This window comes from Pseudonocardia sp. EV170527-09, from assembly GCF_008369905.1.
In the GTDB taxonomy this organism is placed as follows: Bacteria; Actinomycetota; Actinomycetes; order Mycobacteriales; family Pseudonocardiaceae; genus Pseudonocardia.
In genome coordinates this window covers 1-41630 of sequence record NZ_VRMC01000055.1, presented here as the reverse complement: position 1 = coordinate 41630, position 41630 = coordinate 1, and the positions used below count along the sequence as shown (strand labels likewise).

Below are 41630 nucleotides of genomic sequence, written 5' to 3'. Positions count from 1 at the left end.
GGACCCTGGCCGACGGCTGGGCCTACGCCCGACTCTATGAGTCGACCCGCCAACGCAACGACGCCCTACCCGGCTGGCTGCACTTCTACAATCACCACCGCGCTCACTCCGCCATCGGCGGCCAGCCACCAGTCACCAGGCTGACCAACCTCCCTGGACATCACACCTACGCCGGCATCGCCAACATCATGCTCAACGGCCTGGGTGTGCTGCTCTCGCCCGCCGACCGGCCCGGCATGCTCCCCGGGCTCAACGCCGGCGCGTTCAACCTGGGCGCCGGGATCAGCTTCGTGGTGCTGCCCGCGGTGCAGGTCGCCGTCGGCGGTGCCGAGCAGACCGGGGTCGGCGGCTACGCCGTGGGCATGGGTGTCGGGGCCGCGTGCACCGCGGGCGCGTTCGCGCTGTCGCTGCTCATCCCGCGTCCGGCCGCGGCCGAGACCGGCGCCGCACACGACGTGGCGGACGCCCGGTGAGCCGGGTCCTGGTCGTCGGCTCGCTCAACGCCGACCTGGTGGTGCGCACCGAGCGCTTCCCGGGACCGGGGGAGACCGTGGCCGGGGAGGACCTGACCGTGGGCCCCGGCGGCAAGGGGGCCAACCAGGCCGTCGCCGCCGCCCGGCTCGGGGCCGGTGCCGGGGTCGGGGTGGGCATGGTCGGCGCGATCGGCGACGACGACCACGGCCGCACCGTGCGCGACGCCGTCGCCGCCGCGGGTGCCGACGTCGACCGGGTCGCGGTGCGGGCCGGTACGGCCACCGGCACCGCGGTCATCACCGTCGACGCCGCGGGCGACAACACGATCGTCGTCTCGCCCGGGGCCAACGCCACCCTGGGGCCGGGGGACCTGCCCGCCTTCGACGACGTCGCGGTGCTGACGCTGTGCCTGGAGATCCCCACCCCGACGGTGCTGGCCGCCGCCCGGGCCGCCCGCGCCGCCGGGACCACCGTGCTGCTCAACCTCTCGCCCTACGCCCCGGTGCCCCCGGAGCTGCTCGACGCCACCGACGTGCTCGTCGTCAACGAGCACGAGGCCGCGCTGCTGGGGGAGCACCCGGTACCCCGGTCGGTGGTGACACGCGGGGCCGCGGGGTGCGAGGTCCACGACGCCGACCGCGATACGGTGTCCACAGTGGATGCGATGCGGGTCGAGCCGGTGGACACCACCGGCTCGGGCGACGCGTTCCTCGCGGCCGTCGCCGTGCGGCTCGCCGCCGGGGACGACCTGGTCGACGCGGCCCGCTACGCCGTGCGCGCCGGTGCCCTCGCGGTGACCGTCGCCGGGGCGCAGCTGCCGCCGGTCGGCGACGACGAGCGCATCCGCTTCGGGCTGTAGGCCCCACGAACGCCGGTGTCCCGGCCGGACCGCCATCCGGCCGGGACACCGGTTCCCGCCCCGCCGGGTTCCGGCCGCCGGCCGGTGTCCACGCGGTGTGTCGCCCGGCTCGGAGCACCCGGCCCAGAGCATCCGGCTCGGAGCACCCGGCTCAGAGGACGGTGAGCGTGATCGTGTCGCCCGGTTCGGCGTCGCTGCCCGCTCCCGGGTCCTGCCCGATGACGCGCCCGTCACGGCGACCGAACGGGAAGCCGCGCTCGACGTCGACGTCGAAGCCTGCCTGGCGCAGCAGGTCCGAGGCCTCGTCGGCGCGCATCCCGATCACGAACGGCACCGAGGTGGGGCCCGGCTCCGCGGCGGGCGGCGTGGTCGTCGGGGGCGGGGCGGGCTCGGCGCCGCGACTGGTGACCAGGGTGACCGCCGCGCCGCTCGCCAGCCGGGTCCCGGCCGGCGGGTCGGTGCGGATGACCGCCCCGGCCGGCACCTCGGTGCTGTACTCCGCCGCGGTCGTGGACTGCACCGGGGTCAGCCCGGCGCGGCGCACCGCGTCCTCGGCGGTGGCCACGGCGCTGCCCGCCGGCACGTCGGGGACGGCGGGCCGGCCGGTGGAGACGACCAGGGTGACCGTGGTGCCGCGCAGCACGCGGGTCTCCGGCGCCGGGTCGACCTGGGCGACCCGGTCGGGGGCCACCTCGTCGTCGGCGCGTTCGGTGACGGTCGGGGTCAGGTCGGACTCGGCGACCAGCGCGGTCGCCTGCTCCCGGTCCATGCCGGTGACCGCGGGCATCGTGGTCCAGCGGCCCGACCCGAGCCACCAGGCGCCCGTCCCGGCCAGCGCGGCCAGCAGCAGGAGCAGCACCATCCACAGCGCGAACACCCGTCGGCCACGACGGCGGCGCCCGGCCAGCTCCTCGCGGGTCATCGGCTCCGGCTGACCGGCGGGGGTGACGGCGGTGCCGTGCGCGCCGCGGGCCCTGGTCTGCACCCGGGTGCCGCCGGGGCCCGGCGCGGCCGCGTCGAGCGGCCGGTGGCGCAGCGGTCCGGCGGGGAGGGTGGCGCCGTCGTCGGGTGGCGGCGGGCCGGGCGGGCGCGGCGTCGCGGTCCGGGGCAGGCCCAGCCGGTCGGCCATGTCCAACAGCTCGCGGCGGAAGTGCTCCGCGTCGACCGGGCGCTGCTCCGGGTCCCGCGAGGTGGCCCGGGCGACGAGCGCGTCCACGGCCGGTGGCAGGCCCGGGACCAGCGCCGACGGCGGCGGCACGTCCTCGTTCACGTGTCGGTAGGCCACCGACAGCGGGTTGTCGGCGGTGTAGGGCGGCTGCCCGGTCAGCATCTCGTAGAGCACGACGCCGGCGGCGTAGACGTCGCTGCGGCCGTCGGCGCGACCGGACACGACCTGCTCGGGGGAGAGGTAGGCCATCGTCCCGAGGATCATCCCCGCGTGGCTGACCCCGGCCTCGGCGGCTGCGGTGAGCAGCCCGAAGTCGGCCACCTTCACCTCGCCGCCGGAGGAGATCAGCACGTTCTCCGGCTTCACGTCCCGGTGCACCATGCCGAGCCGGTGGGCGCGGGCCAGCCCGGCGAGGACCGGCTCCAGCACCCGCACCGCGGCGGGAAGCCCGAGTGCGCCGCGGGCGCGCAGCACGTCGCGCAGGGTGCCGCCGTCGACCAGCTCCATGACGACGAACAGGCTGGCCTCGCCCAGCGGACCCGCCGGGACGGTGCCCCGGTCGTAGACGGCGACGACGCACGGGTGGTCGATCCGGGCCGCCAGGCGAGCCTCCCGGTCGAACCGGGTGCGGAAGGCGTGGTCCCCGGCCATCCTCGGGTCCATCACCTTGATCGCGACGGCGCGTTCGAGGCGGGTGTCGGTGCCGTGGTGCACCGTCGACATGCCGCCGCGGGCCAGCACCGGGCCGACCCGGTAGCGACCGTCGAGCAGCACCTCGCCGGGGCCGTCGGCGGCGAGCCGCCCGGCCCCACCCGGGGTGCCGGGGGCGGCCGGACCGGACGGTGAGCTCATCGCGGGTCAGGTTACCGGTGGGGATCCGGGCGCTCGTGCAGGTGGTCGGCGCGGGGGCCGCCGGGGCCGGTCGGTGCGGTGGGCGTCGGCGCCGCCCCGGGCGGTGTGGGACAGTGTCCGGCTGTGAACGAGTCCTTCCCCGCCGCTGTCACCGAGGAGACGCTGAGCGTCGCCGAGGTGGCCGACCGCCTGTCGATCCCCGTCTCCCGGGTGCACCAGCTCGTCCGCGACGGGCAGCTCCTGTCCTTCAAGGAGGGGCACGACGTCGTCGTCCCCGCGGCGCTGCTCGACCGGGACGGCGTCGTCCGCGGGCTGCCGGGCACGATCGTCGTCCTGCGTGACGGCGGCTACGACGACCACGCGATCCTGACCTGGCTGTTCAGCGAGGAGGAGTCGCTGGACGGCGCCCCGATCACCGCGCTGCGCGCGGGCCGGCACAAGGAGATCAAGCGCCGCGCCCAGGCCATGGCCTTCTGACCGGTGCCCTGCGGGGCGCGGCCCGTCAGGCGCGGGCGCGGTGGATGCGGTCGCGCGCCAGCTGGCTCCCGCGGGCGGCCAGGGCCCGGCCGAGCCGGGGCAGCGCGACGGCGGCCCGGCGCCGGTTCGACACCGCGACCCGGCGGGTCAGGACGTCGTAGCCGGCGTCGGCGATCTCGTCGAGGATCTCGGCGTACAGCACCCGGGCGGCGCCGACGCAGGCCCGCGACACCGGCTCCAGCATCGGGATCCCCGGGTCGGCCCGGCGGTAGGTGGCCCGGGTCCGGGCGACCAGGTGGGCCAGGGCGCGGCGGATCCGCGGGTCCGGGCGCCCGGTGCGCCGACTCCAGGCCAGCAGCTCCCGGTCGACGCCGAACGCGGCGAGCTCGTCGGCGGGCAGGTACACGCGGCCGCGGTCGAGGTCCTCGCCGACGTCGCGCAGGAAGTTCGTGATCTGGAACGCCACGCCCAGCAGCGCGGCGTGCGGCTCGGCCTCGGCCCGCGGCACGACGGTCCCGAGCACCGGCAGCGTCTGCAGCCCGATCACCGCGGCCGAGCCGTGCACGTAGACGGCCAGCTCGTCGTCGGTGGCGTAGTCGGTGACGGACAGGTCCATCCGCATCGAGACCATGAAGTCCCGGAACAGCGACGCGTCGAGGTCGTGGCGGCGCGCGGTCTCGGCGACGGCGATGACCTCGGGCCTGCTGCCGGGCAGCGGCGTGCCCGCCAGCGCGGCCGCCAGCTCGGCGTCGAGCGCGTCGAGCCGGGTGTGCGGGTCCCCGCCGCCCGCGCCGTCGGGGTCGTCGACGATCTCGTCGGCGAAGCGCGCGAAGCCGTAGAGGGCGTGAATGTCGACCCGTCGCTCCGGGGGGAGCAGCCGGGTCGCGAGGAAGTAGGTGCGCCCGTGCTCGGCGTGCAGCGCCCGGCAGGCGGCGTAGGCCGCGCGCAGCTGCGGGTCGGTCAGGCCGGCGGCGTCGAGCTCGACGCGGACGGCCCGCTCAGCCGCGGAGGGCCGCATCGTCGGTGGGCGGCTGTGTCGCGGACTGTGTCGCGGACTGTGTTGCGGGCCGTGTCACGGCCGGGGTCGGCGACGGGGTGCTCCGGCGCAGGCCGAGCGGGTCCGGCCGGAGCAGCGACACCGCGGCCAGGACACCGGCCAGGGCGCAGGCCAGCAGGTAGTGCGGCACGTAGAGGGCGGTCTCGCCGTCGGGGAAGTACACGATCATCAGCCAGATCGAGCCGAACACGACCCACTGCAGCCCGCGGGCGCTCCACGGCGTCATCGCGAGCAGGCAGAACCCCCAGCTCAGGTACCACGGCAGTGTGGTGGGGGAGAGGACCGCGGCCAGCGCCAGGGCGATCGCCGCGTTGCGCACCGCGACCCGCGGGTCGTTGCGGCCGCGCCACCACAGCAGCGCGATCAGTGCGGCCATCACCAGCGCGCCGATGAACCGGAACGTGTCGACGAACGCCTGGGAGTTCACCTCCTCGGCGAACATCCCGGCCACGCTCGCGGTCGCCTGCCCGACGGCGGTCGGCACCGACAACCAGTTCACGATCATCGAGGGGGCGCTGAGCGCGGGCAGCCAGCCCAGCCCGAGACCGGTGAGCCAGGTGGCCCCGCCGAACACGACGCCGAACACCGCCACCGACGGCACCCCGGCCCGGACCAGCCGCGACCAGAACCCGCCGGAGAGCTTCGCCGCCCACACGAGCACCAGGAACGGCAGCACGATCCCGGCCGAGGCCTTGACCGCCATCGCCAGCGACGCGACGACGATCGCCCACACGAACCGCTCCCGCAGCGCCAGCAGCGCCGCCAGCGGCAGCAGGCCGATGACCAGCAGGTCGTTGTGCACCCCGCCGACCATGTGCACGACCATCACCGGGTTCGCCACGGCCAGCCACAGCGCGACCGCTGGGCGCCCGCCCAGTCGCCGGGTCAGCGCGGGCAGCACCGCGACGAGCAACAGCAGCCCGGTGACCAGGCTCAGCCGCATCAGCACGACGCCGAGCAGCACGTTCTGGCCGGCGAGCAGGACCACACCCTGGGCGAGCAGGATGAACAGCGGCCCGTAGGGGGCGGGGGTGTCCTGCCAGAAGAAGTGGACGTTGTCGGTGAAGATCCCGCCCATGGTGTCCGGCCCGACCACGTACGGGTCGTACCCGGCCAGCGGCAGCGCGCCCTGGGCGAGGTAGCTGTAGGGGTCGCGGGTGAACAGCGGCGCCGTGACCAGCATCGGCAGCATCCACACCGCCGCCGTCGTCAGCACCGCGCGGCCGCCGGCGCTGCGGGCGAGCACGGCGCGGCCCAGCCGCACCCACGCCCACACCATCAGCACCAGGCCGACATAGATCACGATCGTCGCGAGCATCGCGCCGTGGCCGTAGCGCCAGAACGACAGGGCCGAGTTGCCGATCACCGGGTCCCGCATCGGGATCCCGCCGCCGCCGAACGAGCCGAGGAACATCAGCACGGTTCCGGCCAGCCCCAGCAGCAGGATGCCCCGCGGCGGCGAGCCGAGCCGCTCGACCGGACCGGGCCCGGCGGGCCGCGAGGTGGCGGGCGGGGGCACGACCGGGCCCGCGCCGGGGTCCGGCGTCACCGGTTCGGGAGCCGCCGGGCGGGGGAGCGGGGGCGAGGGCTGAGCCGTCATCGTGTCCGTGTGTGCTGGTCGGGCGTCGTCGGGACCATGATTCCACGCCCCTCGGCGCTCGTACTCGGCGCCTGCCCGCAGCGGCCGCCGTCAGTGGTGCCCAGTGCCACCCTCAGCGACCCGTGCGTGCTCCGACCCCGTGCCCGGCGCGCTCGGCCGGGCGCGGACCGGTGATCCGCTCGGCCGCCAGCCGCCCGGAGATCAGCACCGGCGGGATCCCGACGCCGGGGGTCGTGCCGCACCCGGCGAGCACCGCGTTCGCCGTCCCACGGACCAGGTTGCGCGGCCGGAACGGTCCGGTCTGGGCCAGTGTGTGCGACGCCGAGAACGGCGTGCCCGCCGCCATCCCGGCGGCCGCCCAGTCCTGCGGGGTCCACATCCGGGTCCAGCTCGGCTCCGCCGAGGGGTCCACCAGGCCGCGGTCGGCGAGCACCCCGAACAGCTCCTCGGCGTAGGCCGGGCCGACCCGGGCCCAGTCGATGCCGGGCGCCACCGCGGTGTTCGGGCAGGGCGCGAGCACGCTCATGACCTCGCGCCCGTCGGGCTGCAGCGACGGGTCGGTCAGCCCGGGCCGGGTGACCAGCAGCGACGGGTCGGACATCAGCCGGCCCTCGTCGATGATCTCGCGGAAGGTGCCGTCCCAGGAGCCGCCGAAGGAGATCGTGTGGTGGTGCTGCGCGGTGCCGGGGGCGGGGGCGGGCATCCCGGCGTGCACGACGACGGCGCTGGGCGACCAGCGCAGCCCGACCGGGCGTCGCGGCGCCCCGCCGAGCAGCGCGTAGGCCGCGGGCAGCTCGGGGGAGAGCACGACCGCGTCGCACGGGGTGCGCGACTCGTCGGTGCCGTCGGCGCCGGTGTGCCGGACCGCGGTGACCCGGCCGCCGGAGCGGTCCAGGCCGGTCACGGTGCGGCCGTAGTGGATCTCGGCGCCCGCATCGGCCGCCGCGCCGGCCAGCGCGGTCCCCATCATCCGCATGCCGCCGCGGGGGAAGTACACGCCCGCGATCGTGTCCATGTAGGCGATCACGCCGTAGGCGCCGAGCGCGTCGCGCGGGGAGACCCCGGCGTAGAGCGCCTGGAAGGAGAACACCCGGCGCAGCCGCTCGTCGGGCAGGAAGCGGTCGATCCGCCGACCGAGCCGTCCGAACCCGCCGAGCGCGGCGAGCCGGGCCAGGTCGGGGCCGAGCAGCGACAGCGGGGAGTCCATGTTCGCGCCGATGAAGTGGTCCATCTCGGCGCGGTAGAGGTCGGTGAGCCAGCGACGCAGCCGCCGGTACCCGGCCGCGGAGTCCGGGCCGCAGGTCTCACGGATCTCGTGCTCCATCGCGGCGGCGTCGGTGTGCACCGCGATGGCCGAGCCGTCGGCGAACTCGGCCCGGTAGGCGGGGTCGAGCCGGACGAGGTCGAGCCGGTCCGCGGTGGTCTCGCCGACGGCGGCGAAGGCGGACTCCAGCAGCTCCGGCATGGTCAGCACGGTCGGGCCGGTGTCCAGGGCGTAGGTGCCGTGGGCGTCGGTCACGTCGAGCCGCCCGGCGCGGCCGCCGGGGACGCTCTCCCGCTCGACGATCGTGACCCGGCGGCCCGCGCCCAGCAGGTGCAGCGCGGTCGACAGCCCGGCCAGCCCCGCCCCCACGACGACGACGTGGTCGGAGGGCCCTTCGATCCGTCGCATCCCGCTCACCAGGCCCGTCGGGTGGCGCGCTCGGCCAGCTCGAACAGGTGCGACCGGCCCGGTTCCGCGACCGGTGCGGAGTCGAGTGCGTCGAGCGCGGCGCCGGTGAGGGCGGCGATCCGCTGCTCCACCGACTGCACCGCGCCCAGCTCGGACAGCGCGGAGCGGGCCCGGTCCAGGCTCGCGGCGTCCAGGTCGGGGTCGCCGAGCGCGGCGAGGACGACGTCGGCGGCGGCCCGGTCCCCGCGCTGCTCGGCCCGCTGCAGGGCCGCGGCGACCAGCAGGGTCCGCTTGCCCTCGCGCAGGTCGTCCCCGGCGGGCTTGCCGGTGACCCGGGGGTCGCCGAACACGCCGAGCAGGTCGTCGCGCAGCTGGAACGCGACGCCGATGTCGGCGCCGTAGCGCCGGTAGGCCGCGACGACCCGCGGGTCGGCCCCGGCGATTGCCGCGCCCAGGTGCAGCGGCCGCTCCACGGTGTAGGCGGCGGTCTTGAAGCGGTCGATGGTCAGCGCGGTCGACTCCGCGGTGTCCCCGGAGGCCTGTGCCAGCACGTCGAGGTACTGGCCGGAGAGCACCTCGGTGCGCATCGCCCGCCACGGCTCGGCGGCGCGGGTGTGGGCGCCCTCGGGCAGTGGGGCGGCGTGGAACATGTCGTCGGCCCACACCTGGGCCAGGTCCCCGACGAGGATCGCGACGGCGGCGCCGAACCGGGCCGGCGGACCCGACCAGCCGTTCGCCGCGTGCATCCTGGCGAACTCCACGTGCACCGTCGGCCGGCCGCGCCGGGTCGAGGAGGCGTCCATCAGGTCGTCGTGGACCAGCGCGCACGCCTGGATCAGCTCCAGCGACGCGATCGCGCTCAGCACACCGTGGGCGTGCGGGTCGGCCGGGTCACCACCCGCGCCGCGCCAGCCCCACCAGGCGAAGGTGGGCCGCAGTCGCTTCCCGCCGCCCAGGACGAACCCGGCCAGCGCGTCGGCGGCCTGCACGACGACCGGGTCGATGCCCGACACCTCGGCGCGGCGGCGGTCCAGGTACCCGGCCAGCACCCGTTCCACGTGCTGGGGCAGCGCGTCGTCCAGGGGGGCCGGACCGGTCGTGGACGGGCCGGGGGACCCGGACGGACCGGACGGTGCGGACACGGGGGAGACGGGGTCTGCCACGGCGACCAGGCTATCGGTGCGCCGGGGACCCGGCCCGTCGATGCGGTGGTGGTGCACGTCATGGCCGCTCGGGGGCGGTGCGGACCTCTCGGCGGGCGACCGGTGGGTCGTGCGCCCCGTAAGGTCGTCGCCGTGACGACGAGTTCCGCATCCACGGTGACCGAACGGATCAGCGTCGACCGACCCTTCTTCGCGGTGGAGTTCTTCCCGCCGAAGGACGACCAGGGCGAGGCGGAGCTGTGGCGCGCCATCCGCCGCCTCGAGGTGCTGGACCCCGCCTACGTCTCGGTGACCTACGGCGCGGGCGGCTCCAGCCGCGACCGGACCGTCCGCACGGTCGAACGGATCGCCACCGACACCACGCTCTGCTCGATGGCGCACCTGACCGCCGTCTCGCACTCCACCGACGAGCTGCGCCACGTGATCGGGTCGCTGGCCGCCGCGGGGGTCCGCAACATCATGGCGCTGCGCGGGGACCCGCCCGGCGACCCGCTCGGCGAGTGGGTCGCCCACCCCGAGGGACTCGAGTACGCCGACCAGCTGGTCGCGCTGATCAAGCGGTCCGGCCCGTTCTGCGTGGGCGTCGCCGCGTTCCCCTACGGCCATCCGCGCTCGGCCGACCTCGACGCCGACACCGAGCGGCTCGTCGGGAAGTTCCGGGCGGGGGCGGAGTTCGCCGTCACCCAGCTGTTCCTGGAGCCCGAGGGCTTCCTGCGGCTGCGTGACCGGGTCGCCGCCGCCGGGTTCGACCAGCCGATCATCCCCGGCATCATGCCGCTGACCTCGGAGAAGACCTTCCGCAAGGGCCCGGAGCTGTCGGGCTCGCCGTTGCCGGGAGCACTGGTGGAGCGGCTCGCGCCCTACTCCGGCGACGCGGCGGCGTTCCGCGCCGCGGGGATGGAGGTCACCGGCGAGCTGTGCGAGCGGCTGCTCGCCGAGGGTGTCCCCGGGATCCACTTCTACTGCCTCAACCGGTCCACGGCGACGACCGAGCTGGTCGAGCGGCTCGGGCTGGCGCCGCGCCACGAGGGGGCCCGGCACTCCACCCCGGCCTGACCCTGCGCCGCACCGCCCACCCCGGTCCGAGGGCCGGGCCGGTGGTCAGGCCGGGCGCACCAGGTGCAGGTCCGGGGCCGGTCGGGCGCCCGTCGGCCCGACGTCGGCCCAGGTCGTCTTGCCGCCGCGGTGCGGGCGCACCCCCCAGCGCTGTGCGAGCCGGTCGACGATCTGCAGCCCGCGCCCGCGGGTGGCGGTGGGGTCGTGGGGCTGCTCGCGTCCGCGGACGACCGAGCCGTCGCGCACGCGCAGCCGCACCGCGCCGTCGCGCACCCGGGCGGTCACCAGCATCGGGGTGTGTGCGTGGTCGATGCCGTTCGCGACCAGCTCGTGCAGCACGAGTGCCGCGTCGTCGAGGGTCGAGTCGTCCACCAGCGGCGTCAGGAACCGCGTCAGCTCGTGCCGGGCCGCGCGGCACGCGGCTGCGTCGGGCTCCACCCTCAGGGTCCAGGACTGCGCGGTCACGGCCCGCCCCCTCCCCGTCCTGCCGGGTCGTCCCACCCGACCTGAACCGGTTACCCGGTGTGCCCCCGTCGCACACGCCCGCGGTCACCCACCCGTGGGCCGCCCGGAGCGGGTACGGTCACAGATCCGACGCGTAGAGCCAACTGCGCGTGCCCGCAGCTGCGAGCACGACGTGGAGGCCCCGCTTGCGCATTGCCGTCATCCGTACCCCCGAGGTCCCGAGAACGTGCGGCGCGGGAATCACCGCCGCCTCGCTGGCCGCCGCCGGTCACACCGTCCGGGTGTTCACCGACATCCCCGACGACCCGGACCTGGCCGCCCGGGCCGGCAGTGACGCACTGCGCGTACAGCCGTGGGACGCCGGGCAGGACACCGCACTGGCCGCGGCGTGGTCCGACGACCCGCCCCAGGTGGTGCACGCGATCGGTCTGCGCGCCGGGGTCGCCGCCGCCGCGACCGGGGTGCCGGTGGTGCAGGTCTACCCGCCCGACGCCCCGGGCCCGGCCGTGGTTCCCGCGGCCCGTACCTGGTCGTCGCCGGGGGTGGCCCGGGTGCTGGCCTCCAGCGAGGAGCAGCACACCGCGCTGCTGCGCCGCGGGGTGCCGCGGGCGGCGTTGCGGACGGTGCCGACCGCCGTCGACACCGACGCCTTCACCCCCGACGGCCCGGCGCTGCGCCGGGGTGACCGGCCTCGGCTCCTCGCGGTCGGCTCGCTGGCCGACGGCGCCGGGGTGGACACGGTGATCCGGGCGCTGGCCCGGATCCGCACCGCCGAGCTGCTGGTCGCCGGCGGCGCGGCGGGCCAGGACCCGGACCGCGCGCGCCTGTTCGACATCGCCCGCGAGGCCGGTGTCGCCGGACGCGTCCGGTTCCTCGGGCCGGTCGAGGGGGCCCTGCTCCCGCGGTTGCTGCGCTCGGCCGACGTCGTGGTCGCCGCGCCGGAGCACGACGTCGGGGTCGGGGCGGTCCTGCAGGCGATGGCGTGCGCGCGGCCGGTCGTGGCGACCGGGGTGGGCGGGCTGCGCGACGTCGTCGTCGACGGGGTGACCGGGATGCTGGTCCGCCCGGCCCGGCCGGCGGAGCTGGCGGTCGCGCTGCGCGGTGTGCTCGGCGACGACGCCCTGCGCGTCGGGTTCGGGATCGCGGGCCGGGACCGTGCGGTGTCACGGTTCGACCGGGTGCGGATCGCCCAGGCCCTGACCGCCGTCTACGGCGAGCTGGTCGGCGAGCCGGTCGTCGAGCCCGCCGAGGACGACGACCCCGAGGCCCGCACGCCGGTGGGCGCCGTGGGCTGACGCGGCGGCCATGCTCCCGGGCCCACGCGGCGTCGCGGATCACGCACGCACCGTCGGTATGGGGCTCGGTGTCCGGTACCGCCTGCGCCGTGCGAGTGGTCATCCGCGTGACTGGTGAGCGACGCTAAGCATCGGCTCCTACCGTGATCGGCATGCGCACAGCCGACGATCAGTGGGACATCACCAGCAGCGTGGGCGCCACCGCCCTGGCCGTCGCCGCGGGGCGGGCACTGGAGACCCGCCGCCCCGACCGCCTGGTCGACGATCCGTACGCCCAGCGGTTCGTCGATGCGGCCGGGACGCTGTCGGCCGTGCCGCAGGACCCGGACGACCCCGCCGACCCGTGGGTCGTGCAGGCCGGCTACCAGGGCGTGCGTTCCCGCTTCTTCGACGAGGCCCTCACCGGCGCCGGGACGACCCAGGTCGTGCTGCTCGCCGCGGGCCTCGACGCGCGGGCCCTGCGGCTGCCGTGGCCCGCCGGGACCACGGTGTTCGAGGTCGACCAGCCGAAGGTGCTGGACTTCAAGGACGGGGTCGTCGCCGAGGCGGGGATCACGCCGACCGCGCGCCGGGTCACCGTGCCGGTCGACCTGCGCCACGACTGGCCCGCCGCGCTCACCGCCGCCGGTTTCGACCCGGCCCGGCCGACCGCCTGGCTGGCCGAGGGGCTGCTGCCCTACCTGCCCGCCGACGCCGAGCAGCTCCTGTTCGAACGGGTGCACGCGCTGTCGGTGCCGGGCAGCCGGATCGCCGTCGAGCACTTCGGCGACCAGGTGGAGCGGATCGCGGACGACCCGTCGTTCCGGGAGACAGCCCAGGAGATGCTGCCCGGCACCGACGTCCGCGAGCTGTTCTTCGCCGAGCCCCGGACCGAGCCCTGCGACGCCTGGCTGCGCCGCCACGGCTGGACGGTCACCGCCCGTACGGCCCGCGACGTCGCCGCGGGCTACGGGCGGCCGCTGGGCGGCACGGTCGCCGACATCCTCGGCGCGACGGCGCTGCTGTGGGCCGATCGGCCCTGAGCGGCGAGCTCAGCGCGCGGCGCGGGCGTCGACGAGCAGGGCGAGGTGCAGCGTCGTCCGCACCTCGGGGTCGGTGAGGTCGAGGTCCAGCAGGGCGGACAGGCGGCGCAGCCGGGCGTAGGCCGCCGGGCGGCCCACCCCGAGCCTGCGGGCGACGTCGGCGACGACCCCGCCGGCGTCGACCAGGGCCCACAGGGTGTCCCGGGCGTCGGCCTGCGCGGCCGCGGGCAGTGCGCCCACCGGGCCGAGGACGTCCGCGGCGAAGCCGAGCAGGTGGGGGCCGTCGCCGAGGCGGTGCACCAGACCGCGCAGCGCGGGCACCCGGACGGGGCCGCGGCCCCCGGTCGCGGCATGGGCGGCCGCGTCCTCGCGGGCCCGGCGCAGCAGGTCCGGCAGGTCGGCGACGGAGCCGGGCCCGGCCGTCGCCGCGGCCACCGTGGCGGGCAGCGCGGCGAGCAGCGGGCGGCCGTCGCCGGGGACGAGCACGACGAGCTCCCCGGGTGCGGGGGAGGCCACCGTCGCCGCCGGTGCGACGGCGGCGAGTGCCGCGTCGACGCCCTGGTCCGGGGGGTGGTCGCCGGTCGCGCGCAGCGCCACCACCGACAATCCGACGGCGGTGTCCAGCCCGGCGGCGCGGGCGCGCACCGCCAGCCGTCCGGCGTCGGACGGGACCGCGGCGGCCAGGTCGGCGACCAGTGCGTCGCGGGCGGCGCGCAGCAGGACCACCGGATCCGGGTCGAGCAGCGACACCGCGTCCGCGGCGGCGTCGAGCACCGCGGGGACCCGGTCGGCGGTGCCCGGCGTCGGCCGCGACGGCACCGTCAGCCGCCCCCACCGCGCGCCCGGCCGCCCGACCGGCGCGGTCGCCCAGCCCTCGGGCCCGGCGGGCCCGGCGAGCCGCGAGCGCGCCCCCCAGTCCCGCAGGTCCGGACCGCCCGCCGTGAGCAGCACCCGGTGCGCGAGGTCCTCGCACACCACGGGCGCGTCGATCCGACGGGCCAGCTCGTCGACCACGCGCTCCGGCCCCACCCGGTGCAGTGCGAGCGACCGGAACGCGGCCTCGGCGCCCGGCGGCCCGGGGAGGTCGTCGCCGCGGTCGACGACCTCCCCCAGCACGCCCGCGACGATCTCGGCGAAGCGCACCGTGCGGCGCAGCTCCACCAGCGGGAACCCGGCCGCGCGGGCGGCCTGCACCAGCCCGGCGGGCAGCGACGGCAGCTGCTGCCCGATCTCGACGACCAGCCCGACCGCCCCGGCGGCCCGCAGCGCGTCGACGTAGCGGGCGGGGACGGTGGTGGGGTCGGCCACCGGCATCCCCACCGACAACACCAGCACCCCCGGGGGCAGCGTCCCGGCCGGGTCGGCGACCTCGCTGACGTGCACCCAGCGCACCGGGGTGCCCAGCGCCGCCCGCCCGGCCCGGACGGCCGGTGCCCCGGCCCGGACCTCCGGACGGGCCAGCACGTCGGCGATGGTCGGGTACACCGGGGGATCCACTCCGTTCGCCGGCTGGCTCGGGACGATACGGATCGTATCCCTGACCGGAGCCGTCGCGGCGCCGACGATCGGAGGTGTCCACGCCGCTACCGAGGGAGCCCCACGTGACCGCCGTCGAGAACCCGACCCGGACCGAGGCCGGTGCCACCCCGGACGCGCCCGCCCTCTCGCCGCACGCCGATGCGGCGGGCCGGCACCTCTGGATGCACTTCGCCCGGATGCACGGCCGCGACGGCGCGAACCCGATCCCGGTCATCACCCGCGGCGAGGGCGTGCACCTGTGGGACGACCGCGGGCGCCGGATCCTCGACGGCCTCGCAGGCCTGTTCGTCGTCCAGGCCGGGCACGGGCGGCGCGAGCTGGCCGAGGTCGCCGCCCGGCAGGCGTCGGAGCTGGCGTTCTTCCCGGTCTGGGGCTACACGACCCCACCCGCGGCCGAGCTCGCCGAGCGGCTGGCCCATCTCGCCCCCGGCGACCTGAACCGGGTCTTCTTCACCTCCGGCGGCGGCGAGGCCGTCGAGAGCGCCTGGAAGGTGGCCAAGCAGTACTTCAAGCTCCGCGGCCGCCCGCTCAAGCACAAGGTGATCTCCCGGGCGACGGCCTACCACGGCACCACGCACGGGGCGATGGCCGTGACCGGGCTGCCCGCGATGAAGAAGGACTTCGAGCCGCTGGCCCCCGGCGGGTTCCGCGTGCCCAACACCAACCTCTACCGCCACCCCGAGTTCGACGGCGACGCCGAGGCGCTGGGCCGCTGGGCCGCCGACCGGATCGAGGAGGCCATCGCGTTCGAGGGCGCCGACACCGTCGCCGCGGTCGTGCTGGAGCCGGTGCAGAACTCCGGTGGCTGCCTGACCGCGCCGCCGTCGTACTTCGCCCGGGTCCGCGAGATCTGCGACCGGCACGACGTCCTCCTCGTCGCCGACGAGGTGATCACCGGCTTCGGCCGCCACGGCGTCCCGTTCGCCAGCGCGAAGTTCGGGTTCACCCCGGACATCATCACCTGCGCCAAGGGCATGACCTCGGGCTACGGGCCGCTGGGCGCGATGATCGCCTCGGAGAAGGTGATCGAGCCGTTCCTCGCCCCCGGCGTGACGTTCCCGCACGGCTACACCTGGGGCGGGCACCCGGTCTCGGCCGCCGTCGCGCTCGCGAACCTCGACCTCATGGAGCGCGAGGACCTCTACGGCAACGTCACGTCCCACGCCGACGCGTTCGGCGCGACCCTCGACCGGCTCCGCGACCTGCCGATCGTCGGTGACGTCCGCGGCGACGGCTACTTCTGGGCCATCGAGCTCGTGCGCGACCGGGAGACCCGGGAGACCTTCGGCCCGCAGGAGCGGGAGCGGCTGGTGCGCGGCTTCCTCCCCGGGGCGCTGTTCGAGGCGGGCCTGTACTGCCGGCCCGACGACCGCGGGGACGTCGTGATCCAGCTGGCGCCGCCGCTGATCGCCGGCCAGGCCGAGTTCGACGAGATGGAGCAGATCCTGCGGCACGTGCTCACCGAGGCGTCGGAGGTCGTATGAGTTCGGAGGGACCCGCCGCGTCGGGTTGTTGACCAACCGGCGGGTAACTAGGTTGAACGCGCAGGCGCCGCACCGCGGCGGGGCATGCGACGGGGGGTTCCATGACGACCGACGACCTCACCGGCGGACGCGAGGTCGTCGTGACCCAGGCCCGGTCGCACACCGAGCGCGGCATCCTGCGGCGCTGGGCCGAGGAGCACCACCCGGGCGCGAGGGTCGTCGGGATCGGCCCGAACGGCGAGGTGCCGTCCGCCCTGGGGGAGGCCCTGCACGGCGACGACACCGTGATCGTCCCCGCCCGCGTGGCCTGGGTGACCCCCGAGCCGGAGGACAGCGGCGCGGTCGGCAAGCTCACCGGGCTCGCCACCTCGGCCGTCATGCGGATGGCCTGGTCGCCGCTGCACCCCTCGATGGCCCGGCACCGCCCGGACGCGGCGCGGGTCGTCGTGGGGGAGGCCGCGACCGTCGCCGACCTGGTGTCGCGGTTCGTCGCCCAGGAGAGCGGGCGGCCCGGCAGCAACGGCTTCACCCGCTTCGTCGCCCGGCAGGCCGTGCTGGCCTGCGACCGCGCGGAGCGGCGGATCCTCGGCGACCGCTACAAGGTGCCGCGCCGGATGGTCGAGCAGATCACCTCCTCGTCGCGGTTCACGGCGCTGGTCGACCGGCTCGCCCGGCAGACCGGCACCCCGGCCGCCGAGGTCGAGCAGCGCCTCGAGTCCTGCCTGCACGAGATGGCCGCGGTGCAGAGCCCGCCGGCGATCGACGTGTTCCGGGCGATGATGGGCCCGATGCACTCCAAGGCCTGGGACGTGCAGGTCGACGAGTCCGGGCTGGAGCGGCTGCGGGAGCTCAACAAGGAGCACGCGCTGGTCTTCCTGCCCAGCCACCGTTCCTACGCCGACCCGCTGCTGTTCGCCGAGGTGCTGCACGACCGCGACTTCCCGCGCAACCACGTGCTCGGCGGCAACAACCTGTCGTTCTGGCCGATGGGGGCGCTGGGCCGCCGGGCCGGGATCGTGTTCATCCGGCGCACCTTCGGCGGGGACACGATCTACAAGGCCGCGATCCAGGAGTACCTGGGGCACCTGCTCGCGAAGCGCTTCAACCTGGAGTGGTACATCGAGGGCGGCCGCAGCCGCACCGGCAAGCTGCGCAAGCCCCGCATCGGGCTGCTGCGGTACCTGGTGTCCGCGCTGGAGGAGCGACCCGAGCTCGACGCGATCCTGGTGCCGGTGTCGATCGTCTACGACCAGCTGCACGAGGTCGGTGCGATGGCCGCCGAGCAGCGTGGGGCGGCGAAGAAGGCCGAGGGGCTGGGCTGGCTGCTCGGCTACTTCCGGGACCAGCGCCGCCACATCGGCACCGCCCGGGTGCGCTTCGCCGAGCCGTTCGCGCTGCGCCAGGCGCTGGCCGACGCCGGGCCGGGCCGAGCCCAGCTGGAGAAGGTCGCGTTCCGGGTGTGCGCCGGCATCAACCGGGTCACCCCGGCCACCGCGACCTCGCTCGCGACCTTCGCGCTGCTCTGGGCGCAGGACAGGGCACTGACCCTGCAGCAGGTCCGGGAGGTCGTCGCGCCCTTGGCGGACTACCTGGAGGCCCGCGGCATCCCGGTGCCGATCGCCGAGCTGCGGACCCGGCACGGCCTGCGGATGACCCTCGACCGGCTCGCCGAGGCCGGTGTCGTCACGATCTACGACGGCGGCACCGAGCCGGTCTTCGCCATCAGCACCGGCCGCCACCACGTGGCCGCGTTCTACCGCAACGGCGCGCTGCACCACCTGCTCAACCGGGCCATGCTGGAGATCGCGCTGCTGCGGGTGGGCGACGCCGACCCGGACGAGGACATCGTCGAGGTCGCCTGGCGGGAGCTGGCCCGGCTCCGGGACCTGCTGAAGTTCGAGTTCTTCTTCTCCACCCGCCGCGAGTTCCGCGCCGAGATCATCGGCGAGCTCGACCTCGTCGACCCGCAGTGGCGGACCCGCGTGGCGGACCCGGCCGACGTCCGCGGCGCGCTGCGGCAGGCGCCGCTGCTGGTCGCGCCGGGTGTGCTGCGCTCGTTCTTCGACGCCCAGCTCGTCGTCGCGGACCGACTCGTCGCGCTCGGCGAGGAGCCGATGACCGACGAGAAGGAGTTCCTGGAGGACTGCCTGGGCGTCGGCCGCCAGATGCTGCTCCAGCAGCGGGTCGACCGCGCCGACTCGGTGTCGCGTGAGCTGTACGCCACCGCCGTGCGCCAGGCCGACAACCGCGACCTCCTCCGCGAGCCGGAGTCCGGCGCGGCCGGTGCGCCGCTGGCCGACCGGCGCGCCGCCTGGCTGACGGAGGTCACCGCGGTGATCCACGATCTGGGGCGGCTGGGCGAACTGCAGCGCGCCCGCCTCGAGGTGGTCCTCGGTTCCGGCGAGACGACGACGGTCGCGGCCTCCGCCGCCGCGGGCGCCGTCGTCCCGCCGGCCGGGGCGCAACAGCGTGCGGAAGGGGACTCGGGTGTCGCCAGCTGACGGTGCGCGGGACGGGGACACCCGGGCCCGGATCCGGGCCATCCGTGAGGCCGAGCCCGGACCGGGCACGATCGCCTACTTCGACTACGACGGCACCGTCATCGACGGCTACTCGGCGGGTGCGTTCTACCGCCGACGGCTGCGTGAGTTCGACGTCGGCCCGGTCGAGATGGTGCGCACGGTGCTCTCGGGTATGCGCGGCATCCGCACCGACGACGACTTCAAGGAGTTCCTCGCGATCACCCTCGCGACCTGGAGGGGCCGCAGCGAGGACGAGCTGCTCGCCCTGGGCCGGACCCTGTTCCGCGACGAGATCGCGGCCGCGCTGCACCCGGAGGTGTGGGAGCTCGTCGCCGCGCACCGGGAGCAGGGTCATCAGGTCGTGATGGCCTCCTCGGCGACCCGGTTCCAGGTGCAGCCGATGGCCGAGGAGCTGGGCGCGGACCGCGCGCTGTGCACCGAGCTGGAGGTGCGCGACGGCGTGCTGACCGGCCGCGTCGCCGGGACCTCGCTGTGGGGGACCGGCAAGGCCGACGCGGTGCGGGCCGACGCCGGGGCGCACGGCGTCGACCTCGCGGACTGCTTCGGCTACGCCAACGGCACCGAGGACGCGGAGTTCCTCTCCGCCGTCGGGCACGCGGTGGCCGTCTCGCCGACCGACTCGCTGCGCAGGCTCGCGGTGGAGCGGGGCTGGCCGGTGCTCGACTGCGCGCCGCGGGGCGGGCTGTTCCCGAGCGTCGCCGACGTCGCGCGGACCGCGGTGTTCTACGGCGGTCTGTTGGGTGGTCTCGCGACCGCGGCCGGCGCGGGTCTGCTGCACGGCTCGCGGCGGCGCTTCGTCGACATGGCCGCCGGGGTGGGGTCCGACGTCGCGTTCGGGCTGGCCGGGATCGACGTCGAGGTCAGTGGCGCGGAGCACCTGCACTCGGCGCGTCCGTGCGTGTTCGTGTTCAACCACCAGTCCAAGTTCGACGTGCCGCTGATGATGAAGCTGCTCCGTGAGAACTTCACCGGCGTCGCGAAGAAGGAGGCCGCACAGATCCCGGTGTGGGGCCAGCTGTTCTGGGCCGCCGACGTCGCGTTCGTCGACCGCGGCAACTCCACCGCCGCCCGGGAGGCGCTGCGCCCCGCCGTGGAGAAGCTCCGCGACGAGGGGGTCTCGCTGGCCATCGCGCCGGAGGGGACGCGCTCGGCGACGCCGCGGCTCGGCCCGTTCAAGAAGGGCGCGTTCCACATCGCGATCCAGGCCGGTGTCCCGATCGTCCCGGTGGTCATCCGCAACGCCGGCGAGATCATGTGGCGGGGTGCGCAGACGATGCGCGGTGGCACCGTGCAGGTCGCGGTGCTCCCGCCGGTGGACACCTCGTCGTGGGTGCCGGAGGACGTCGGGAAGTACGCCGACCAGGTCCGCGACCAGTTCCTCGACACGCTCGCGGCCTGGCCCGAGCGGCGGATCGCGCAGGACGAACGCAGCCAGGAGGACCCGGCATGAGTGACACTCCGCTGGCGTGGGGTTCGGTCCGCGAGATCTCGTCGTTCGAGACGATGATGTGGCGTGCGGAGGCCGACGACCCCCGGTTCCGCTCGCCGGTCCTCGCGGTCGAGCTGCTCGACACCCGGCCGGACTGGGACCGGCTCGTGGCCGCCGTCGACTGGGCGACGCGGATGGTGCCGCGCTTCCGCGAGCGGATCCGTGAGCCGCTCGGCGGGCTGGGCACGCCCTACTGGATCCACGACGTCGAGTTCGACCTGCACTACCACCTGCGCCGGGTGCGCATCCCCGGCGCGGGACCCGACTTCTGGCCTGAGCTGTCCTCGATCGCCGAGCAGTTCATGATGACGCCGTTCGACCGGGAGCGGCCGCTGTGGGAGGCCACCCTCGTCGAGGGCCTCCCGGGCGGTCGCGCCGCCTTCCTGCTGAAGCTGCACCACGTGCTCACCGACGGGATGGGTGTGGTCCAGCTGCTGTCGCAGCTGCACAGCCGCAAGCGGGAGCACGACGAGGAGAAGCCGCAGCCCCCCGCACCCGCCACCGAGACGCCCGATCCGCTGGCCGAGGTCGACCGGCTGGTGCGCCGTGAGGCCGGCATCGTCCCGGCGACGGTGCGTGCGGCGCGCGACGTCGTCGGTGCGCTGACCCACCCGCTCTCCGCGGCCCGCGACAGCGCGCGCTACCTGGAGTCCGCGCTGCGGGTGCTGTCGCCGCCGCCGGGCACCGGCTCGGAGCTGCTGCGCCCGCGCGGGACGTCGTGGCGGTTCGTCGCGCTCGACGTCTCCTTCCCCGACCTGCGGGCGGCCGCGAAGACGGTCGGCGGCTCGTTCAACGACGCCTACGTGGCCTCGCTGCTCGGCGCCTTCCGCCGCTACCACGAGGAGATGGGCCACCCGGTCCCCGGCGACGCCGTCCTACGGACCTCGGTGCCGGTGTCGGTGCGCCGACCCGGGGACGCCGACGGCGGCAACCGGTGGGCGCCCGCCCGGCTGCGCGGGCCGATGGGTATCGCCGACCCGGCCGCCCGGCTGCGGGCGGTCGGTGAGCAGATGCGTGCGGCCCGCGAGGAGCCCGCGCTGGAGAGCCCGGACGTCGTCGCCCCGCTGCTGGCCCGGCTGCCCGGACCGCTGCTGACGCTGGTGGCGGGCGGGTCGACCCAGGGCAACGACCTGCAGGCCTCGAACGTGCCGGGCCTGCGGGCGGAGGCGTTCCTGTGCGGGGCACGGATCGAGCGGGTCTACCCGTTCGCGCCGCTGCCCGGCTGCGCGGCGATGATCACCGTCGTCACGCACGGCGAGCTCTGCTGCGTCGGGGCGAACATCGACGCCGCCGCCATCACCGACCGCGACACCTTCGCGCGCTGCCTGGCCGAGGGGTTCTCCGAGGTCCTCGCCCTGCACCCGGGGTCGGCCGAGCCGGTGGTGGTGGCATGAGCGCCGTCCACGTCGGCGGGTCCGGCGAGCCGTTGCTGCTGCTGCACGGGGTGACGTCGTCGTGGCGGGCCTGGAAGCCGGTGCTGGCGATGCTCGAGGAGCACCACGAGGTCTGGGCGGTCACCATGCCCGGCCATCTGGACGGCCCGCCGATGCCCGAGGGCGAGTTCAGCATCGACCTGCTGGTCGACGCGCTGCTCGACCAGCTCGACGGGCTCGGGGTGCCCGAGCGCCCGCACGTCGTCGGGAACTCCCTCGGCGGCTGGGTCGCGCTGGAGCTGGCCCGCCGCGGGCGCGCCCGGTCGGTGGTGGCGCTGTCCCCGGCCGGGACGTGGGAGATGCCCGCCGACCTGTACCGGCTGCTCGCGAGCTTCCGGATCGGCGCGATGCTCGCCGGGTGGGCGCCGGTCCGGGCGCTCGCCTCGTGCGGCCTGATCCGCCGGCTGATGCTGCGCGCGCTGTCCGAGCGCACCGACCGTTTCACCTCCGAGGAGGTCGCCGAGTTGTTCGCGGACTTCACCGGCTGCACGGTGCTCGACCCGCTGCTGTCCGCCGCGCGGATGGACAACGCGATGGCGCCGTTCGAGGAGCTGCCCTGCCCGGTCCGGATCGCGTGGTCGGGCTCGGACCGCACGATTCCCTACAGCCGTTACGGGCGCCCCATGATGGACGCCGTGCCCGGCGCCGAGTTCGTCGTGCTGCCGGGGGTCGGGCACGTGCCGATGGTCGACAACCCGGCCCTGGTCGCGTGGACGATCCTGCAGCACACCCGCTACGAGGTGGCCTCGTGACCGGGCCGGCCGCCGGGTCGCCGGACGGGGCCGTGGACCTGGCCGCGGCCGTCGACGGCTGGGCGCCGGAGCCGCGCGTCGGCACCGACGCGGTGTCCGCGTGGTCGGTCGCCGCGTTCTCCGGCCTGCTGGACCTCGACCCGGTCGCCGCCGACGGTGACCCGCTCCCGCCGCTGTGGCACTGGCTCGCCTTCCTCGACACCCCGCCGACGTCCGCGCTCGGCGACGACGGGCACCCCGGCGAGGGTCACTTCCTGCCGCCGATCCCGGACCGGCGACGCATGGTCGCTGGCGGCCGCCTGACCTGGCACGCGCCGTGGCGGGTCGGTGAACCGGTGACCCGACGCCAGGAGCTCGGTCCGGTCCGCGTGAAGCAGGGCCGCAGCGGGCAGATGGCCTTCGTGACCACCCGCGCCGAGTTCCACCGCGGTGACACGCTCCTCTGCGTCGAGGAGCAGGACATCGTCTACCGCTCGCAGCCCGCGGGCACCGGGCGCGGGATCACCGCCCCGGACCCGGCGCCGCGTCCGGAGCACGAGTGGGGCTTCACCGTGCCGACCGGCCCGGAGCTGCTGTTCCGCATGTCGGCGCTGACCTACAACACCCACCGCATCCACTACGACCTGCCCTACGTCACCGAGGTGGAGGGCTACCCCGGGCTGGTCGTGCACGGCCCGCTGTTCGCGCTGCTCGGACTGGAGATCGCGCGCCGCCATCGCCCGACGGCGTTCGTCCGCGGCTTCGAGTACCGCCTCACCGCACCGGCCTTCGCCGGCGCGGACGTCTGGGTCGGCGGGACCCCGGACGGGGACCGCATCGTCGTCGCCGCGGGATCGGACGGGGCACCGGAGTCGGTGCGGGGGAGCATCGAGCTGGCGTCCTGACCGCTCAGGTCCCCGCGACCGGCTGCCACGGGATCGATCAGCACGATCCGGCCCCCGCCGGGGCGGATCGTGCTGATCGCCGAGGGGTCACGGTGTCTCGGGGTCCGTCATCGCGGCGAGTGCCTGGGCCAGGGCCTCCTCGACGCGGGCGGCCTCGACACCGGCCGCGGACAGGACGCCGTTGCCGTCCTCGGTCTCCAGCAGCGCGAGCAGGACGTGCTCGGTGCCGATGTAGTTGTGTCCCAGCCGCAGCGCGTGGCGGAACGTCAGCTCCAGGGTCTTCTTCGCGTCCGGGTCGAACGGGATGAGGGCGGGGACGGTGTCCGCCGGGGCGGGCAGTGCGGCGGTGGCGGCCTCGCCCAGTGCGGCCGTGTCGGTGCCGAGCCCGGTCAGCAGCAGCACCGCGAGCCCGCGGGTCTCGGAGAGCACGCCGAGGAGCAGGTGTTCCGGCGTGATCCGGTCGTTGCCGGCCGCGCGGGCCGACTCCTGGGCGACGACGACGGCCCGCGCCCGCGGGGTGAAGCGCTCGAAGTTGCCCGCCGTGTCGGTCCCGGGGTCGGCGCGTGGCACGAACCGCTTCTGCGCTGCCTGCTTGGACACCCCCATGCTGCGGCCGATCTCGGTCCAGGAGGCGCCGGAACGGCGCGCCTGGTCCACGAAGTGGCCGATCAGGTGGTCGGCCACCTCGCCGAGATGGTCGCCGGCGAGCACCGCGTCGGACAGCTGCTCCAGGGGGTCCTGGTGGATGGCGGTGATGGCTCGGATGAGGTCGTCGAGACGGACGGTGGTGCCCGGAGGCGTCGGAGTTCCCATGCGAACCGTAAGTTGACGCATGCGATCCGTCAACACTGGGTTGACGGTCATTCGTGCTCGGGCAGCAGGGGCACCTGCAGGCCCTCGTCGTGGCCGAGGCGGCTGGCGCGGCCGACCGAGGCCGAGCCGAACCGGCTCCGGACGGCGTCGAGTGCGCTGTCCAGGGCGGGTCCGGCGTGCGCGTCGAGCGGCAGCTCCAGCTGCAGGGCGTCGTCGCGGTCGAGGTTGGTCAGCGACAGGCCGAGCAGGGTGATCCCGCGGCCGTGGATCTCGGGGAGCGCGTCGACGAGCAGCCGTCGTGCCGCGGACAGGATCGTCGGCGTGTGGGCGGTCGCGACCGGCAGGGTGTGCGAGCGCGTGATGCGGGCGTAGTCGCCGAACCGCACCCTCAGCACGACGGTGCGGCAGACCCGGCCCCCGGCGGGGGAGCCGATCGCGCCGGTGCCCGCCGGATCGTCCGGGCCGTCGCCCGACCCGGCGGCGTCGAACGGGTCCGCGGTCCCGTCCTGCTCGTCGCGGTCGGAGCCGCGAGGAGCGCGCAGGCGCCGAGCCAGCCGGTCGACGGTCGAGGCCAGGATGCCGTCCAGCTCGGCGTCCGTGCGCGGGTGCCGGCCCAGGGCCCGCTGCGACCCGATCGACCGGCGGGTGCGGTGGGTGTCCACCGGCCGTGGGTCCTGCAGGTGGGCGAGGGCGTGCAGGTGGCGGCCGGCGCCGGGTCCCAGGTAGGAGACCAGCGCCGCCTCGCCCAGCGCCGCGACGTCGGCGACGGTCCGCACCCCGACTTCGTGCAGCCGGGCCGCGGTCACCGCGCCGACGCCCCACAGGCTGCGCACCGGCAGCGGGTGCAGGAACTCCCGTTCCCGGTCGGGGTCGACGACCAGCAGCCCGTCGGGCTTCGACGCCCCGCTGGCCACCTTGGCGAGGAACTTGGTGCGGGCCACGCCGACGCTGATCGGCAGACCCGCCTCCCCGGCCACCCGCTCGCGCAGCCGCGTCGCGATATCCCGGGGTGTCCCCGCGATCCTCGCCAGTCCGCCGACCTCCAGGAACGCCTCGTCGATGGACAGCCCCTCGACCTCCGGGGTCGTGTCGCGGAACAGCGCGAACACTGCGCGGCTCGCCTCGGAGTAGGCCGCCATCCGCGGCGGCACGACGACCGCCTGTGGGCACAGCGCCCGCGCCTGGCGCCCGTTCATCGCGGTCCGCACCCCGTAGGCCTTCGCCTGGTAGCTGGCCGCCAGCACGACGCCGCCGCCCACGATCACCGGTCGCCCGCGCAGCCGCGGGTCGTCGCGCTGCTCGACCGACGCGTAGAACGAGTCCAGGTCGGCATGCAGGATGGTGGCCAGGCCGCGCACGAACACATGTTCGCATGCGGCCGGGGCGACGGCGAGGGCTCGGTGTGGTGGCTCAGGAGCCCCCGGTCCGGCTGCGCCAGCGCTCGCGGGCCCGCCGGGCGGCCTTCGCCACCGCGGCGTCCGGGTGGTGCTCGCCCAGCGCGGCGAGCACGTCGCCGACCCGGGGATGGTCGAGCTGCCACAGCATGTCGAACACGTCGAGGGACTCGGGCGGGAACTCGGCGGCGAACGCGTCCGGCCAGTCCTCGGCGTCGACGGTGTCCAGCGCGACGGCCAGCACGTCGACCGAGGAGACCAGCAGGACCTCCGGCTCGACGGCGTCGGGGTCCAGCGCCCCGCGCGCGACGAGCCGGCGGGCCACCATCCCGCGGTGCGGGCCGTCGAGGTGCTCGCGCAGCAGGGTGTCGACGGTGTCGGCGCCGAACCGGTCCGCGGCCACCCCGGTCGCGGTGAGCGCGACCAGCAGCGACTGACCCGGCGCGAGCGCGGCGGCCACGAAGTCCGCGACCGCGCGGGCCGGGTCGGGCTGTGCGGCGTGCCAGGCGTCGATGTCGCGGCGCCACTCGTCCGGCGCGACCTCCCCGGCCAGCTCGACGATCTCCGCGGCCGAGGCGACCGCCGGGTCCGGGCGGGTCGGGTAGTGCAGGTCCTCGGCGGCGAGCAGCAGCAGCGCGCAGGCGACCCCACCGGGGGTCAGCTGCACGATCCCGCCGACCCGCACCTGGCCGACCAGGTCGTCGGGCTCGGTCCGCGAGCCGGTCCAGGCGATGACTCCGAGCCGCTCCAGCTGCTCCAGCAGCAGCTGCGCCCGGCCCTCGGCGACGCCGGTGTCGCCGGGCTGCTCCTCGGTCCAGTCGAGCAGCACGTCCAGGGCGTGGCACAGGTCGTCGTGGTCGACGCCGTCCTCGACGTGGCGCAGCAGGAACAGCAGGGCCGGGGTGGCGTCCTCCGAGGGCGGGCCGTCCCCGGCGCCCAGCAGCGCCTCGATCGTCTCGTCGTCGATCCCGGCCCCCGGCACCGGGTCCTCGTCGTCGAACCCGAGGACCACGTCCTCCAGCGGTGCGGGCAGCGACGGGTGGGCGAGGGAGCCGGCCGGGCGGTCGGGGTCCGTCCCGTCGTCGACGACGGCGCGCGGCCAGCCGGTCGAGAGTGCGCCCACGTCGCGGGCGGCCAGCACGAGGTCCTCGTGGGCGGTGGTGTCGTCGAGCCCGGCGAACCGTGGCACGGCCACCAGCCTGCCCTTCTCCCGGCGGACCGCGCCCGCGCGCACGCTGGTCTCCAGCACCCAGGTGAGCGTCCGCAGCCGGGTGGAGCGGTCGAGGCGGCCGTAGCGGTCCGGCTCGTCGCCGGTGCCGAGCAGGTCCACCAGCTCCCGCGCGTCGGCCAGCCGCAGGTTGCCGGTCGCGGTCAGCGGCCTGCCGCGGTCGCCGCACCAGGCGGCCAGCGCGCGGGCGTCGTGCAGGATCCGGGCCTGCGCCGCGGACGCCGCCCGGTCGGCGGGCGAGGGGATCCGCACCGGGTCCGGGTCGTCGCCCAGCTCGGTCAGCAGCGGGGACCCGGCTCCGGCCTCCAGCTCCTCGTACTCCTGCACGTACTCCCCGCACAGCCGCCGCACCTGCGACGGCCGCGGCCCGCCCGGCGCGAGCAGCCCCCGTTCGTCGAGGTACTCGATGAACGCCGCGACGCTCGCGGGCACCAGACGCACCGGCAGCCGGTGCTCCAGCACGACGTGCGGGCACCAGCCGTCGAGAAAGGTCTCGACGTGCTCCAGGTGCCAGTTCGCGAGGTCGCCGTCCGCCGCCAGCCACTTGTACTGCAGCAGCAGCTCCGCCGACATCGGCTCGGCGTCCACCTCGTTCTCGGTGAGCCACGCCGCGAACCCGTCGAGCAGTTCCCGGGCGGCCGCGTGGAACTCGTCGTCGGAGTCCGGGCCGAACCGCATGCGCATGGCCCGAGTGTGCACGCCCGGCGGGCCGGCCACACCCACGGCCACGGATCGGCGTGTCCGGAGCGGGCCACCGGGTCGGCAGGCAGGATGGCCGGGACATGACCACACTCCTCGCCCTGCTCGCGGCCGCGGCCGCCATGGCCGGCAACACCGTCGCCGCCCTCTGGGAGGCCCGCGGGAGCCGGCAGGCGAAGTACGGGCGGCCGGTGTGGCTGCAGCCGTGGTTCCTCGCCGGACTGTTCGCCGACATCCTGGCCTGGGTGCTCACCGTCGTCGCGCTGCGCTACCTGCCGGTCTTCGCGGTCCAGTCGATCCTCGCCGGCGCGATCGCGCTGACCACGCTGGCCGACCACGGCTGGAACCCGTGGAACCTGATCCGGCGCGACCGGTGGGCCGTCCTCGCGGTGCTCGCGGGCCTGGTCGTGGTGGCCGCGAGCGCCGAGCCGGACCGCCCGGACGCGCTGCCCCCCGTGGCCACCCCGGTCCTGCTCGTGTCGTTCGTGCTGATCCTCGCCGCCGCACCGTTCGTGTGGCGGGCCGGGCGGCCGATGCTGCTGGCGCTGCTGGCCGGGCTCGGGTTCGGCGGTACCGCGCTGGCCGTGCGGGCCATCCATCCCGGGCCGCTGCGCTGGGAGACCGCGGGCGGCCTGCTGCTCGACCCGCTGGTGTACGGCGTCGTCGCGATGGGCGTGCTCGGGGTGCTCGCCTTCGCCCGTGCCCTGCAGGACGGCGCCGTCGGCCCGGCGACGGCGGTGCTGTCGGTGACCGAGGTCGTGGTGCCGGGCGTCGTCGGGCTCGCGCTGCTCGGCGACCGGATCCGGCCGGGCTGGGAGGGCGCCGCGCTGGCCGGGGTGCTGGTCGCGCTGGCCGGGGTGGTCGTGCTGACCCGCCCCGACCCGGAGTCGGTGCGCCGCCGGGTGCACTGAGCCGGGCCCCCGAGCGGGGAACAGCCACGGCCGGAGCCGGTGTTGCCCCCACATGACGAGCACCTGGACATCCGCGACGACCGAGAGCACCGAGCGCGCCGCGCACGACACCTGGCGCGCCGACCGCGAGCGGACCCTGGCCGAGCCGCACGGCTGGCTGTCGCTGACCGCCCTGCACTGGCTCGACGACGGCGAGGGCGGGCTGCCGGGACTGCCCGGCACCTGGCGGGTCGCCGGCCCGGACGCGGTCGCGGTCACCGCCGAGGCGGCCGACGGCGTCGTCCTGCCCGGCACCGACGCGCCGCTCGACGGCACGGCGCACCTGCACCCGGTGGACGGCGCACCCGGGGTGATGGTCACCGTGGGGGAGCGGGTCGTCGAGATCGCGCGGCGCACCGACTCCTACGCGCTGCGCGTGCGCGACCCGAGGGCGGTCACCCGGACCGCGTTCACCGGTGTCCCGGCCTGGGACCACGACCCGGCCGCGGTCGTCGACGCGGTGTTCACCCCCTACGACGCGCCGCGCACCGTCACCGTGGACGCCGTCGTCGCCGGCCTGCAGCACTTCCCGACCGCGGTCGGCGAGGTCGCCTTCACCTGGGCGGGCCGCCCGCAGCGACTGGTGGCGCTGGCGGGCAAGGACGGCGGCCTGTCCCTGCACTTCCGCGACGCCACCTTCGGGGACACCACCTACGGCGGCGGGCGCATCCTGCGCACCGACGACCCCGCCCCGGACGGGACCCTGCGCCTCGACCTGAACCGGGTGGTGAACCTGCCCTGCGCGTTCACCGCGTACGCCACCTGCCCGCTGCCGCCGGCCGGGAACACCCTGGACGTGCCGGTGGAGGCGGGCGAGCGGACCCCGTCGCGGCCCGACCAGGCCTGAGGCGAGGGCCGGCCCGGCACACGGGGAGCGCGTGCCGGGCCGGGGGCGGCGAGCCCCCAAGCCGCGGCGGTTGCAACCTCCCCGCAACCGGTGTCGTGGGTCACGCGGGTGGTGTTCACTCCCGTCGTTGCCCCGACGACCGCGGCAGGACGGCGAGCGCCGCCACGGTCGTGGCGAACCGCTCGCTGGAGGTGCCCGTGACGACCACGCAGGAGAAGACGGCGGCACGCACGACCGCGGAGGGCTGGCTCACCGCCTTCGCCGACGCCCTGTCCGCCCGCGACATCGACCGCGCCGTCGGGCTGTTCGCCGACGAGAGCTACTGGCGCGACCTGGTCGCGTTCACCTGGAACCTGAAGACCGTCGAGCACCACGACGGCATCCGTGACCTGCTGACCCACACCCTGGACCCGACCGACCCGTCGCGCTGGGTGCTCTCCGCCGAGCCGACCGAGGCCGGCGGTGTCACCGAGGGGTGGTTCACGTTCGAGACCGCCGTCGGGCGCGGCTCCGGGCACGTCCGCATCGTCGACGGGAAGGCGTGGACCCTGCTCACCACCCTCGACGAGCTCACGGGCCACGAGGAGCCCCGCGGGGAGAACCGGCCGCTCGGCACCGAGCACGGCGCCAACCCCGCCCGGGTCACCTGGAAGGAACGCCGCGACGCCGAGCTGGCCGAGCTGGGCCACACCCGCGACCCCGAGGTCGTGATCATCGGCGGCGGGCAGGGCGGGATCGCGCTGGGCGCCCGGCTGCGCCAGCTCGGTGTCGACACGATCATCGTCGAGCGCAACGAGCGGCCAGGCGACTCCTGGCGCAAGCGCTACAAGAGCCTCGCCCTGCACGACCCGGTCTGGTACGACCACCTGCCGTACCTGAAGTTCCCGGACAACTGGCCGGTGTTCGCGCCGAAGGACAAGATCGGCGACTGGCTGGAGTTCTACACGCGGATCATGGAGCTGAACTACTGGGGCTCCACCACCGCGAACAGCGCCGAGTTCGACGAGGCGTCCGGGCGCTGGCGCGTCGTCGTGGACAGGGCGGGCGAGCAGATCACCCTGCGCCCGCGCCAGCTCGTGATCGCGCTCGGCGTCTCCGGCAAGCCGAACATCCCCGACTTCGCGGGCCGGGAGCAGTTCCGGGGCGAGGTGCAGCACTCGTCGCAGCACCCCGGCCCGGACGCCTACCGGGGCAAGAAGGTCGTGGTCATCGGCTCGAACAACTCCGCCTTCGACATCTGCGGGTCGCTGTGGGAGGTCGGCGCCGACGTCACCATGGTGCAGCGCTCGTCGACCCACATCATCAAGTCCGACACGCTGATGGAGTACGGGCTGGGTGACCTCTACTCCGAGCGCGCGGTCAAGGCGGGCGTCGACACCCACACCGCGGACATGATCTTCGCGTCGATCCCCTACCGGATCATGCACACCTTCCAGAAGCCCGCCTACGACAAGGCCCGCGAGGTCGACGCGGACTACTACCGGCGGCTGGCCGACGCCGGGTTCGAGCTGGACTTCGGCGACGACGACTCCGGCCTGTTCATGAAGTACCTGCGCCGCGGCTCGGGCTACTACATCGACGTCGGCGCCGCCGAGCTCGTCGCCGACGGCGAGGTGAAGCTGGTCCGTGGCCAGATGCAGGAGTTCACCGAGAAGGGCGTGAAGCTCGCCGACGGCACCGAGCTCGACGCCGACCTCGTCGTCTTCGCGACCGGCTACCGGTCGATGAACGGCCTGGCCGCCGACATCGTCGGCCAGGACGTCGCGGACAAGGTCGGCAAGGTGTGGGGCCTGGGCTCGGACACGACCAAGGACCCGGGTCCCTGGGAGGGCGAGCAGCGCAACATGTGGAAGCCCACCCAGCAGCAGAACCTGTGGTTCCACGGCGGGAACCTGCACCAGAGCCGGTTCTACTCGCTGTACCTGGCGCTGCAGCTGAAGGCGCGGGAGGCGGGCATCGACACCCCCGTCTACGGGCTGCAGGAGCGGCACCACCTCTCCTGACCGCCGAGCAGGAGGGCCACCGGGGTGGCCGCGCGCCGGGATCGCGCGCGGCCACCCCGTACTAGCGTTGCGCCGGTGACCACCTCCGACGGCGCGGTGCCGTCCACCCGGGCGCTCTGGGCCGAGCTCGAGCCGGTCCACGACGTCGTCTACTTCGCCCCCGAGGCGCAGGCCGCCGCCGGGGCCGCCGGGTTCCGCGGGTTCTGGCGTGGCTACTTCGCGATGCGCGCCGCGCCACTGGGGCCGGTGGGCGCGGCACCCGTGACGGCCGCGTTCCACGGCTTCCACCCGTCGATGGTCGCCCGCGCACTGCCCGCGGTCTGGTCGCTCGGCACCCCCGCCGCGGCGATCGCGGCCCGCCTCGCCGGTGCCACCGCCGCACTGCGCCGGTACGGGCTCGACGGTGCCGGCCCGGCCGCCGACCCGGGCGTGCTGCGCCGGGCCGCGGAGCTGGCCTGGGCGGCCGCCGGGGAGGTCGACGTCGACGGCCGCGTCCTCGCCGCCGCGAACGCCGCACTGCCCCGGCCCGACGGCGACCTCGAGACCCTCTGGCAGGCGACGACGACGCTGCGCGAGCACCGCGGGGACGGTCACGTCGCCGTCCTGGTCGCGCGGGGCGTCGGCCCGGTCGCCGCGCACCACCTCAAGATCGCCGCCGGGGAGACCGACGGCGAGTGGCTGCGCACCGCCCGCGGGTTCGACCCCGAGACCTGGGCGGCCGGTGCGCAGGACCTGCGTGCCCGCGGCTGGGTCGACGCCAACGGTGCGCTCACCCCCGCGGGCGCGAGGAGCACGACGAGATCGAACGGCTCACCGACCGGGCCGCCGCCCGCCCGTGGGCCGCCCTCGGCGCGGACCGGACCGCCGAGCTCGCCGCGCTGCTCGCGCCGATGGCGTCGGCGGTGCTCGCGGCCGGGGACGTGCCCGCGCACGGCCCGGTCGGGCTCGTCCGGGACGCCCGATGAGGACCGCCACGACGGTCGAGGCCTCCGGCGGCGACTGGCGCGCGACCGTCGAGTTCGTCGTCGAGGCCGAACGGCTCGGGCTCGACGACTGCTGGGTCGCCGAGGCGTGGGGCTCGGACGCGCCGTCGGCGCTGGGCTACCTCGCCGCCCGCACCGAGCGGATCCGGCTCGGCTCCGGGGTGATCCAGGTCGGCACCCGCTCGCCGGTCGCGGTCGCCCAGGCGGCGCTGACCCTGCACGACATGTCGCAGGGCCGGTTCCTGCTCGGCCTCGGCGCGTCCGGCCCGCAGGTGATCGAGGGCCTGCACGGGGTGCCGTTCGCGCGCCCGCTCACCCGGCTGCGCGAGACGATCGAGGTGGTCCGGGCCGCCTGCGCGGGGGAGCGCATCGACTACGACGGCGAGACCGTCGCGATCCCCCTGCCCGGCGGCGAGGGCCGCCCGATGCGGCTGTCGACGACGCCCGTGCCGGACCTGCCGGTGTTCGTGGCGGCGCTGTCCCCGCGGATGCTGGAGCTCACCGGGCGGGTCGCCGACGGCTGGCTGGGCACGAGCTTCGTCCCGGAGGGCGCCGAGGCCTACCTCGCCCACCTCGACACCGGTCTGCGCGCGGCCGGGCGGGCCCGGCCCGCGATCGAGGTCTGCCAGGGCGCCGAGGTCGCCTTCGCCGCCGACGAGGCCGAGCAGGCGGCGATGGTCGACGCCCGCCGCCCCGGGATCGCGTTCAGCCTCGGCGGGATGGGCGCCGCCGAGCGGAACTTCTACTACGACGCCTACCGGCGCCAGGGCTGGGGCGAGCGCGCCGACGCCGTCCGCGCCGCCTGGCAGCGCGGGGACCGGGCCGGCGCCGCGGCCCTGGTCACCGACGAGATGGTGCTGGGGACGACGTTGGTCGGCACCCACGAGCGGGTCGGCGCGCGGCTGCGGGACTGGGCCGCCGCCGGCGTCGACACCGTCCGGCTCTACCCCGCCGGTGAGACGCTCGACGAGCGACTCACCACCCTGGCGCGGGCCGTCGAGCTGGCCCGCGCCGCGGGGTGAGCACACGTCGGCGGTGCGCTGCTGCTCACACGTCGGCGCCCGCTGCTGTTCAGACGTCGGCGGCCCGCCGCTCTGCGAACCGGCGCCACGCCGTCCACCCCAGGCCGGCCAGCAGCAGCACGTACAGCACCACGGTGATCGGGCTCGACACCAGCACCGCCGGGTCGCCCGCGGAGTTGCCCATCGCGTCACGCAGCGAGTACTCGGCCAGCGGCCCGAGGATCACCGCGATCAGCACCGGTGCCACGGGGATGTCGTAGAGCCGCATCGCGAGCCCGAGCACGCCCAGCACCAGCATGATCACCAGGTCGACCTGGCTGGCACCCGCGGCGTACACGCCGAACGCCGCGAACACCGCGATGCCCGCGTACAGGTAGGACTTCGGGACCCGCAGCAGCTGCGCCCACAGCGGCGCGAACGGCAGGTTCAGGATCAGCAGCACGACCATCGCCAGGAAGAACCCGGCGAGCAGCGCCCACACGATGTCCCCTGAGCGCTCCAGCAGCAGCGGGCCCGGCTGCAGGCCGTACTGCTGGAACGCGGCGAGCAGGATCGCCGCCGTCGCCGAGGTGGGCAGGCCCAGCGCGAGCAGTGCGCCCATCGCGGTGCCCGCGGTGGCGTTGCCCGCGGCCTCCGGTGCGGCGACGCCCTCGATGGCGCCCTTCCCGAACGTCGGCTCGGCCCTGCGCCGGTCGAGGTGCCGCTCGGTGCCGTAGGCGAGGAACGTCGGCACCTCGGCGCCACCGGCCGGGATGACGCCGAACGGGACGCCGATCGCGGTGCCGCGCAGCCAGGCGGGCAGCGCCTGGCGGAACTCGGCCCTCGACAGCCACCACCGGCCGGTCGGCATCACGGCCGTCGTCTCCTGGGCGCGACCGACCTTCGCGGCCTGGCTGAACACCTCGCCCAGGGCCAGCAGCGACACCGTGATCACCACGACGGAGACGCCGTCGAGCAGCGGGGAGAAGCCGAAGGAGAACCGCGGTGTGCCGGTCGGCTGGTCGATCCCGACCAGGGCCAGGGTGAGCCCGATCGCGAGCGCGGCGACACCGCGGATCGCGGAGTCCGCGACCACCGCGGAGATCGCGACGAAGGCGAACACGGCGAGTGCGAGGAACTCCGCGGGGCCGAAGCCGGTCGCGAGGCGGGCGAGGGTGGGGGCGAAGAACACCACGAGCGCGGAGGCGACCATGCCGCCGATGAACGCGCCGATCGCGCCGGTGGCCAGCGCCTGGGCGGCCTTGCCGCGCAGCGCCATCCGGTGGCCCTCGAAGGTGCTGGCGATGGCGGTCGAGTTGCCGGGGGTGTTCATGAGGAACCCGGCGATGGAGTCGCCGAACAGGCCACCGAAGTAGATGCCGGTGAACATGATCAGTGCGCTGGTCGGTTCGAGGACGAAGGTCAGCGGCAGCAGCAGGGCCACCGCCATCGCCGAGCCGAGGCCCGGCAGGACCCCGACCGCGGTGCCCATCAGCGCGCCGAGGAACACGAACAGCAGCGCGGACGGGCTGAGGATGTCGGCGAACCCGCCGAGCAGGTCGGTCAGCTGTTCCACGCCTCAGATCCCCCCGACGAAGCCGGCGGGCAGCGAGATCCCGAGCAGCATGCTGAACACGATCTGGACCGCCGAGGACACGGCGAGCCCGCCGAGCGCCGTCGCCGGCCAGCGGCGGTTGCCCAGGGCGGCGGCGACGGCGACGAACAGCCCGGTGGCGGACAGGATCCAGCCCAGGTGGGGCAGGACGACGATGAACGCGGCCACGCCGCCGACCGCGGTGAGCACGGCCGGGGCGTTCACCCCGGTGTCGGCCGGCACGTCCCCGTCAGCGTCCCCGTCAGCGTCACCGGTGGTCGTCGCGGCGGGTGCCGGGGTGCCGAACTCCGGCCGCGGCCGCAGGATGTCGAACGCCAGCAGCGCTGCGACCACGAAGCACAGGACCGCGACGATCCAGGGCATCGTGGTGGGGCCGAACAGGCCGCCGTCGCCGACGACCTGCATGGTCAGCGTGCCGTAGGTCAGGAAGACCCCCAGCGCGGCGAGGATCGCGGGGACGACGAGCGCGCCCCGGGACAGGTGTGCAGGACGGCCGCTCATGCCAGCCCCAGCTCCTTCAGAAGGTCGTCGATGCGGGCCTGCTCGGTGACGAGGTAGCGGTCGTAGTCCTCGCCGTAGGTCTCGCTGCGCACCCACCGGTTGCGGGTGACGGCCTCGGCCCAGGACTCGGTCCCGACCATCTCGCGGGCGATCTGCTCCAGCTCGGCGCGGGCCTCGGGGCCGATCCCGGCGGGGGCGACCAGCCCGCGCCAGTTGACGAGGTCGACCTCGGGCATGCCGAGCTCGTCCATGGTCGGGGCGTCGACGCCCGGCAGGCGTTCGGGCGCGACGACGGCCAGCACCCGCAGCTGCCCGGACTCCACGAGGTCGCGGAAGTCGTTGTAACCGGAGATCCCGACGCCGACGGTGCCGGCCGCGGTCGACAGCAGGCTCAGCGTGAGCTCGCCGCCGCCGGGGTGCGGGGTGTAGACCATCTGCTCGACGGGGATGCCGCGGGCCTGCGCGAGCTGGGCGGCGACCATGTGGTCGATGCCGCCCGCCGAGCCGCCGCCGACCGGCAGGGCGGCCGGGTTCGCCGCCCAGGCGGTGAGCATGTCCTCGAGCGTCCGGAACGGGGACTCCGCCGGCACCGCGACGACCTCGAAGTCCTCGGCGAGCCGGGCGATCGGCGTCGTGTCCTGCAGGCCGATCGCGCTTCCGGACTGGCTGATCCCGCCGAGCATGACGGTGCCGGTGACCATCATGGTGGTCTCCTCGCCGGCGAGCCCGGCGAGCTGGTTGAGGCCGATGGTCCCGGCGGCACCCGGGATGTTGACCACCTGCACGGTGTTGACGATGTTCCCGGTGCGCAGGGCCTGCTGCGCCTCGCGGGCGACCAGGTCCCAGCCGCCACCGGCGGCCGCGGGCGCGATGAGGGTGAGGTTGGAGCGCGCCGCCTGTCCCTCCCCGGACCGGGCGGCGTCGGCGAAGGCGGTCACCGCGAGTGCGGCGACGAGGACGATTCCCAGGGCTGCGATGACCTGCCGTCGTGGCATGGGCGCAGACGTTGGCACATGTCCGGTCCGTCCTCCAACGTCCGGATGAGAAACTCTACGACCGCTGTGACCACAACGAACTTTTCTCCGGTATGTCCGTTAGGCGCGGTTAGTCTCCGTCCCGTCCGCGTACGCCCGAGGGGGAGCGACATGACGATCTGTGTGGCCTACGGCCCGACGCCCGAGGGCGACGCCGCCCTGGACCTGGCGGTCCGCGAGTCCCGCCTGCGGGACACCCCGCTGACGGTGCTGGCGACCGGGCGCCAGGAGCGGTTCGACACCGACGACTCCGGGACCCACGACCTCGCGGCGCTCGACTCGACCATCGGCTCCCGGCTCGCCGGGCTGCGTGCCGACGGCGACCCGCGCACGGCGGTCCGGGTCGTCGCCGACGGCGGCGACCCGGCCGAGGCGATCCTGGACCTGGCGGCCCAGGAGGACGCGCAGCTGCTCGTCGTCGGGGTGAAGCGGCGCAGCCCGGTCGGCAAGCTGCTCACCGGCAGCACCGCGCAGCGGATCATCCTGGACTCGCCGATCCCGGTCCTCGTGACCCACGCGGCGCGCTCGTAGGCTCGACTCTCCCCAGGTCAGGCACGCCTCACCGGTTGTCGGACGGATCACGAACGGGTGTGGGCGCCCCACGGTCGGGGCACTCACGGTACGTCCCGAACCGACATCGGAAGGAGCGGTGAGCACCATGGCCACCCCGATCACCAGCCCGCTCGACGGCGGCGCCACCGACATCACCGGCCGCGTGCTGCAGGAGACCCTGGTCGACCTCGTCGACCTGTCCCTGGTCGCCAAGCAGGCGCACTGGAACCTCGTCGGCAAGCAGTTCCGTGACATCCACCTGCACCTCGACGAGCTCGTCGACCTGGCGCGCGAGCACGGCGACTCGGTCGCCGAGCGTGCCGCCGCCATCGGCGTCGCCCCCGACGGTCGCGCGAGGACGGTCGGGCGTGACACCGGGCTGCCCGAGTACCCGGCGGGCTACGTGTCCGACCAGGACACCGTGCTGACCATCTCGGCGACCGTCGACGCCGTCGTCGACCGGCTGCGTCCGCGGATCGAGCAGGCCGGCAAGGCCGACCCGCTCACCGAGGACCTGCTCATCGAGCTGGGCCGTGCGCTGGAGGAAGCCCGCTGGATGTGGCAGGCCCAGGCCGCCGGCTACCGCGGCGAGGTCTGAGCAGCACCCACCACACCGGCCCCGGACGTCCCCACCACGGCGTTCGGGGCCGTCGTGCGTCCGCAGGCGTGAGGCCCGCTGCATGAGATCTGCGGTGGGTCACTGCACCGCTGTCGCGGCCGCGGTGACCGTCGCCCGCCAGATCGCCATCGCCGCCCACAGCACGAACACCCCGACCGGCAGCGGCAGCGCATCGGGCAGGTCCGCGCCGTAACGCGGCCGGAGCGCGCCGGCCCGCCACACCCGGCCCGCCTCGTTGACCGCGTCGGCCGTGGTGAGCAGCGCGAACCGGTGCCCGACCCCCGAGCCGCTGAGCCGGTACGCCAGGTCGCCGACCTCGACCGACCACCGAGGGCGCGACAGCGGCCCGTCCGGATGGTCGACCGAGCGCTGGATGCGGGCGCGGACGTCACCCTCCAGCGCGAACCGGGCGATCCCCTCCGAGCGCAGCGCGTAGGGATGCCCGTCGATGACGAGGTCCCGGTGGGCCTGCCAGGCCCGTGCGCTCCACCCGGTCACGGCTCTGCCGTCGGCGGTGACCTCGTAGCGCACGCGGAGCAGCCCGGCCGGAACGGACGTGGCACGCAGCTGCACCCGCCCAGCGTGCCACCTCCGGCGGTCGCCGCGGGAGGATCATCCGGTGAACCGTGCGATCGTCCTCGCGTTGCTGGCTGCGTGCGCCGGGGTGGTGGACGTCTGGGCGGTGGTCGCCCTGGGTGGCGCCTTCGCCGGCGTCGTCACCGGCAACCTCGTGACGGCGGGGCACGCCGTCGCCGTCGCCGACCCGGTCGAGCTGCTGCCACCGGCGGTCGCGGTGGCGGGCTTCGTCGCCGGGGTCGGTCTGTGGTCGCTGCACCGGCGGTGGCGGGACGCGGTGTCCGCGCCGCTGCTGGCCGAGCTGGTCGTGCTGGTCGCACTCGCCGTCGCGTGGCTGCTCGCGCCCGCCGCGACGCTGCCGCTGCTGGCCGGGGCCGCGGTCGCGATGGGTGGACAGAGCAGCGTCGCCCGGCTGCTCGGGGAGTCCACGACCTACATGACCGGCACCCTGACCGGTGCGGTCGCCGATCTGGTCACCGGCGACGGGCGGCGGTGGTCGGCGCTGCGCCAGCTCGGCGCGCTGGTGCTCGGGGCCGTCGCGGGCGGGCTCCTGCTGGAGCACCTGCGGCCCGCCGTGCCGGCGGTGGCGGTGCTGCTCGCCGGGGCAGCCGTCGTCGTCCACGCCGTCGGCGCCCGGCGGGTGCAGGATGGTCCGGTGGGGCCCGACGCCCCGTAGGACCCCGCCACCCGTAGGACCCCGCCACCCGTAGGACCCCGCCACCCGTAGGACGATGTCGAAGGAGTACCGACCGTGCCGCTGCACCCGCAGGTGGAAGCCCTCCTGACGCTCTTGGCCGAGCAGGGCGGTGACCCGCCGGAGACCATGACCGTCGAGCAGAACCGGGCCATGCTCCGGGGGATGGCCGCGGTGTCCGGCCCGCCCGAGCCGGTCGCGGCGGTCCGCGACGACCGCGCCGGTGACGTACCGATCCGCATCTACACGCCCGAGGGCACCGGCCCGTTCCCGATCCTGGTCTTCTACCACGGCGGCGGCTGGGTGATCGGCGACCTCGACAGCCACGACCCGGTGTGCCGGTCGCTGGCCAACCGGTCCGGCGCCGTCGTCGTCTCGGTCGACTACCGGCTCGCGCCCGAGCACCGGTTCCCCGCGGCCGTCGACGACGCCGTCGCCGCCCTGGACTGGGTGCACGCCCACGCCGCGGAGTTCGACGGCGACCCTGCCCGCATCGCCGTCGGCGGCGACTCCGCGGGCGGGAACCTGTCGGCGGTCGTCGCCCAGCACGCCCGCGACCACGGTCCCGACCTGCGGTTCCAGCTGCTGGTCTACCCGGCCGTCGACGGCGCCGACGAGAGCCCGTCGATGACCGAGAACGCACAGGGTCCGCTGCTGACCCGGGCCATGATGGAGTGGTTCATGGGCCACTACCTCACCGACGAGAAGGACCTGCGCGACCCGCGGATGTCTCCGGCCCGCGCCACCGATCTGTCCGGGCTGCCGCCCGCGCTGGTCGTCACCGCGGAGTTCGACCCGCTCCGCGACCAGGGCGCCGCCTACGCCGCGGCGCTGAACGCCGCGGGGGTGAAGGCGGAGCTGCGCGAGTCGCCGGGCATGATCCACGGGTTCCTGCAGTTCGGCGCCGCGGTCGACGACAGCCGTGCTCTGCTCGACGAGGCGGGCGCCGCCCTGCGTGCCGCTCTGGCCTGACCCGCCCCCCGCACCCGCCCCTCCCCGGGTGCCGAGCCCGCGGCGTCGTCGTGCGGGGCGGGTCGGGGGCGCCGGGAGGGCGGGGAATGCCGAACCCGGGCCGGTCGTTGCGGATGCTCAGAAGGCCGTCCGACCCGAGGAGCACCGTGCCCCGCCTGTCCCCGCCGGTGGCGTTCGCCGTCGTCGCCGCGACGTTCGTCTGGTTCCTCGCCGCGTCGTCCGCACCGTCCCCGCTCTACGTCGTGTACCAGGAGACCTTCGCCTTCAGCGAGTTCACGCTGACCACGGTGTTCGCGGTCTACGTCCTCGCGCTGATCGCCGCCCTGCTCGTCGCCGGGTCGCTGTCGGACCACATCGGGCGCAAGCCGGTGCTGCTCGGTGCGATCGGGCTGGAGGCCGTGTCCCTGGTGCTGTTCCTGCTGGCCGACGGCGTCGGCTGGCTCCTGGTCGCGCGCGTCGTCCAGGGGGTCGCGACCGGCGCGGCGACGGCGACGCTGCCCGCGACGCTGGTCGATCTCGCAGCCCGCGGTGACCGGCCCGAGCGCGCCGGCGTGGTCAACGGCACCGCGCCGCTCTCCGGTCTCGCCGTCGGGTCGCTGGGCTGCGGTCTGCTCGTCGAGTACGCGCCCGCGCCGACCCGCCTGGTCTGGGCGCTGCTGCTGGCCGGCCTGGTCCTGGCCGCCGTGCTGGTCGCCCTGATCCCGGAGACCATCGACCGTCGGCCGGGGGCGCTCGCGTCGCTGCGCCCGCGGGTCGGGGTGCCGCCGCGGGTGCGCTCCGGGTTCGCCGTGATCGTGCCGATCCTGCTGGCGAGCTGGGCACTCGCCGGGCTCTACCTCTCGCTCGGGGGCTCGGTGGTCGCGCAGGTGTTCGGCGTGCGCGACCACCTGGTCGGCGGGCTCACCGTCGTCGCGCTCGTCGGGACCGGCGCGGTGACGGCCTTCGCGCTGCGCGGGCGCGTCCCGGTGACGCTGCTCGTCCCGGCGGCCTGGCTGCTCGCCGCCGGCACCGTCGTCTCGCTGGCCGGGGTGCTCACCGGAGTGCTCGCGCTCGCTGCCGTCGGCGCGGTCGTCGCCGGGCTGGGATTCGGCTCCGCCGCCTACGCCACGTTCGGGACGATGTCCACGCTCGCCGCTCCGCACGAGCGCGGCGAGCTCTTCGCGGCCCTCTACACGCTGGCCTACCTGGCGTTCTCGGTGCCGGCGATGGTCGCGGGCGTCGCCGCGACACTGGGGGAGCTGCGGCCCACGGCGCTGGTGTACGGCGGCGTCGTCGCGGTGCTCGCCGTCGTCGCGGCGGTGCTGGGCCGTCGCGTCCCCGTTCCCGCGACGGGCGAACCGGTCCCCGCGCCGACCCGCGGCAGCTGATCGGCGGACGGCCCGACGGGTATGCGTTACCCCGTCCGTCGGTGAACGCGGCCAGGCGACCACTCGTCGCCTACTCCGCGTCGGCGGGTGTCACGGGTTGTGACGAGCGGTCTCGGCGTGGTTACGGTGTCGGCCGCTCCGGGCCCCCCGCACTCCGGCCCGGGCGGCACCTGCTCCCCGAGGTAGAGGAACGACGATGGCTGGACGACGCCGCAAGCCCACCGAGACCGGCCGGAAGGTCGCCCGGATCAGCGCGTTCGCCGCGGTGGCGGCGGCTCCGCTGGGCGTCGTCGGGACCGCGGCGGCGGCCGAGTCGACGTCGTCGGCCGCGCCGTCGGTCGAGCGGACCGCCACCTGGGAGAAGCTCGCGCACTGCGAGAGCACCGGGAACTGGGACGCCGACACCGGCAACGGGTTCAAGGGTGTTATCCGAACAGATCCGCAGCGGGATGACGTATATCACTGTTTATCGGGGCTGGGCGGAGTGTTCGCAGGGAT

At 75.4% G+C, this 41630-nt stretch carries 37 protein-coding genes and 1 pseudogene; 23 read left to right on the top strand and 15 right to left on the bottom strand.

The window, feature by feature from the left end:
• A pseudogene (locus tag FVA95_RS17850) lies at positions 1-167 on the top strand (integrase core domain-containing protein); the annotation flags it as partial.
• A 302-nt stretch (positions 168-469) separates the two neighbouring features.
• Complete coding sequence (locus FVA95_RS17840; protein ID WP_149665208.1) at positions 470-1333, top strand: ribokinase; 864 nt, start codon at positions 470-472, stop codon at positions 1331-1333.
• A gap of 151 nt (positions 1334-1484) precedes the next feature.
• Here FVA95_RS17840 and pknB read toward each other — a convergent pair whose 3' ends face one another.
• On the bottom strand, positions 1485-3353 hold the full coding sequence (gene pknB / locus FVA95_RS17835) for a Stk1 family PASTA domain-containing Ser/Thr kinase (RefSeq protein ID WP_149665207.1): 1869 nt from the start codon (positions 3351-3353) through the stop codon (positions 1485-1487).
• 123 nt (positions 3354-3476) lie between these two features.
• Here pknB and FVA95_RS17830 point away from each other — a divergent pair, with 123 nt between their 5' ends.
• Positions 3477-3830 (top strand): Rv2175c family DNA-binding protein, encoded by a 354-nt coding sequence (locus FVA95_RS17830; protein ID WP_149665206.1) that lies wholly within the window; start codon positions 3477-3479, stop codon positions 3828-3830.
• 25 nt (positions 3831-3855) lie between these two features.
• Here FVA95_RS17830 and FVA95_RS17825 read toward each other — a convergent pair whose 3' ends face one another.
• The 4 genes from FVA95_RS17825 to FVA95_RS17810 form a co-directional block, all read right to left on the bottom strand.
• Positions 3856-4848, bottom strand: a complete 993-nt coding sequence (locus tag FVA95_RS17825) for a phytoene/squalene synthase family protein (RefSeq protein ID WP_149665205.1) — start codon at positions 4846-4848, stop codon at positions 3856-3858.
• Entirely contained in the window at positions 4829-6487 is a 1659-nt protein-coding gene (mptB, locus tag FVA95_RS17820) for a polyprenol phosphomannose-dependent alpha 1,6 mannosyltransferase MptB (protein WP_167306425.1), read from the bottom strand. The genes FVA95_RS17825 and mptB overlap by 20 nt, the downstream gene beginning before the upstream one ends.
• 112 nt (positions 6488-6599) lie before the next feature.
• Positions 6600-8159 carry a phytoene desaturase family protein gene (gene crtI, locus FVA95_RS17815; protein ID WP_149665204.1) on the bottom strand — a complete coding sequence of 520 codons (1560 nt, stop codon included), beginning with the start codon at positions 8157-8159 and terminating at the stop codon, positions 6600-6602.
• 5 nt (positions 8160-8164) lie between these two features.
• Positions 8165-9241 (bottom strand): polyprenyl synthetase family protein, encoded by a 1077-nt coding sequence (locus FVA95_RS17810; RefSeq protein ID WP_161992343.1) that lies wholly within the window; start codon positions 9239-9241, stop codon positions 8165-8167.
• 213 nt (positions 9242-9454) lie between these two features.
• Between FVA95_RS17810 and FVA95_RS17805 the strand changes: the two genes are divergently transcribed.
• Positions 9455-10378, top strand: a complete 924-nt coding sequence (locus FVA95_RS17805) for a methylenetetrahydrofolate reductase (protein WP_149665202.1) — start codon at positions 9455-9457, stop codon at positions 10376-10378.
• A 45-nt stretch (positions 10379-10423) separates the two neighbouring features.
• Here FVA95_RS17805 and FVA95_RS17800 read toward each other — a convergent pair whose 3' ends face one another.
• The gene (locus FVA95_RS17800; protein ID WP_161992342.1) at positions 10424-10843 is read right to left on the bottom strand and encodes an ATP-binding protein; all 420 of its coding nucleotides are present in this window, start codon (positions 10841-10843) and stop codon (positions 10424-10426) included.
• Positions 10844-11028: 185 nt separating this feature from the next.
• On the opposite strand from FVA95_RS17800, the gene FVA95_RS17795 reads away from it, so the two are divergent.
• Positions 11029-12138: a glycosyltransferase family 4 protein gene (locus FVA95_RS17795; protein WP_149665200.1), complete on the top strand. Its 1110-nt coding sequence runs from the start codon at positions 11029-11031 to the stop codon at positions 12136-12138.
• 152 nt (positions 12139-12290) lie between these two features.
• On the top strand, positions 12291-13160 hold the full coding sequence (locus FVA95_RS17790; RefSeq protein WP_149665199.1) for a class I SAM-dependent methyltransferase: 870 nt from the start codon (positions 12291-12293) through the stop codon (positions 13158-13160).
• A 9-nt stretch (positions 13161-13169) separates the two neighbouring features.
• Here FVA95_RS17790 and FVA95_RS17785 read toward each other — a convergent pair whose 3' ends face one another.
• The gene (locus tag FVA95_RS17785) at positions 13170-14645 is read right to left on the bottom strand and encodes a PucR family transcriptional regulator (protein ID WP_149665198.1); all 1476 of its coding nucleotides are present in this window, start codon (positions 14643-14645) and stop codon (positions 13170-13172) included.
• A 116-nt stretch (positions 14646-14761) separates the two neighbouring features.
• Between FVA95_RS17785 and FVA95_RS17780 the strand changes: the two genes are divergently transcribed.
• The 6 genes from FVA95_RS17780 (at position 14762) to FVA95_RS17755 (ending at position 23284) form a co-directional block, all read left to right on the top strand.
• The gene (locus FVA95_RS17780) at positions 14762-16183 is read left to right on the top strand and encodes an aspartate aminotransferase family protein (protein ID WP_255474655.1); all 1422 of its coding nucleotides are present in this window, start codon (positions 14762-14764) and stop codon (positions 16181-16183) included.
• A gap of 101 nt (positions 16184-16284) precedes the next feature.
• A complete protein-coding gene (locus FVA95_RS17775) occupies positions 16285-18684 on the top strand; it encodes a glycerol-3-phosphate 1-O-acyltransferase (protein ID WP_149665197.1) in 2400 nt (799 codons plus the stop codon).
• Positions 18671-20176, top strand: a complete 1506-nt coding sequence (locus FVA95_RS17770) for an HAD-IB family hydrolase (protein ID WP_149665196.1) — start codon at positions 18671-18673, stop codon at positions 20174-20176. Before FVA95_RS17775 ends, FVA95_RS17770 begins: the two co-directional genes overlap by 14 nt.
• The gene (locus FVA95_RS17765) at positions 20173-21609 is read left to right on the top strand and encodes a wax ester/triacylglycerol synthase domain-containing protein (protein WP_149665195.1); all 1437 of its coding nucleotides are present in this window, start codon (positions 20173-20175) and stop codon (positions 21607-21609) included. Before FVA95_RS17770 ends, FVA95_RS17765 begins: the two co-directional genes overlap by 4 nt.
• Complete coding sequence (locus FVA95_RS17760) at positions 21606-22400, top strand: alpha/beta fold hydrolase (protein WP_149665194.1); 795 nt, start codon at positions 21606-21608, stop codon at positions 22398-22400. Before FVA95_RS17765 ends, FVA95_RS17760 begins: the two co-directional genes overlap by 4 nt.
• Positions 22397-23284 (top strand): MaoC family dehydratase N-terminal domain-containing protein, encoded by an 888-nt coding sequence (locus FVA95_RS17755; RefSeq protein ID WP_149665193.1) that lies wholly within the window; start codon positions 22397-22399, stop codon positions 23282-23284. Before FVA95_RS17760 ends, FVA95_RS17755 begins: the two co-directional genes overlap by 4 nt.
• Positions 23285-23371: 87 nt before the next feature.
• Here FVA95_RS17755 and FVA95_RS17750 read toward each other — a convergent pair whose 3' ends face one another.
• Genes FVA95_RS17750 through FVA95_RS17740 form a run of 3 tightly spaced genes read right to left on the bottom strand, consistent with a single transcriptional unit; the run spans position 23372 to position 27403 of the window.
• On the bottom strand, positions 23372-24097 hold the full coding sequence (locus FVA95_RS17750) for a Clp protease N-terminal domain-containing protein (RefSeq protein ID WP_149665192.1): 726 nt from the start codon (positions 24095-24097) through the stop codon (positions 23372-23374).
• A 47-nt stretch (positions 24098-24144) separates the two neighbouring features.
• A complete protein-coding gene (dinB, locus tag FVA95_RS17745; RefSeq protein WP_205015890.1) occupies positions 24145-25461 on the bottom strand; it encodes a DNA polymerase IV in 1317 nt (438 codons plus the stop codon).
• A gap of 46 nt (positions 25462-25507) precedes the next feature.
• Positions 25508-27403: a hypothetical protein gene (locus FVA95_RS17740; protein WP_149665190.1), complete on the bottom strand. Its 1896-nt coding sequence runs from the start codon at positions 27401-27403 to the stop codon at positions 25508-25510.
• A gap of 98 nt (positions 27404-27501) precedes the next feature.
• Between FVA95_RS17740 and FVA95_RS17735 the strand changes: the two genes are divergently transcribed.
• The 3 genes from FVA95_RS17735 to FVA95_RS17725 all read left to right on the top strand — a co-directional run bounded on the left by FVA95_RS17735 (position 27502) and on the right by FVA95_RS17725 (position 31218).
• A complete protein-coding gene (locus tag FVA95_RS17735; RefSeq protein WP_149665189.1) occupies positions 27502-28329 on the top strand; it encodes a hypothetical protein in 828 nt (275 codons plus the stop codon).
• Between the two features lie 52 nt (positions 28330-28381).
• A complete protein-coding gene (locus FVA95_RS17730) occupies positions 28382-29215 on the top strand; it encodes a DUF1684 domain-containing protein (protein WP_149665188.1) in 834 nt (277 codons plus the stop codon).
• A 197-nt stretch (positions 29216-29412) separates the two neighbouring features.
• Positions 29413-31218, top strand: coding sequence for an NAD(P)/FAD-dependent oxidoreductase (locus tag FVA95_RS17725; protein ID WP_149665187.1), 1806 nt, complete (start codon positions 29413-29415; stop codon positions 31216-31218).
• A gap of 212 nt (positions 31219-31430) precedes the next feature.
• Here the strand turns inward: FVA95_RS17725 and FVA95_RS33005 are convergent, their stop codons facing one another.
• Complete coding sequence (locus tag FVA95_RS33005) at positions 31431-31592, bottom strand: hypothetical protein (protein ID WP_240051560.1); 162 nt, start codon at positions 31590-31592, stop codon at positions 31431-31433.
• 300 nt (positions 31593-31892) lie between these two features.
• Between FVA95_RS33005 and FVA95_RS33000 the strand changes: the two genes are divergently transcribed.
• On the top strand, positions 31893-32183 hold the full coding sequence (locus tag FVA95_RS33000) for a hypothetical protein (protein WP_240051559.1): 291 nt from the start codon (positions 31893-31895) through the stop codon (positions 32181-32183).
• Positions 32180-33223, top strand: coding sequence for an LLM class flavin-dependent oxidoreductase (locus tag FVA95_RS17715; RefSeq protein ID WP_149665186.1), 1044 nt, complete (start codon positions 32180-32182; stop codon positions 33221-33223). The genes FVA95_RS33000 and FVA95_RS17715 overlap by 4 nt, the downstream gene beginning before the upstream one ends.
• A gap of 49 nt (positions 33224-33272) precedes the next feature.
• Here FVA95_RS17715 and FVA95_RS17710 read toward each other — a convergent pair whose 3' ends face one another.
• The 3 genes from FVA95_RS17710 to FVA95_RS17700 are packed head-to-tail and all read right to left on the bottom strand — an operon-like array spanning position 33273 to position 36313.
• Entirely contained in the window at positions 33273-34778 is a 1506-nt protein-coding gene (locus FVA95_RS17710) for a tripartite tricarboxylate transporter permease (protein ID WP_149665185.1), read from the bottom strand.
• A 3-nt stretch (positions 34779-34781) separates the two neighbouring features.
• A complete protein-coding gene (locus tag FVA95_RS17705) occupies positions 34782-35318 on the bottom strand; it encodes a tripartite tricarboxylate transporter TctB family protein (RefSeq protein WP_149665184.1) in 537 nt (178 codons plus the stop codon).
• Complete coding sequence (locus tag FVA95_RS17700; RefSeq protein WP_149665183.1) at positions 35315-36313, bottom strand: tripartite tricarboxylate transporter substrate binding protein; 999 nt, start codon at positions 36311-36313, stop codon at positions 35315-35317. Before FVA95_RS17700 ends, FVA95_RS17705 begins: the two co-directional genes overlap by 4 nt.
• Before the next feature lie 150 nt (positions 36314-36463).
• Here FVA95_RS17700 and FVA95_RS17695 point away from each other — a divergent pair, with 150 nt between their 5' ends.
• Entirely contained in the window at positions 36464-36883 is a 420-nt protein-coding gene (locus FVA95_RS17695) for a universal stress protein (protein ID WP_149665182.1), read from the top strand.
• A gap of 127 nt (positions 36884-37010) precedes the next feature.
• The gene (locus tag FVA95_RS17690; protein WP_060714524.1) at positions 37011-37502 is read left to right on the top strand and encodes a DNA starvation/stationary phase protection protein; all 492 of its coding nucleotides are present in this window, start codon (positions 37011-37013) and stop codon (positions 37500-37502) included.
• Between the two features lie 99 nt (positions 37503-37601).
• Here the strand turns inward: FVA95_RS17690 and FVA95_RS17685 are convergent, their stop codons facing one another.
• Positions 37602-38096, bottom strand: a complete 495-nt coding sequence (locus FVA95_RS17685) for a hypothetical protein (protein ID WP_060711531.1) — start codon at positions 38094-38096, stop codon at positions 37602-37604.
• A 46-nt stretch (positions 38097-38142) separates the two neighbouring features.
• Here FVA95_RS17685 and FVA95_RS17680 point away from each other — a divergent pair, with 46 nt between their 5' ends.
• From FVA95_RS17680 to FVA95_RS17665, 4 genes are all read left to right on the top strand, one after another.
• Positions 38143-38775, top strand: coding sequence for a DUF1275 family protein (locus tag FVA95_RS17680; RefSeq protein ID WP_161992341.1), 633 nt, complete (start codon positions 38143-38145; stop codon positions 38773-38775).
• A gap of 75 nt (positions 38776-38850) precedes the next feature.
• Complete coding sequence (locus tag FVA95_RS17675; protein WP_149665180.1) at positions 38851-39765, top strand: alpha/beta hydrolase; 915 nt, start codon at positions 38851-38853, stop codon at positions 39763-39765.
• Positions 39766-39911: 146 nt separating this feature from the next.
• Complete coding sequence (locus FVA95_RS17670; protein ID WP_240051558.1) at positions 39912-41132, top strand: MFS transporter; 1221 nt, start codon at positions 39912-39914, stop codon at positions 41130-41132.
• A 196-nt stretch (positions 41133-41328) separates the two neighbouring features.
• Positions 41329-41630, top strand: a 302-nt coding sequence (locus FVA95_RS17665; protein ID WP_149665179.1) for a transglycosylase family protein, incomplete at its 3' end; no start/stop codon positions are given.

Excerpts from the sequence above, each read along its gene's own strand:
- pknB (WP_149665207.1), bottom strand. The coding sequence starts at position 3,353 with ATGAGCTCACCGTCCGGTCCGGCCGCCCCCGGCACCCCGGGTGGGGCC.
- FVA95_RS17825 (WP_149665205.1), bottom strand. The coding sequence starts at position 4,848 with ATGCGGCCCTCCGCGGCTGAGCGGGCCGTCCGCGTCGAGCTCGACGCC.
- mptB (WP_167306425.1), bottom strand. The coding sequence starts at position 6,487 with ATGACGGCTCAGCCCTCGCCCCCGCTCCCCCGCCCGGCGGCTCCCGAA.
- crtI (WP_149665204.1), bottom strand. The coding sequence starts at position 8,159 with ATGCGACGGATCGAAGGGCCCTCCGACCACGTCGTCGTCGTGGGGGCG.
- FVA95_RS17790 (WP_149665199.1), top strand. The coding sequence starts at position 12,291 with ATGCGCACAGCCGACGATCAGTGGGACATCACCAGCAGCGTGGGCGCC.
- FVA95_RS17775 (WP_149665197.1), top strand. The coding sequence starts at position 16,285 with ATGACGACCGACGACCTCACCGGCGGACGCGAGGTCGTCGTGACCCAG.
- FVA95_RS17765 (WP_149665195.1), top strand. The coding sequence starts at position 20,173 with ATGAGTGACACTCCGCTGGCGTGGGGTTCGGTCCGCGAGATCTCGTCG.
- FVA95_RS17760 (WP_149665194.1), top strand. The coding sequence starts at position 21,606 with ATGAGCGCCGTCCACGTCGGCGGGTCCGGCGAGCCGTTGCTGCTGCTG.
- FVA95_RS17750 (WP_149665192.1), bottom strand. The coding sequence starts at position 24,097 with ATGGGAACTCCGACGCCTCCGGGCACCACCGTCCGTCTCGACGACCTC.
- FVA95_RS17740 (WP_149665190.1), bottom strand. The coding sequence starts at position 27,403 with ATGCGCATGCGGTTCGGCCCGGACTCCGACGACGAGTTCCACGCGGCC.
- FVA95_RS17735 (WP_149665189.1), top strand. The coding sequence starts at position 27,502 with ATGACCACACTCCTCGCCCTGCTCGCGGCCGCGGCCGCCATGGCCGGC.
- FVA95_RS17730 (WP_149665188.1), top strand. The coding sequence starts at position 28,382 with ATGACGAGCACCTGGACATCCGCGACGACCGAGAGCACCGAGCGCGCC.
- FVA95_RS17715 (WP_149665186.1), top strand. The coding sequence starts at position 32,180 with ATGAGGACCGCCACGACGGTCGAGGCCTCCGGCGGCGACTGGCGCGCG.
- FVA95_RS17705 (WP_149665184.1), bottom strand. The coding sequence starts at position 35,318 with ATGAGCGGCCGTCCTGCACACCTGTCCCGGGGCGCGCTCGTCGTCCCC.
- FVA95_RS17700 (WP_149665183.1), bottom strand. The coding sequence starts at position 36,313 with ATGCCACGACGGCAGGTCATCGCAGCCCTGGGAATCGTCCTCGTCGCC.
- FVA95_RS17695 (WP_149665182.1), top strand. The coding sequence starts at position 36,464 with ATGACGATCTGTGTGGCCTACGGCCCGACGCCCGAGGGCGACGCCGCC.
- FVA95_RS17690 (WP_060714524.1), top strand. The coding sequence starts at position 37,011 with ATGGCCACCCCGATCACCAGCCCGCTCGACGGCGGCGCCACCGACATC.